This window comes from Xanthomarina maritima (genome assembly GCF_008084905.1).
Classification (GTDB): domain Bacteria; phylum Bacteroidota; class Bacteroidia; order Flavobacteriales; family Flavobacteriaceae; genus Xanthomarina; species Xanthomarina maritima.
In genome coordinates, this window is sequence record NZ_VSFC01000033.1 from 1 (window position 1) to 57,671 (window position 57,671).

Here is a 57,671-nt window from a genome sequence, read left to right on the forward strand (position 1 = left end):
TCCAATCCGTTGTATTGAATTTCCGTGTTGCCTGCATAAATGTTTGGATTGGTATCATCGCAATCACCTTCGTTCTCCGTTTGACCATCGCCATCATCATCTATATCTAAAGGATTAATAGTATCTGGTGTGGTTGGATTACAGTCGTCGTCAATACCATTGTTTGGTATTTCGGTTACGTCTGGGTTGACATTTGGATTTGAATCGTCACAATCTTCAATTTGTAAAAAGCCATCACGATCTAAATCATCATCAAGTGAACCAGGATTGCAATCGTCATCCAATCCGTTGTATTGAATTTCGGTTGCATCTGGGTTGACATTTGGATCTGTGTCATCACAATCTGGAGTAGGGTTACTAATATTATAGATAAAATAATTTTCAGCAGGTTGGAAACAAGTTTGAATTCCAGAACCTTCCAAAGGAAAGCCATCATTGTCTTCGTCCAAAAACCAAAGAGGTCGCTGAACAATAGCTGGGTCTGCATCGTCTATTAAACCGTTACAATTGTTATCATAACCATCGCAGTATTCATTTCCAAATGGAATGTCATTGGCATTATTATCATTACAGTCTATATCTGCAGCAAATCCATCATTATCTTCATCGATATCTGAACATTCAGAAATACCCCAATTACCTGCAAATCTTTTACAATAATAACCTGGTTCACTATACTCCCAATAAAATTTATACAAATGACCATTAATTAATGTAATAACTGAATCTGCTGTATAATATTCAATTGATTCATAAGTTCCAGTAATAGAATGGCTTGTACTTGATCCAACTGTAATATCTTCAATTATAAAGTTTAGTGAGAATGGTAAGTCTGATACAAATTGAAATAAATAGATAACGGAGCCACTATTACAATTTACAGGGTCGCTTATTTCATATGATAAACCAAAACTATATCCTGGTTGATTCGGAATTACACAATTTTGTGCTATAGCAATTTTTATAAAAAAAGTACTAAATAGTAATGTGAAGAATAATTTTTTCATGATACATTGTATTTTGTGATTAATAGTATTTTATATTTTATTGACGTGTCCATTCTTGGTAATTGCCAGCGCCACCAGCATCTACTGATATCAAGATGACATTTTCAGACTCAAAATCTAGTGTGGCACTATAATAATTATAGTCACTTCCTAACTCGGAATGCGTGAAATCACTAATATCACTAGGTAAGATATTCATCCACTTAACATCATCAACCTCGAAACCAGAATCTATTGGGTCTACAATTACTCCATCATTATCAGTCACTTCTATTACCATACCAATGTTTCCTGTATGATTACCTCCAGTTCGAAGCCATGTACCCTGTATATCTGCAATGGTATAGGTTACTTCATTATTATTATTGTTGTTATTACTATTGTTATTTTGATAGGGATCTAACAATGGACTGTCTTCAGAACATGAAAATAATGTAATGAGCACGATACATATAGCATGAATAAATTTTGGTTTTGTTTTCATAATGATGTTTTTGATGATTAGATTTTCTGACTTTATTAATCTCTTTTAATACAATCTTTAGTGTACTTAAAAACAAAAGGTTAACATCATTCCTGAATTTTTAGTAATTTTCTTACTTTTAAATAACTTTTTTCAATTATTGGTTAACCTTTTACTTTTTTATTAACTAAATGAATAGACATACTGAAGAGCTTTTTACCAAAATTAGACAGGGTGACAGTAAAGTATTAGAAGCTATTTATGTAGATAATAGGTTAGCTTTTCTCAATTTTGGATTAAAATATAATTTGAATGAAGAGGCTCTATTGGATATTTATCAAGACGCCATTATTGCATTTGTTGAAAATGTGACCAATGGCAAAATAATAGCTTTAAACAGTTCAGTTAAAACTTATTTGTTTTCAATAGGAAAGTATATGATTTTCAAAAAACTGAAAAAGGAAAGTAAATTAGAGACATTAGACCTTGATGATAAAAGATTAGAGTTGTCAATAAAATTAATTGATAATATTAATGACGAAACTGATAATGAACGCAATAAGCTCATTGAACATTGTTTAGATAAACTCGGTCATCAATGCCAAGCAGTGCTTAAGCTTTTCTATTATAACGGTTTAACTTTGGAAGAAATACAGCAGCATCTGGACTATAGTAATTACAATACCATAAAAAGTCAAAAATCACGTTGTCTCAAAAATTTAAAAGAATTGATTAATGATCATTTAAAAAATGAATAAGGAAGAATTAATAGCGAAATATATTCGGAATGAATTATCTGAATCCGAAATAAAAGAGATTGAAGAATTACTAGATTCCGATACTCATTTTAAAGAGCAGTTTGAATTTGAAACGCAAATTCAAAAAGCAATTTATAGGCGTGAACATGATAAAAATAAACAATTTTTAAAAAATATAGAAAGTAAGGTTTCTTCTAAAAACTCAAAAGCTAATTGGTTTTTAATTGCTGCTTCAATTATACTGTTGGCTTCTTTAGGCTTTTATTGGAAACAGTACACTACAAGCCCTGAAAGGCTTTTTTCAAATTACTACTCAAAAGCCAGTAACACATCACACCCAATTGTCAGACACAATTCGGATACTGATAAATTGACCAAAGCCTTTATAGCTTATGAAAGTGAAGCTTATAACAAAGCGCAATCTCTTTTTGCTGAAGTTTATAAACTTTTAAATAATTCAGAGTTGTTATTTTATGAAGCTATTTGTTATATGGAAATGGATGAGACACAACTAGCTATAGAGACCTTTAACAAGCATCAAACTTTTCAAGATAAATTAGCTGGAAAAAGTCAATGGTATTTATCTCTCGCTTATTTAAAATCTAATAAAAAAAATAAGGCCGAAAATCTTTTGAAAGAGATTAGTTCTTCTACCTCTAATTATAATTACGACAAAGCAAAGGATTTACTTTCTAAACTTTGATTTCTTATAATAGACCAAAGCCATTGCTGGAAATACAAGTATTAAGAACCATAAGAGTTTATAATCTCTTTGTGGCTTAAACGGTTTAGTATTCCCAGAAATCACAAATCCTGACCAATAGTAAGGATGTTTTAGTTCTTCATCAATATTGGAATTCAGATAATCTTTCTTTGCTAATTTTAAAGCTAAATCTTTTGGCTTGCCATCATTCAAGTATTTATAAAACAAAGTCATAAGCGTAGCTGTGGCTTTATCATCAACTTTCCAAAGACTCATAACCGTACTTGGAACTCCTGCATAGGTAAAAGCTTTAGATATACTCTGTACACCCTCTCCATTAATAAAACGTCCATTTCCTGTATCACAGGCACTCAAAACTGCTAAATCTGCCTTAAGAGCAGTATTATATAATGACCCAATTAATAAACCGCTCTCGGCAAAATTCAATACCGATAATTCCGGAGTATCTATGTCTATGGTAGTATGTATCCCAAAATGCAAGACATTGTGTGATCGCAGATGTTCTAATAAATCATTTTGGTTTTTAATGTAGTAATCTGTTGCATGGACATTTTCTTTAATACCATTGATTTCTCTATCCAGTTCTGGAAGAAACCCTTTCTGGTTGAAATTATTTTTGTTTTGTGCTACAAAAATTCCGACATCTAGGTTTTTGATACTACTTTGAGCCTTTGTTTGTTCTAAATAAATTTTAAGACTATTTGAATAAGATAACACATTCTTTGAATTGAAATAATCTGGCAGCAACACTTCAAAAGGTAATAAATTGAGTAATCCAGAATGGATAATTACAACATGTTCCAAGTCTGTCTTTATAATCGGATTAGCCAATTTTTTTAATAAATCTGGTATTAATAGCTCGGAATTGAAAGTGGAAATGGCGTCTACAAAATTTTTAATCTCTTTTGTAAAGTTGTCACCATTGTGTATTTTTTGTAAGTCTATTAGCTTGTTGGTAATAGTAAAAACATATAAATCTTCTTGAACAAGTATATATTTCACGACTGCTTCATTATATTGAAGCAGTTTTTTTAAGTCTTGTATATTAAAATCATTACTAGAAGACTTGGCATATTGAATGAAATTATCATGGATAAACTTTTGATGTTTTCGTAATTGATTATTTAAATCGGTTAAATGAAGCTTTAAAGTATCGGTATTTTCAATCTGTGATTGTTTCTCTTCATAGATACGCTCTTGATAATAATTGACAAGAGACTTCAACTTTTCTTCTTCTAACAACAAGCTATCTGGAACATTAATTTTTGCTTGATTACCATATAAGAATTTAGACCATTCCAGCTTGGAACTATTGTTCTCTATAGCTTCAACAGTTGTTTCCAATAATTGTGTAGATGGTTTTAATAAGGCGCATTTGAGTAAGCCTTCTTGAATCAATGTAAAGCTTTGATACAATTTGTCATTAAAGGCGTCTCCTTTGTAAATACGGTCAAAGAAATTTGAAGACAACTTAAAAAGATTAATGGCTACCGTTAAAAACGCATCATTATTGGACACATTATACCAGTCCAAATATTGGTTAGCTACTTCAAGAATATTGTTGAGAATTTCGAAAGTATAAAACTCATTTAAATCACTAATTTCCAAACTAGCCAGATTGGATGAAGAATTTTGATTTTTTAACAAAGATGCAAAAGCAGTTTTAAACTGAATTTCTAATTGATCTTGAGTTAATGATTCTTTTAACAAGAATGATTTTTTAAACAATAAATTTAACTTGTCGTGCTTTGTTAACTCTTCGTTCTTTAGAATTGTTTCCATTAGCTCCAAAGCCTTTTCCTTCTTATTGTGGGCGACATACAAATCAAATAATTCAATTTGGTATTGTAGTGGATTTATGAAATAGACCTCTTTATATGTTTCTAGTAATAGCAAAGCATCAACAATTAGTTTCTCTGCTGTTTTAAATTCTATACTCGGAAGTTTTGCTTCAGTTAAATTCAAATTAGCTTTGCTTTCTATATTCCATCGATACTTGTCGAGCGAATCTTTTAAAATTTCTTGGGTTTCGTCAATAAATTGCTTGGCTTTATCATAATCCTTGTGCTTTAAATACAGTTTTATGTAGCTCTCATTCATTAAAACCCGTTCTCTTTTGACTAAAGTAATTTTTTCAGTCTTTTTACGAGAATTAGCAACAGAATCAAAAAGTTCTTCTTTTTTGTATAAATAACTTTCTGCCAATTCTTGGTTACCATAGTTTAAATGCCAATTTGTCAATTCCCCGTAAATGGTGAATTTTTGAAAAAAAGCGTCCTCTTCATTATAAATATTTGCCCAATAATTCTCTGACTCCTCCAATAATTTAAATTCCTCGTTTTTTAATCCTAACTTTCTGTAATTATTAATTATCCTATGATTATTAAGGTAAACGTCCTTCAAATTTTTAGGATGAAATTCTTTATAAAGCTTGAATGAGCGTTCATAATACTCATTGGATTTTTCAGGGTTATCCAATTTATTATTTATAAACCCTAAATCGTCTAATACATATAGAATCTCAATTTTATATTCAGGAAAAGTATCTCGTAGAACTTCGTAATTCTTTTTTGCCTCAATTAATGCCTCTTGCCACTGTCCAGTATAACCATATTGATGATAAATTCTATTTAAAATTAAATGCCTAAAGAACAGTTTTCTGTCATCCTGCGATATAATATTTTCTACCAAACGATAAGCCTCTTTAGATTTTTCAAGACCTTCCAATATATTCTTTCTTCCGCCTCTTGTTTCTAAAATGCACGATTTCGTGTAAAGCCATTTAGCTTTTAAATATGTTTTATAGTTTGCAGAATGATCCGGTTCATCCAATGCTAATTTCCTAAACTTTATAGATTCATCATACTCACCAATATTGTCCAGAGAATCAGCAATTGAAGTATTGATAGTAATGATGCTTTCTTGAGAAAGCCCAAAAAAAGGCAAAAAACAAAAAAACAATACCCTTAAGTAATTCATTAGTAGTTGGTTCGTTACTTAAAGTTATAAAAAAGATTTGATAACTTAATTACAAAACAGACGTAATTGCTTTTACCATTTTATTGGCACGTTTTATTACCTCTTCTTCAGTCCAAGATAATTTAATTAAGCATGAAATATTACGGCCAATGTAATGGTCTGATTGCTCAAAAGTCTGAGACTTGACATATTCCAATCCTTCTTTGACTTCTGTAGAAAGTGGATATAGGGTTTTAAGTGTTTTGAGGTGCTCCCACTTTCTAATGTAATGCCAATTGTTGTCATAGTAGTTCCAACAGGCATCAATACTATTTTCTTTAAAAGCCTGAATGACCTTTCTAGAGGTTTCTAAATCGGGTAAAAAGAAACTTAAAAAAGAATAGCTTTCTTCGCCACCTTCAGGAACGGTTCTGAAAGTCACTTCTGGAATTTGAGATAAGGCCTCTCTAATTATTGTATAGTTTTTCTTTTGTATAGCAACAAATTCGTCCAAACGTCTTAATTGTGCCAAACCAACAGCAGCATGCAACTCAGATATCCTAAAATTATAGCCTAAAAACGGATGGGTTTCAGCTCCTCTATCATTGCCTTTATGGTCATGACCATGGTCTGAATAATGATCGGCATGCTTGTAATATGTTTCATTGTTCGTTAATACTGCTCCACCTTCGCCAGCAGTTATAATTTTAACAAAATCTAAAGACAAACAGCCTAAATCGCCAATACTGCCTAAAGGTTTTCCTTTATAAGTAGCTCCAGTTGCTTGTGAAGAATCTTCAATTAATATTAAATTATGCTTTCTACAAATAGCTTGCAAAGCCTCTAAATTTGCCATGCTTCCACACATATGAACTGGCATAACAGCCTTAGTTTTTGATGTTATAGCATTTTCAACTGCTTTTGGACAAAGTGTTAGAGTGTCGTCTATATCCACTAAAACCGGAATGGCTCCAAGCATCATAATGGCTTCAAAACTGGCTACAAAGGTAAATGTTGGCATAATAACCTCATCTCCTGCTCCAATTCCTGCACTAACCATAGCCACAGAAACAGCTGCTGTTCCACTAGAAACCAATTGTGCGTGTTTTACTTGAAGTTGATTTTCTAATTCGGTTTCCAATGCTTTGGCTTTCCAATGGCCTTTTCTCATACCATCAAATCCATAACGCATCAAGACACCATTATCTAAAACATCGTTTAATTCTTTTCGCTCTTTATCACCAAATAATTCAAATCCTGGCATATTCTTATTTTTTTAATTCTATAACACTTTCAGTAACCGTTTTTCTTACTTTTTTAAAATCTGCAAATATATCATCTTCAGCTCTGTACCCTATTGGTAAAAGTAACACAGATTTTAATCCATGTTTATTTAAATTAAGAATTTCGTTATAAGCTTCTGGATCAAAACCTTCCATAGGACAAGAATCTATACCCTCTAAAGCACAAACGGTTAATATATTTCCCATAGCTAAGTAGGCTTGTTTGGTAGCCCAATCTTCAATTTCTTTTAATGGTTTGCTTTCAAAATCGGAAATTAAAAAATCTTGAAATGGTTTTAAAATCGTTTTGGATGTATTTCGAATCGTATGTACTCTATTAAAATATTCCAAAACAAATTCTTCATCAATACTTGTTTCAATACAAAATACCAAAATATGCGATGCTTGAGCAATTTGAACTTGATTCATTGTATGCTTGACCAAGTCTAATTGTAGTTCTTTATTTTTTAAAACAACCAATTTTATAGGTTGTAACCCATAAGAAGTAGCTGTTAAGTTAAAGGCTTGGTATAAAACATTTAACTTATCTTCAGATATTATCATAGATGAATTAAATGATTTAGTAGCATATCGCCATAGTAATTTTTGTATAATACCCATATTCATTTTAGTAATCAGAACGACAAAAGTAATACTTGCAATTTGTTTCAACTAACAGATAATCAAAATATTCATGGATGCTTAAAAATTCTTTAGAAATTTTCAGTTTATTTATTTGAAAGAATCAAAAAAGGATACTATATTTGCACCCGCAATTAGGAATACCTAATGAGACAATCAAGGAGAAATGGCAGAGTGGTCGAATGCGGCAGTCTTGAAAACTGTTGAGGGTCACACCTCCGGGGGTTCGAATCCCTCTTTCTCCGCTAGGAATTCACCAAATTCCACCAAAACCCGATAAACACTATGTTTATCGGGTTTTTACTTTTTATACTTTATCATAAAATAACATCTGACAACAATTAAAAGGTCCCCTATTCGGTTCCCTATTGAAAAAATTCAAAGAGTGAACCGAATTTCACCAAACCCCTATAAATACTATGATTAACAGTTGTTTATTTTTATTAAATTACCTATATTTATAAGTAATTAATAGAGTGAACCGATGTATAATACATTTTCCATTTTATTCTTTCTTCAAAGGAACAGAGCTACTCCAGACGGAAAAGCCCCTATTTATGCACGTATCACTGTAAATGGTAAGAGAGCCCAGTTCAGCATTCAGCGTAAAATCCCTATTGAAAAATGGGATAATAACTCTGGAAAAGTAAAAGGAAACTCACCAGAAGCAAAATCAATCAATAAGTTTATCGATGAAATCCGTTATAAGCTAAACAAAATCCAGGAACGCTTTTTAGATACAAATAAGACTTTTACAGCAATGGCCATCAAAAGCCGTTACATAGGTAACGACAAGGTTAACAAGATGCTTATTGCTATATTCCAGGCACATAATGATGAAGTAGAGAGTTTAATAGGCAAAGACTTCGCTCCTGGCACTGCAGAACGCTATCGTACATCAAAAAAACACGTACAAGAGTATATTCAAAAAGAATACAATGTGGATGACATTCCAGTAAACGATGTAGATCATAAATTTATAACCGGTTTAGAGTACTATTTAAAGACCGAGCGCAAGTGTAGTCACAACACAGCAATCAAATACATAACGAACTTCAAGAAGATTATTCGCATTGCTTATGCGAACGATTGGATATCAAAAGATCCGTTCTTTCATTGGAAAGCTAAATTAAAAACTGTCGATAGAGAATTCCTCTCTAAAGAGGAGCTTCAAACTATTGTAGATAAAGAATTCAAAATCCCTCGCCTGGAATTAGTGAAAAACATTTTCGTTTTTAGCTGTTTTACTGGTCTTGCATATATTGATGTTAAGCAACTCACTAAAAATGATATTGTTATTGGAATCGATGGAGAGCATTGGATTAAAACCAAAAGAGCGAAAACTCATACCAGAAGTAATATCCCATTACTTCCCATTCCAGCCTCTATCATTGAAATATATAAAAATCACCCTGAAGTAAAAAACAGCGATAAACTCCTTCCAATTTTAAGCAATCAAAAAATGAACTCCTATTTAAAAACGATTGCAGACAGTTGTGAAATCAACAAAAACCTCACTTACCACTTGGCAAGACATACTTTTGCTACTACCGTCACTTTAACCAATGGTGTTCCAATTGAATCCGTAAGTAAAATGCTTGGTCACAAATCGCTTAAAACCACACAACACTACGCTAAAATTTTGGACAGAAAAGTAAGTGCCGATATGAATACCTTAAAATCAATTTTAAAAGACCAGGAAGAAAAATCCCAAAAACAAACAAATAGCTAAACAGCTCTTATGTAGAAGTTTGCATAAAATTTCTTACATTTATAACCCCAACCCCAAATGTCACTATTTATGAATAAGATTAACCACCTTGTTGATGAATATAAAAATCAAATTAATAGATATCAACCAGAGAGCCTAAAGGAGATTTCCAATTTAAAATTTCTCATTAATCTCAGTAGTGAATATCTTCATCAACTACGGCTTTCAATAAGGCAAAGAGGATTCCTTTCTAAAGAAGATGAAATTCATTTTTTTAAAAATATAAAACCTCTTGTTAACGGACATTTAAAATACTTTTCCCATGTGCACTACTATTTAATGAATCGTCCTAAGATTAGTGCTTCAAGACAACGAAAATATATTCACATCATTTTAGATAAGTTCGAAGCTCAAAAAACACGTGAAATTGACTTCGTAAAATACTACAGACATAATGCTACTAGGTTAGATCACATTTACTTTGTTCGGGGTATGCATACCATAGCAATAACAAAAACTATATATCATTTTATTGATCCAGAATTCTCCACGACTCATGATGATAATATGGCAAAAATTGTGGCTTACGACCTATTAATGACTTATTACAAAAAAGAGCTTCTGTATTTAAAAACTCTGAAACTACCTTTAATTAATGAAAGTAGTTCTCTAAAAACTCAAAGTCTTAAATGGACAGCTTCCAAAACAGATCTCGTCGAGTTAATATATGCCATGTATGCTATAGGTGCCATTGAAAATGGAAATATAGATTTAAAAAGTCTGGCAAAAATCTGTGAAACGCTTTTCGATATTGAATTAGGAAATTTCTACAAAACTTATGGAGAAATAAGAGCTCGTGAAAAAGATAGAACAAAGTTCTTAGATAATTTGAGACTTTCCTTACTCCGAAAAATGGATAAGGACGACGATTAACATCACTTTCATTTTATAATATTAATAATACATTTATTTTCGCTCAAAACCGCACACCTCATACCTCACTCCTCACCAACCCACTTCCCTACAAGATTTCATTAATAATTTTTCATGTTAAACGATTAATTCTAACCAAATCTCACCACAGCTCTTCCAGAAAATTAATGTTAAATTCTTTCGGTAGCTCTTCGGTACTACCGAAGAAATCTCAACAATCTACCCCAAATTTGTTTTGTAATAATTGGGTTAATAGCAGAAAAGCCATCGTCTAAGGCGAAAGCTCATGGTGATGGCTTTATTAAAAGTCCACTAATACATCTAAAATTATTTATAAATTAAAACTATAAAATGATGCCAGCAACAATCCTTACTACCGACGATCTGTATCAGTTCAAAACTGAATTATTTGACGAAATAAAATCCATCCTGTCAAACTCTCAAAACTCCAAGAGATATCTAAGATCCTCCGATGTCATGGAACTCTTACAGTTAAGTCCTGGTACCCTTCAAAACCTACGTGTAAACGGCACCCTTCCCTACACCAAACTTGGAGGGATCATTTACTACGATGAAGATGATATCAACAGGGTTTTAGAGCAAAATCGTTTTGAAATATAGTACACTTTTGCCACGGGGTCTCCAAAATCCCCGCTTCTGTCGACAGAAGCGGGGATTCCCTAAAAGTAAAAACAAATGTTCCAATCATCAGACTGGAAGAACCATATCAACTTTCTTAATTTTTAGAAAAGAAAAATATGCCACCAATAAACTACATCCGTCACCTAAACTCAATCTTTCTACTATTCACAAAAGACAGTAGATTAAATCCAACTCATGTTAGTTTATATATGGCATTCTTTCAACTATGGAACCACAATCGCTTTCCAAAACAATTTTATGTAAATCGAGAAGAGGTTATGAAGTTATCTAAAATTGGTTCAAAATCCACCTATCACAGATGTTTAAAAGAATTAGACCACTATAAGTACCTCATTTATTTTCCGTCCCACAACCCATTTAAAGGCTCACAAATTAAGATGCTCATTTTTGGGACAACCTCTGGACAAGCTCTGGACTTAGCCGTCCCAAATCAAGGACAAGCACTGGTACCTTTATATAAACATAATAAACAAATAGAAAACATTAATAAACTTGACCAGCCAAAAAATCAAAAAGTAGTTGATGAATTTTTTAAATCACAAAACTGGCCTGATATCGAATCTAAAAAATTCTATAATCATTACCAGGGCATCGGTTGGAAAGTTGGTGGTAAAACTAAAATTGTCAATTGGCAGGCAACCGCTCAAAATTGGATGCTAAAAGCGGAAGAAATCAAAAAAAAAGAAACCCCCATTGCAGTTAGCCAAATTCGAGACAACCTCAAAACAACCAAGGATAAAAATTACAATCAGCCTTTGTAATTGTTATTGCGAGGAAATTAAGACGAACCAATCTATTAAATCAAATGTCTCCCTGAGCCTGTCGAAGGGCGAAAACAAACAATTTTAAAAGGAGTAAAAATCATGAAAAAACCCATACACATGATAACCGAAGGTGGCATCGACTACCCACTAGGTAAAATAGAAAACTACTGTCTTCACTACGATTTTGATAAAGTCCTAATCTACCTGGAAGCAAAAGGCAAACTCCTATTTGGCAAACACTTCAAACTTTACAAAGAAGACTACCACATCATTTTCAAACTTTGCATTTACACAATTCAAGATTTAGACTATTGTGCAAAACTAAATATCGACCCAAACAAAGGTATTTTATTAACAGGTCCTGTGGGTTGTGGCAAAACAAGTTTAATGAAACTCGTTAGGCATCTGACACCACATCGCCGAGCATATAAAATCATTCCCTGCAGAAATGCCGTCTTTAGTTTCAATCACTTAGGCTATAAAACAATTGAAGAATATGGCAATGAGGAATTTTATTGTTTCGACGACCTAGGTGTGGAACCTACTGGCAGACACTTTGGCCAGGACTGCAATGTTATGGGAGAAATCCTATTATCTCGTTACGACCTATCCCTGCGCAGGCAGGAATCTCAGAATCCAAACACAAAAAACCCAACACCCAAAAACTATTACACGACCCACGTCACCACAAACCTCAACGCCATAGAAATAGAAGAACGTTACGGGAATCGCGTACGTTCTAGAATGAGAGCCATGTTCAATCTCTTGGCTTTCGATCAATCTGCTAAAGACAAACGATAATAATTTTCTTTGCAAGCGCTATAATCTTTTTTAAACATCAAGGCCAATAACTTTTGTTAGTTTTGTTATTATTGCTTTAAGGTATGCGTATTTGAAAATTTATTTAGAATCAGCACTTCTTAAGATGTTAAATATAGTAAAGCTAAACAAGTAAGAAATACTATAATTCCAAATCCGTAGATATATAATATAATTACTAATATTATTGCAATCACAATAAAAATAATAGTTTCTATTATGTTAAGTTTTCTTTCATGATATGCTCCTTTGTCACTTAATAAATGGTAAACAGCAACAAGAATTAAGAGGATGCCAATAAAGCTTCCAACGTATTTTAAGACTAAAATATAATCCATTTATGGTATAATTTATAATGTGCAAGATTGCTAATAAACCTCGATAAACAAAACCTGTTTATTTATGAATTATAACTTTGCATCTTTTAGTTGTATTATTCAGTTTTAATATCTCTTAATTTCCATCAATGTTTAATGCAAGTTAAGAGTAATTATTTACCCACTACCATCCACCAAAACCAAACGCCATAGAAATAGATGAACGTTATGGTAATCGTGTACACCCTAGAATGAGAGCCATGTCTAACCTCTTAACGTTTGATCAATCAGCTAAGCATAAACGCCTATAAACCATTTCAAACTTATTTTGTTCATTAATTTAAAATGTTCAGTGACACTGAACAGGTAATTCTAGTGAACATAAAAATAACGAGATCTTAACATATATAATGTTGACAAATAGGATAATTTTTGTAGTTTTGTAAACCATTAAACCTTACCACTATGAAAGAATTATTTGCAAAAAGATTGAAGAGCGCTAGAGTTCGCGCGTCTCTATCGCAGGATGAACTCGTTGATAAGATGAATAATGTGGTATCTAAAAATGCAATATCTAAATACGAAAAAGGTAATATGTTACCAGATTCACAAGTTTTAATCGAGTTAGCAAAAGCATTGGGTGTTAAGACTGATTATTTCTTCAGAGAGTTTAATATCTCAATAGAAAAAATAGAATTTCGTAAGAAAAAATTAGGCATAAAAAAAGTCAATGCAATTAAAGAAAAAGTTATTGATATTGTAGAACGTTATCTAGAGCTGGAGCAATTCTTAAACATTACTTCTACTTTTAAAAACCCTATTGAGAATATAAAAATTAATGATAAACAAGATATTGAAAAAGCAGTTAATCATCTATTAGCACAGTGGCAATTAGGATATAATGCATTGCCTAATATAATTGATTTACTAGAAGACAAACACATTAAAGTTATCGAAATAGATGCCCCTCAAGAATTCGACGGTTTTTCAGGCTGGGCAGATGGAACCTTTCCAGTAATTGTATTAAATCAAAATTATGGGTTAGAAAGAAAACGATTTACTGCATTGCACGAGTTAGGACATTTAATTATGCAAATCAATCCTGATTACGAACATAAAGAGGTGGAAAAATTGTGTCATCAATTTGCTGGTGCAATGTTAATGCCTGAAAAAACTTTTTCTAAGGAACTTGGAGGAAAAAGATCTTCTATTTCTCTTAATGAATTAATTGCCATTAAAGAAGAATATGGTATTTCTATTCAAGCTATAATGGCAAGAGCAAAAGATTTTGGGTTTATTACTGAATTTCAATTCAGAAAATTTAGAATCTATATTTCTAAAAATCGTTCTGAGAAAGGATTGGGTAATTATATAGGAAGAGAATCATCTCACAGGTTTAAGCAATTATTATTCAGAGCCACTTCAGAGGAAATCATTTCAATGAGTAAAGCTGCAAACCTATCCAATCAAAAATTAGCTACTTTTAGAAAAGAATTTATTGCAATATGAAGATAGTTGTTAACGATGCTAATATTTTAATTGATTTAGTGGAGTTGAAACTACTACCCCAATTTTTTGCACTCAAATTTGAGTTCTTTACAACATCTTTAATTCTCGAAGAATTACTGGAAGACCAACAAATCGAATTAGAAACTTATATTAAACAAAGAATTCTCATTGTAGAAGAAATGTCTGCAATAGATTTGGTGGCAATAAAAACCATAGAAAAATCAAAACCCAAGTTATCCCAACAAGATTGCTCAGCATATCATCAAGCGACTACAAAACAAAGTATACTTATCACAAGTGACAACGTTCTTAGAAAATATGCAATAGCTACAAATATTCATGTTCATGGCCATCTTTGGGTATTCGATCAAATGGTAGTTCAAAAAACATTAACACCCCTAACTGCATCTCAAAAATTAACCAGTTTATGCGAAACTATTAATACGCAATTGAAATTACCAAAAACAGAATGCGATAAAAGACACGATCTTTGGAATAAATAAAGCAGTCATTATAAAAGTAATTCTAAAACCCCACCTTCTCCTCTAGCAACCCAATCAAATCACTATCATAATATTTATAAACATCAGGAATACCCAATACTTTAATCTTTGAGTAATACCTTGAACTAGTATGCTTCTGTATCTGCTCTAGATGCCCTTGTTCCATGACATAAACTATCTCAGCCCATTCTAATAATTCCTCAGTAAGTTCTGTTGTTCCTTCTTTTCTACAAATCTTTAAATTAGTACCTGCACTCAAAAATTCATGATCACTATACTTTAAAGCAAAATAATCTTCAGCAGTCTTAGACCGTAGTTTGTTTGCTGAACATACAAATAGAATTTTCATAATAATACATTTTTCTATTTTACGGTTTACCGTAACATTAATAAATTTTGATTTATTACTTTTCCGTTTAATGTTAAATTGACACCAAAAACTAGGCAAATAACTATAAATTTAATTTTAACAATCATAGAATTTACATAAATTAGTCAATTCTTGACCGGTATAAAATAACTTAGAATTCACTAAAAACAAAATGTCCAACAGTACACACGCACATTTAAGATATAATATCCTAGACAATTGCTTTCGTAATAAATCATATAGTTTTGATGAATTGTTAGAATATGTAAATAATAGAATTTCTGAATCTTACCCAGGCGAAGGTATCTCAAAAAGAACCTTGCGAGAGGACCTCAAAGTATTTAGAAACAAAGTGAATGGTTTTGCAGCACCATTACCCGATAATATTAGAATTTTAAAATACTCAGATCCTAACTTTTCAATAGCTAAACGACCACTTTTAGAGCAAGAACTAAACTTAATCTACACGGCACAACAACTATTAGAACGATTTGAGAACCATCCAAAGTATAACAAACTAGCAGAAGCATTAATAAAATTTCAAGATGAAGAAGAACAAGAAACTGATGCGTCTAAAATCTTGTATTACGATCAAAACGAAGAGTACAAAGGGATCAAATATTTAAAGCCGTTATACCTTGCTATTAAGAAAAAACAGGTCCTACAAATTACTTATAAGAGTTTTTACGATAATGTTCCAAAAGTATATCAATTTCACCCCTATTTATTAAAACAATATAATCGAAGATGGTTTGTTTTTGGTCTTAATAATACCGAAGGAATATCACAATGGAGTATTCCTCTTGATGAACGATTAATTGATTTCAATATTATGGAGGATGCAGAGTTCATAGAATCCGAAACAAATTGGGACGATTTTTTCAGAACAATGGTAGGTGTGGTTCGTCCAATTGATGCTAAAATAGAACGTGTTGTAATTCAGTTTTATAATGGAAGAAAAAAATTCTTTACCACGAAACCTTTTAATCCAGACTATGAAGAATTTTTTGAAGAAGAAAAGCAAGACCAAGTATGGTTTAACACAATAATTAATAAAGAGTTAGTACAACAGTTGTTGTCTTATGGAAAAGATGTTCAAGTGTTAGAGCCTGAAGTGCTAAAAGTGCATTTAAGAGAACATTCTTTGGTAATGTATCAGAATTACAATAAATAACTATGCAGTTATATAGCATAGTTAGTTTTTATGTTTGTCATTATAATATCAAAACTATTAACTAGAACATCTACCATTATTACTGTTTTAAGTGAGGATGTAATTGTTGAGAGAGAAGATTTCGTGAATTAAAAAATATAATCTGTTAAATACTTAATATGTCTTACTTCCAAAAACTACTTGTTACAAACCATTTATCATCTCATGATGGTCGTCCTTTATGGAGGTATTTTTTAACCGAACCAGATTTTCAAGAGTTGCGTAAAACCTTAAGTTATGCTAAACCATATTATATAGATGCTAGAGATGCTGCTTTGTATTATGCAGAATGGTGGAAACGTAATTATAATGGAGGAAGTCCAAATAAAGAAAGTGTTTTCGACTCTATTGGGGGCAATATAAGATACAACTATAATTACAATGAGTTTTATCAAATAGCAAAGAAAGGCGGTCAAATGCTAGGTCTTAAATGGATTGTTAAACAAAATACTTTGCGATTTAAGACATTGCTTCTTCAAGGAGGCTTGCCTTTAACTCATATTAGTGGAAATCAAGGAGGGTATTTAAATTTTCTGTTAGCCGTGTTAGAGGAGCAACCAGAAACTATTGAAGACTTTATTTTTCAGCCACATATCATAAACCACTTACCTGTATCTAGTAGAAATGATACCATTTATGAGAATTGTTTTGAAATAGTTCGCTCTATTCTTAACAAAGAAAGTGTTTATGATGATTTGTTAAACTCTGATGATACCTTAAAGAGTATTTCTAGTCAATTAAAGATACGTGCAAATCAATTAGAACGAAAAACAAGACTAACCAAGCCAAAAAACTATTGGTTAATGAGTAAAATAGATGAAAAAGTACATATTCATCTTACTCTCGGTTTAGCATCAGTTTATACCAAAGAGGGGCTAGCTAATATTCTGGGCATCGAAATTGACGAAAGTGAATATCAATTTTATCTTAATGACAAGCTAATCTGTGTATTTAAAAGATTGCATTCTGGTAGCTATAAAACGGATTGGTTTAACCAAGAAAATCATAATTGGGATGGAGAAGATAGTCTGCCAAATACCTATGTTATTGCGGATGGTAAACAAACGACTATTCATGATTTTATTCAAATCAATCCATCACTTGACAAACCGACCCTTTGGTCTAAATATTCTGAAAGTGAATGGCGACTAATAAAAGGAAATGGTAGTACAGATAAATCTGCAGCCATTTTAATGCCCTCCAATTGGGAATCAGAAAATGAGTCTCAACAGGTTGAAGTACTTGATGACAAATTGCTTTGGTTAGAGTTTGAAGGAGAAATACAAATCAAAAAAAATAAAGAACAAAGAACATATTTAAGCGATGTTGAATCTTTTGATTGGACTATTGAGAGTAGAAAACCTCAATGGATGCAAAAATCTAGTATGCCTGTGGTTAGAAGTAGATTTAATATTTTTCTTTATGATGTGAGTAATAAAATCATTCCATCGTCGAAATATCAAGTTTGGATAAAAGCGAATAGAGTTGGTTTGGATTGGAGAGAACTATCTGAAGTTAAAATTTTGCCATTGGGTTGTATTGATGTTAAAATTGAAGTGAATGGCTTAACGGCGTATGATTTGATTTATAATATTGGAAATTTATCAATAGAAAACACTGAAACAGATATTGATAAAGCATTAATTACTGCCAATGGATTAGGAGGAATGGTTATGAACCTACTTGAAACCCCTTTAGTAAATATTAACCACCAAAATAACCAGTTTGCTTTAATAGTGAATACAGAGCACTCTAAAATACCTCCTATGGTTAAAGGTTCATTAGGAATAGGAACTCAAAGGAAGCTTCATTTTCAAATGGAATCACCTTTCCAAGGTATGGCATTAGTGGATAAAGATGGTAATATTATTAACGAAAGACACACCCTATCTTTAAGAAATTTATTTGGTTTACGAATATTAACAACACCTGGAAGAGAATCTATCTTATCCTTAAAAAATAAAGTCAATTCAGAAGTTAAAATTTCGAAATCTATCATACCAGCTTATCAACCTCTAATAGCGTATCGGGATGAAATGGTCAGATTGTTTTATTTGGCAGATGCTATGGATCATAGAAACAGGATATGTTTAGAATTAAGAGAAGGTAACCTAATAAAAAATTATGAGTTATCTGGATTTTCACACACCTTAGAAATTAATCCTAGAGAAGGAGTCGTAGAACTATTAAATTCAAACGATACATTAGAATTATTTGCAATCCCGATGAATGATAGGCTCAAGGAAGTATCGGCAATTCCATTAATTAAAGAAGCAGCTTATTATAAAGTGCCTACTCATGAGTACGTTAAACAGTGGATCATCATATCATCTAAAGAAGATGGCAACCAATTAATGCCTAGATTTATAAATATGGATCCAATTGATGAAGGGTTAAAACCAGATGAAAGGATTAAAACATACGGAAAACAACTCCTGGAGAGTTCATTTGATGCCGATATCTGGAAGCAACTTTTAGACTTATTCACCATTTGCTCTAAAAATGGATATGATATTCCCTTTTCTACCTTCGATCAATTTAGAGCCCTTACTTCAAGTTCAAAGGTTGCCGCTAAAGCATTTTTATTTATTAGCGTTAACCAAGGGGATCAAGAAACATTATTGCAAAAAGATATTCCTGAAATGGAAAAAGATTTAGGTATTTGTTTCCACTGGATTGCAAAAGATGACTGGGATAGCGCTTTAAATGAAATATTTGATTTTTATAAAGTAGAGCCTATAAATTACCAACATTTTATAGCATTGATTTCTGGATATATGAAGGAAAATGGTTTTGATAAAATATTTCGCTCTATGATGGGTAGCTCAGTTAAGTTCCCGGCAATATCCCATATGCGAATTAATGATCTTAGAGCGAAATTAGGAGAAAGAGTCCTTAAAGAACTGCCAGGGCTGAGACCTCCAACAACTAGCAATTATAATATTCCAGTAGACCAACATAAACAAGTACGATTATTAGTTAAATCACCAATTGCAGTAGCAGAATCTATAAAGAATTCATCTGCTGAACATCCAATATGGGGAGACTTTCCTTATGGAAATTTAATCAGACGAAATATACAATACAGTCAATTTATAAGTCCTAATTTTTATAATGAGACTATTTTACACGTTTTAAATACCAACTAAATTCATGAATTTCAAAGAATTTTATTCCAAAACGGAGAACAGACTAACTGACTCTATTTTGTCACTTTGGGCAACAGGCGATAAAGAAATGCAAGATTATTTTAAATTCTTGTTGGCCGAAGAACCTATTATGGCCGAAGCTGTTTTTCAAAATACGTTCCCATGGGAACCAGGTCAAGTCACTTTTGGTGAAACAACAAGCGTTTTTAAACAACATTTTATTAACGCTTTAGATAAGATTAAAGATCCAGAATATCAATTTCCTAAAGACAGAAAACCTTATAAGCACCAGCTAAAAAGTTGGGATATGCTCCTTAATAAAAACAAATCAATCGCTGTAACAACTGGAACAGGCTCCGGGAAGACGGAGTGCTTTATGTTACCTGTTTTACATGATATTTATGAGAATTGTAGAAATCAAGAAGGTGTAAATGCTATTTTCTTATATCCTCTTAATGCTCTTATTGCAAGTCAGAGAAAACGAATGCATGCGTGGTGTTCTGCTCTTGGAGGAATTAATTATGCTTTATTAACAGGAGATACCCCTAATACGGCTGATAACTCTGCACGAAATAAGGCGCTTCCGCAATTAATTTCAAGAAAGCAAATTAGAGAAACACCTCCTCAAATTTTGTTTGCTAACCCTACAATGCTGGAATACATGTTAGTAAGAAACGCTGATGTACCCATACTAGAAAATTCTCAAGGAAAATTACGTTGGATTCTTCTTGACGAAGCACACACCCTAACAGGATCAAAAGCGGCAGAAATGGCACTCCTAATTCGAAGAGTTGCTGATGCCTTTGGGGTAGATATTAATAATTTAAGATTTGCTATAACCTCTGCAACTGTTGGAAGTGGCGATGGAGGCAAATTAAAAAAGTTTATGTCTGAACTGTGTGGGATTTCTGAAGATCAAATTGAATTAATATCGGGTAACCGAGTTAATAACCAAATTGACGATACCGATATTCCAAAATTATCAAATACGTTATCTAAAAATAATATCAAATTAATCCGTGAGAAATTTTTAAAAAACAATGCTATTAGTCAAAGTCAAATAGGTGAATATCTTAACCTTCCAAATAAGTTAGATCAATTAGAGGCTATGGACATCCTGGCTGATACAAAAGTAAATGAAGAAAACCTTCTGCCTGTTCGTGGTCATTTCTTTATTCGAGGAGTCGGTGGTGTTTATGTGTGTACAAATACAGAATGTAATGAACATAAAAATCAAAAACCAGAAATAGCTTTAGGAACAATGTACACTATTGCCGGTAAAGAATGTAAATGTGGATACCCCTTATTAGAATTGGTGGCATGTAATTCCTGCGGAAATATGATGTTAGAAGGTGAAAAAATTAATACCACCTTTGAAAATAAACCTCATAGTCTTATCAGACAAAAAGCTGGGGTTGGACATGAAGCATTTCTAATGGATAATGAAGATGAAGATTCGGAAGACCAAGAAGACCCGACAGCAATAGATAGCTCTGTATTTTTGGTACGAAATACGGCAAATCAAAAATATCATAATCAAGATTTATCCCCTATTGAAATAGATTCTAATGGATTCAATAAGGCTGGAAAAAAATGGTTAATGACAGAGAATGAAAGATGTCCACATTGTAATTCTCACAATACAAAACCAATGCATTTCCGTATATCTTCAGCATTCACCAATAGAATTTTATCTGATATTATTTTAGATCAAACTCAAGTTGCTAAAGATAAAACTACATTTACCTTACACGAAGGAAGAAAATATATTTCTTTTACCGATAGTCGTCAAGGCACAGCTAAAATATCAGCATTAATAAATATAGATAGTGAAAGTGATTGGATACGATATCAGGTATATCATTTTTTGCTAGGAAGGATGAATGAAAATAGAATAAATGCTAATAACGAGGAACTTCTTGAAGCCAGAGCAACTCTAATTACACAATTAGAGACTTCTATGCCATTTATGAGAGGTGTATATGAAGAGCAAATTAAAAATATAAATAATCAACTTAATAAAGGTGGCCAAGATGCTAATGCTACTAGTCGGTCTTCATGGACAGATTTGATAGAACGGATTGTTATTAAACAAGATTTTAAAACCTTATTCTCTAAAGCAGCTAAAGGTGAAAACTTTGTCATAGATAATCGCACCTATGCTACCTCTCTATTATTCGATCAATTTGCACGCAGAATCCCAAGAACACGTTCTTTAGAAAATTTGGGCTTGGTAAACTTAGTATATCCAGCCTTGGATAATGTAACATTACCAGAACAAGCAGAAAGATTGGGTATTGTTTTACAAGAATGGAAAGACTTATTAAAGATAGCTACAGATTATATTATTCGCTCTTCGTTTCATTATATTTATGAACCCACATTACATACGTTTTCAACATCATTTCATCGTTCAGATTTAATCTTCCCACCTAATTCAGATGAACCAAATGCCAAAACATGGCCACAATATAATCGTAAAAGTTTTACCCAATCTCGCTTGGTTTTATTATTGTGTGCTGGATTGGGATGGAATTCACAAGAAGAAATCACAAGAGATAGAGAAGATGAATTAAATGAGTTGCTTAATAAAATATGGGCAGTACTTAGATCGAAACTTTTAACGGAAGATAATAGAGGATATAAAATAAACCTTGTAGATAAATCTAAATTTGAAATTGCAGGTGTTGAATACTTGTGCCCAGTAAAGAAAAGATTGTTAGATAAAGTGTTTAGAGGTTATTCTCCTTGGATAAAAGGTGTTTTATCACCAGAAAACATAAGTCATTATCATATAGATACAACCTCTAATAATCAATTTCCTGTGTTTCCTTATCCACATCATTTAAACGAAGATAACGTATCGATTGAAAAAGAATTAGTAGATAATTGGCTCGAAACTAACAGTGTCGAAGCACGTGGCAAAGGATTGTGGAATGATTTACATGAGCGGATTTTTAATTACAATCCATTATATTTAGCAGGAGAACATTCAGCACAACAGGGAACAGATCGTCTCAAACAGTTGGAGGACCAATTTGAAAAAGGAGAAATTAACGTCCTAAGTTGTTCTACAACCATGGAAATGGGTGTTGATATCGGAGGTATATCAGCTGTGGTCATGAGTAATGTACCACCTATGCCAGCAAATTACTTACAGAGAACTGGTAGAGCAGGTCGTCGCTCAGAAAATAAATCCTTAGCATTAACATTTTGTGCACCTAACCCTATTGGCTTACGCACCATGAATAACCCCAAATGGGCATTAGATCATGAGATAGCGGCCCCAAATTTAAAGTTTGACAGTAAAACCATTGTCGAAAGACATATTAATTCTTTATTGTTTGGTATTTTTATTCGTCATGCAGACAATGAAAATCGCGGACTTAATGTAAAGGATAATTTAGAGAATTTCTTTTTTACAGGAACACCAACTACTGGCGAAACATTTCTTAATTGGTTAGAAAATATAATAGTAATAAGTGATTATAAAGAATCATTTAATAGAATTGTCAAAGACACACCCCTACAAGGCGTAAGTGCTGAACAGTTAAATCATTTAGTCTCTGATAACTTCAGAAAATTAGCTTCAGATGTAAAAAGTCAGTTAGAGGCTTATGATCTTAAGTTAGAACAGTTAGAAGCTGAGTTTGGAAATAACAGCCCTGCTTATAAAGCAGTATCCTATCGTAAAAGACAATTTGAACGTAAATTTATTTTATCCTATTTATCTGAGAAAGGCTTTTTGCCAAATGCTGGTTTGCCTACAGGGATAGTAGAATTTGAAAAAGCCACCATAAAAGATATTGGTAGAAATTATACAGTTGATAACCCAAGTTATTCTAGTGAGCGTGCATTAACAGAATTTGCACCAGGGAACAACATACTTATTGATGGCCTTAATTATAGATCAGCAGGTATAATCCTGAAGAACTCACGTGGTGATTCTGCTTCAAGAACCTTAATTCAAGCCTGTAGCCATTGTGGATATCAAAGACGAACAGAATCATATAATGAAGCCGAATCTTGTCCAGAGTGTGAAGCGCAACATAGTTTTATGGGTGTAGATTTAGGAGGACAAAGAAGTCGATTTACTGAGCTTGTGGAGCCGGTAGGTTTTGCTGTCGACTTGTTTCAAACACCTTCAAGAAAAATTTCAGAAAGATCTAAAGCACAATATTTAGAACCCCTATTATTAAACATTAAGCCTTGGGAAAATGACCAAAGCACTTATTTAGATTTTAGAATGAGTAACGATCAGGAAAACTCCGAAATCCTCTTCTATAATACTGGTGCAGGTGAAGGTTATAGCTTATGCTTAGACTGTGGACGTGTAGAATCTTCACATAACGAACTTCTGGGACATAAACGTTTGAGGGGTGGTAGGAATGAAAATGATGAAAATAGCTGTACCGCTACAAATATCAGAGAAAATATCATTCTTGGTAGTCGTTTAAAAACTGACTTTACTGAAATTCGCTTAAAAAACAGCAATGGTACTTTTGTTAATGAAGAGAAATTAATGTACTCCTTGGGGGTCATATTTACCAAAACCCTCGCAAATTATTTGGCCATAAATGAAAACGAATTAGGTTTTGGGGTAAAGCGTTATAATAACTATCGAACCATCTTTATTTACGATTCCGCAAAAGGTGGTGCAGGTTATGCATCACAATTCGCAATGTACACCGAAGAAATCTTAAAAGAAGCTTACACAGTTTTGAAAAATTGTGATTGCCAGTCGGCTTGCACCAAATGTTTAGTAGATAGATCAACCCAATGGCATTTAGATAAACTAGATAGAAAAATAGCCTATACATGGATAGAATCAGCACTACAAAGTACGGTTCCAGTCGACTTAAAAGAATTAAATCCAGAAGCAAGTAGTATTTTTGGAAATCTAGCCAGTGAAATTTCTCGTATGGATTATCATTATGGAATAAAAGCAATAAACATCCACATCAATGATCGTTTGTCAGACTGGGAGTTGGAAGACTTAAAATGGTTAGAAAATATTAAAAGAAATTGCTCAAATGTAAACTTAGTGTCAGAAGGAGATATCCAATATACTAATACTCAAGACAAATTATCAATTTACATGTTGTTCCATAAATATGGGTTAAAACAAAACAACACTGCTACAAAAGCACTCTATCCGGTACACTTGTCCATTCAATTAAATAATAATAAAGTGGTAAGTTATGTTTCTAAAGCCGATTATTCAAATTTAGATAAGTTTTGGGCCTTAAACCTAAATGATACTTTTTATAAAGTAGAACAAAACATATGGGAGACTTATTCAGACGTAAAACTTCCAGATTTAACTAATTTAAAACTGTTTCAATCAAGATATAATAAAATCCCGTTTCGGAGTCTTAGCAATTCACTGGCTAAAATAATGATAGGAGATCTTAGTAATGCCTCAGAGTTTCTTTCTAAAATAAAAAATCAAGAGTTTTCTGTGTCTTATTATGATAAGTATAACCAATCTGAATTTTCGCTAAGATTATTACTTCAGTTTATCGAAGAGTTTCAAAAAGAATCTCATATCTCTATAAAAAACTTCAAGGTTTATTTAGAACAAGGGGCCTTTGAAAGGAATAGACATCCTAGATACATTATCGATAATTATGCCGATGTAGAAGATTATAAATATGATTTAAATGAGCTTTCAAATGAAGCTTCATTTAATGTTTTAGTAGAAGAAAAAAAGGGTTTACCTCATTACAGGTACTTTATTTTTAAATCAAATAATATGTCTTTTGAATGCAGAATAGATGGAGGTATCGCTCATGGTTTTAAACCAATGAAGTATTTAGCTGCTGATGAAATGACTTATGAAAACACACCTTTTGAAATATGGAAAGATGTTGAGCACGACATTATATACAATATAAGTTTGGATAATGACTAACTGTGCGATTACCATGCATTATTTTATTGTTAATTTGCAAAAAAGAATTTAAAAAAGTTTATGAGAGATCAGAATTACATGAAAATAGATATAGTTGAAAAAATAAGTAATAAAGTCTGGAGGTGCGTTGATTTGTTGTATCAATCAGGAAGGGTTGATACAACTGAGCTTGTTTTATTTCTTCTTTCTGCCTACAAGGACGATGTTTTTCCAAATTTTCAAAACAAAAAAAACTATAATTGGTTTGAAGAATTTTTACAACGCCTACATGACGATTCATTTTACAATAAATTTATTAATGTTTATTCTGATAGTATAAAGAATATTCATCCTAAAGCATTTTCTGAAGTTGTTCACAGTCTATATGAAATCGATAAATATCAATTAAAAAATAATTTTTCAGAAGTATTTGAATATTTACTTCAAAAATTAATAGATTTTCAAGGAAAACGCTCGGGAGATTCCGTACAACCAAAAGAAATAAGCAGGTTAGTTATTGAATTAGCTAATCTAGATAGTCATGCAAAGGTTTATAATCCTTTTGCTGGTTTAGCTTCTTTTGGTATTCAACTTAAAGAGAATCAAGAATATCATGGGCAAGAAATAAACACGTCTACTTGGGCAATTGGCCAACTAAGACTGAAGGCCCACAATAAGGGATATGGTTACAGTTATGAGCTTGGCAACTCTATAGAAAATTGGAATGAATTTCAAAAGTTCGATCTTATTGTTGCTTCTCCACCATTTAAGATGCGCATCCCACGATTTTCTTCACAACACATAGCAGGAGGAGATAGTTATTATGATGTTGAAAGTTTTCTAATTGATAGAGGCATCCATTCTTTAAGTAATAATGGAAAACTTATTACTGTTTTTTCATTATCTTTTCTTTTTAGTCTAGGGCGTTTAGTAAAATTAAAAAAATGGTTAATTGATAATGATCTTATAGATACTATAATCACTTTACCATCAGGTCTACTTTCAAATACTAATATCCCTGTTTGTATAATTATATTTAAAACTATTTCCTCGAGACCTGGATATGTAAAATTTATAGATGCATCTAGTTTTTACAGTAAAAATGGCTCAAGAAATAAGATATTAAATGATCCTAAAATTATTGATCTTGTTAATCAAGATTCAGAAAATGAATTTCTGAGATACATTAGAGTCGAGAATATTTACAAAAATGATTTCGACTTAACGGTCGGGAGATATTTCTTACGAGAAATTCAAGGAACAAAATTATCCAATTTCACTTCATTAATAAAAGGTCTTAAGGCACCTGTCAATGAGCACATGAAACTTGTTCAAATTCGAAACCTTAAGGAAGATGTCTTTAATGGTACATTGACTAGTGATGAATTAAATTTTAGTAATATTAAACGTTCAAATTTTAAAATAATAGAAGAGTCTTGTTTATTAATTGCAACACAATGGAACACATTAAAACCTACTTTTTTTAAATATACTGGAGAGTCAATAGTTATACCTCCAATTGTAATAGCATTAAGACTAAATGAAGATATAATTAATCCGATATTTCTAATAAACGAATTTTCTGCGGGTTATATACAAGAACAGGTGGAAAGTTATAGAGTTGGTTCAGCTCAAGCAAAACTAAGAATAAAAGACTTAGGAAAAGTCGTATTTCAATTGCCTTCTATGCAAGAGCAAAAGGCGAAAGTTAGCGGAATCATTGAGCTCTCAGAAAGATTGAGGAAAATAGAGTCTGAAAAAGAAAACATACTCAGTGGTATTCATAAAGAGGAAACTGAAAGCTCAACATCTTTAAGTCATATATTAGGTAAGCCTTTACTTAGTATTGGTTCTTCAATAGAAATAATTCAAAATGCATTATCTAGTTTAGATCCAGATTGGAAAAGTTATTTAATTAGTCAAAAAAGACAATTTACATTAGTTGATGCTTTTGATTCTATTTCAAAAAATGTGAAATACATTCAGGAACTTGCAGACAAAAACACTTCGTTGGTGAGTGTGTCAAATTTTGAACTTAATGAATTACATTTCTTGAAATTCTTATCAGAATTTATTAAAGATGAAAAGAAAAGTTTAAATAATAATATTACCCTTGAGCTTGACATTCACGAAGATGTTAAGGAGCAAATGGACAACCAAGTACTAATAAAAGGGAATCCTCAAAAGCTTAGAATTGTATTGATTAATTTATTAGACAATGCTAAAAATCATGCCTTTACTAATAAACAGCGACCAAATAAAATTAATATTGAGATTTTACCTTTTACAGGAAATGTTCAAGAAGCTTCATATTACAATTATGATATTGATGGTAGGAAATCTTACGTTGAAGTTCGAGTCTCAAATACGGGATCTTCTTTTCCGAAAGACTTTACCTTAAAAGATTATGCACGTAAAAACTTTTCTGCAGGAAAAACAAGAAACAAAGGATTAGGAGGCTATGAAGTCAATGAAATATTAAAAGCTCATAACGAAGGTAAAAATGCTTTGAACATTGTTTCTAACAAAGAAAACTCGGAATACAGTACGACAGTTTCATTTATAATACCAATACTATAATGAGTAAGCCATATAACATACTTTGGATTGACGATGAGCACAATGATGAAGCTCTTCTTCCATTTATCTTACAAGCAGAACAGCAAAATATTATATTGGAAGGATATGGTTCTTTCAAAGAAGGTTTTAATGCTTTAGAGGCTAACATTAATTTTTACGACGTTATTTTATTGGACGCCTTATTTTTTGAAGATGAAAAATCAGAAACACCTAATCCTGCTGGTTTGGGTTCTGCTATTCAGAAAATAAATGAATTAAGAAATAAAAAATCGTTCCCTTACTTTGTATTGTCAGGTCAAACGCATTTTACAGAAGTTACAAACCCTATACTTGAGGCATTTAAACTAAGATGCTACAATAAAAAGAAATCTGATGATGTAATAGAATTGTTGCAAACAATAAAGGCTGAAGCCGACATGCAAACGGACCTTCAAATAAAACACGAAAACCAGTCATTATTTGAAGTGTTAAATGACTATCCAGATTCAGCAAGAGATACATTTATATCAATATTTAAAGGCCTTAAAGGTTTTGATAATCAATTTGACGATCAATTGTATTTTACACAATTAAGAATAATCCTTGAGACTTTGTTTAGAAGAGCAAATGCATTTGGCTTATTACACGATAAATGTGTACAAGTAAATGGTAATCAAGTTAATTTAACTGAATCTTACTTGTTTCTCTCTGGTCTAGATACCAATCACTATAACGTGAATTGTTCAATTACACATTTTCCTAAATTGATAGCGAACAATGTTAAAAATATAGTTCATACAACAGGAGCTGCTTCTCATACTTCCGTAGTTGATATAACTCAAAATATTCATATTCAAGCATATCGTAAAAATGTAAAAACACCTTACTTATTATATTCATTGGCACTGCAATTAATGGATGTATTGATTTGGTTTGAGGGTTATGTAAAGGTGAATAATAACGTGGCAACCAACAAATCATATTGGCAGGATATTGGGTACGATGCAGATGGAAATAAATATGAAATAGCAGAAATATCAAAAATAGGTGCTAATGGCTGGGCTTCAGCTTTAGTTAATAATGGAACTAAAAGTATAGGCGTATTCAAAGGAGATGTAGTTAGCAATAATCTTAAGATTGGCGATAAAATTAAATTTACAGTTAAAGAATCTTCTGTTGCTCAAAACATTACGAAAATATAACTATGCAACCACCCCGCACACCTCTACCCTATCTTTGCACTATTATTAATCTTAATTGTTAGTTATGAATACAAACGTAAAATGCCCAAACTGTAAAGAAGTCTTTAAAGTAGATGATAGTGTTTATACAGACATCGTAAAACAAGTACGTGACCAGCAATTTCAAGACGAATTAAATAATCGCTTGGAAACTGCTCAAAAAGAAAAACAATCTGCTTTGTTATTAAAAGAATCTGAACTAAAAAATACGTTTCAAGAGCAGTTGTCACAAAAACAACGCGAAATTGATGAATTAAAATTCAAAAGCAAATCAGAGCTAGTTGATGAGGTTTCTAAAAAAGAAAAACAAATTCAAGAACTGCAATCTAAACTTGACAGAACAGAAACTGAAAAAAAATTAGAACTTCAAAATGCGGTAAATGAGCTTGAAAAACAAAAGAACCAGCTGGTCAATGATCTGAAGCTCAAAGAGTCTGAAAAAGAGAATTTAGAAAAATCTTTAAAAGAAGATTTTAGAAGAGAATTAGATCACGTTGCTAAAGACTTAAAATTAAAGGACGAAGAAATAGAGCGTTTAAAGGACTACAAGCAAAAGCTATCTACAAAAATGATTGGAGAAACGCTGGAACAACATTGCGAAACTGAATTTAACAAGCTAAGGTCCTCTGCCTTTCAAAAAGCATATTTCGAAAAAGACAATGATGCTTCCAAAGGAACTAAAGGCGATTATATCTTTAAAGAAAAAGATGAAAACGGCAACGAAATCATTTCAATTATGTTTGAAATGAAGAATGAAAATGATGGAACGACAACCAAAAAGAAAAATGAAGATTTTTTTGCAAAACTAGACAAAGACAGAAGAGATAAAGGCTGTGAATATGCCGTATTAGTTTCTTTATTAGAGTCTGATGACGAGTTTTATAACACCGGGATTGTAGACGTATCCTACAAATATGATAAAATGTATGTGGTACGTCCACAATTTTTTATTCCTATAATTACTTTGCTTCGAAATGCTGGAATGAAGTCTTTGGAATATAAATCAGAGTTAAGTATTATTAGAAATCAAAATGTAGATATTACACATTTCGAGGACAAGATAAATGATTTTAAAACCGGCTTTGCAAGAAATTACGATTTAGCAAGTCGCCAGTTTGGAGAAGCTATAAAGGAAATTGATAAAACCATGGATCATCTTCAAAAAACTAAAGAAGCATTATTATCGTCTGTAAATAACCTACGTTTGGCAAATAATAAAGCAGACGACTTAACAATAAAGAAATTAACCCATGGCAACCCTACCATGAAAGAGAAGTTTAACAACTTAAAAACGACTAGCAAAAAATAAAATATGATCACAGGAGAAACTAAAAGTAAAATAGATAGAATTTGGAACGACTTCTGGACAGGAGGAATCTCAAACCCACTTACAGTAGTTGAGCAATTCACCTATCTCATTTTCATTAAACAGTTAGACGACAAACAGATTCTAATGGAGAAGCAAGCAAATCTGCTAGGTCTTCCTCTGGAAAAACCTATTTATACAAAAGAACAAAGTGCCTTACGCTGGAGCAACTTTAAAAATAAAGACCCGGAAACAATGTTCAATTTGTTTACCAGACCTCAACGGGATTTAGATGATGTTACGGCTTTCGATTTCATGAAAACCATTGGTGCCGAAGGTGGAGAATTTGCCAAATTTATGAAAGGTGCCATTTTTATGATACAAGCACCAAAACTATTAGATAAGGTGGTTCAGCAAATAGACCAGCTACCTTTAGATAATAGAGATACCAAAGGCGATTTGTACGAGTACATGCTTTCTAAAATAGCAGAAGCGGGAACTAATGGACAATTCCGTACCCCACGCCATATCATTAACATGATGGTAGCTATGGCACAACCAAAACAAGACGACATTATCTGCGATCCAGCCTGTGGAACAGCAGGTTTCCTGGTAAGCGCAGGTGAGTATATTTTTGACAACCACAACGACTGGTTTCAAAACAAAACCTTCAGGGAACACTTCAATACAAACATGTTTCATGGTACAGAGTTCGACCCTTCTATGTTGCGTATTGCAGCAATGAACCTCCAATTACACGGCATGGAAACACCGGTACTTTCAGGAAAAGATGCCTTAAGTGAAGCCAATGGTGATGTAGAAGATGCTTATACATTAATTTTGGCAAATCCTCCATTTAAAGGTAGTTTAGATTATGATGAAGTAGAAAGCAGCCTGTTACAAACCACAAAAACAAAAAAGACAGAATTATTATTCCTGTCCTTAATGCTACGCACTTTAAAAGTAGGTGGTCGTGCAGCAGTTATTGTGCCAGATGGTGTCTTATTTGGTAGTTCTAATGCGCACAAAAGTATCCGCAAGGAATTAGTAGAAAACCAAAAATTGGAAGCAGTAATCTCTATGCCTTCTGGTGTTTTTAAACCTTATGCAGGTGTTAGTACAGCCGTGTTATTCTTTACCAAGACCAATTCTGGAGGTACAGATAAGGTTTGGTTTTACGACATGAAAGCTGACGGCTATAGTTTGGATGATAAGCGTAATGAAATTAAAGAAAATGATATACCAGATATTTTAGCACGCTATACGTCATTGCGAGCGGACGCGAAGCAATCTCCCGAACATACACGCAAACGTACAGACCATAGCTTTTTAGTGCCTTTTGATGAAATTAAGGGTAACGATTGGGACCTATCCATAAACCGCTATAAGGAAATAGTCTATGAAGAAATAGAGTATGATGAACCTGTTGATATTATCAAAGATATTCAAGAGTTAGATGAAGAAAGAAAGAATGCTTTAATTGTATTAAATAAGCTTTTAGGATGATTGAAAAAGTATTAAAAGACTTAGTTGAAAAACCTATTTCAGGAGAATGGGGTACTGATGGAGGGGATATAAAAGTATTAAGAACTACAAACTTTACCAATGAAGGAATTATTGATTATAGTAATGTGGTTTTAAGAAATATTGATGAGAGGAAAGTAAATTCAAAAAAATTAAAACCAGGTGATATTATTATTGAAAAATCTGGAGGAAGTCCGAAACAACCTGTTGGAAGGGTAGTTTATTTTGATAATGAAGGTACTTATTTGTGTAATAATTTCACCTCAGTTTTAAGACCTAAAGGAGACAGAGTGTTTTCTAAATATTTACTTTATATTTTGTTTTCGAATCATCAATTTGGTTTTACAGGAAATTTTCAAAACAAGACGACAGGGATTATTAATCTTCAACTTACAAGATATATTAACAAAACAAAAATCCCACTTCCACCACTAGCCACCCAAAAAAAGATTGCAGCTATTTTAGATGAAGCAGACAAACTACGCCAACTAGATAAAAAACTAATTGAAAAATATGAAGCCCTTACCCAAAGCCTCTTTTTGGATATGTTTGGAGATCCTGTTACTAATAAAAAAGATTGGGAAACAAAGTCCATTGTTGAGTTGGTGAAAGATGAAAAATATTCACTAAAAAGAGGTCCGTTTGGTGGTGCTTTGAAAAAAGAAATCTTTGTTGAAGATGGTTATTTGGTTTACGAACAGTTTCATGCATTGAACAATGACTTTTCTATGGCTCGATACTTTATAGATGAAAAGAAATACAATGAATTAATTGGTTTTGCTGTAAAGCCTAAGGATATCATAATAAGTTGTTCTGGAGTATATTTGGGAAAGCTAGCAATAGTGCCAGGTGGTGCTAAAGAAGGCATTATTAATCAAGCATTGTTAAAAGTCACTCTAGATGAAAGTAAAATGCGAAATGACTTTTTTGTTTTTCATTTTACACAAGATAGTTTTAGGCGAACATTTTTTGATGCAAATAGAGGAGCAGGAATACCGAATTTCCCACCAATGAAGGATTTTAAAAAGTTTCCTTTTATTTTACCACCGATAAATTTACAAAATCAATTTTCTGAGCGTGTGCAAGCCATAGAAGCACAAAAAGCACAAGCACAACAAAGTCTACAAAAAAGTGAAGAATTGTTTAATAGCCTATTACAAAAGGCGTTTAAAGGGGAGTTAGTATGAATAGTAAAAAAGAATTAGAGGATTTGGTAAAGTTACTACCAAAAGAATTAAACTATTCTGTGGCTTCTAGTGGAGGCTATATTTATTCAGGAATTAAAATACCAATATTATTTGAATTTTTTATATCAGAAGATAGTATAGGCCTTAAATATCCAATTGGTAACCTAACAAAATTGAAAATTGAAGCAATTAGCACTTTACTAAATAATAATTCAATAGGTGAATTTAAGCATAGAACATATGGTATTAATTCTACCAAATGGTCTGTATGGGATCTAAATTTGGAAGGATATAGTAAAGTTGAAATAGCTGAAGTAGTTCAACAATTATTAAAGATTAAATTATAAATAAAAGACGTTTAAATAGAAATTAGTAAAATTTTAATATGGTAGAAATATTTTCAGAAATAGAAACCTTTTTTCAGCAAGAGCAATTTAGTCAAGAGCAACTGGATGCTCTTAAAGCAACTATTGAAGAAAAATATACGGATGAGCATTCTCGTAAACTAGCCATATCTGCCATTAACTTAAAATTATTACAGTATAAGTTATCAGGACCTTTAGTGGCAAGAGTAAATGAGAAAATAAAAAGGAAAAAGGAAAAGTTACGCAGTGAAAAAGGTAAAAGAAAAGCTATAAAACAGAGAAGTAAGACTAAGCTGAATCCTACTGAATCTTTTCATAAAAATTTTATAAATAAACCCTTACATAAAGTTGCAATCTATTTTAATACACCAACTAAACTTTTTATTACAGAATTAAATAAAAGAGAAGGAACTATAATAAAACAAAACACAAAATTTAGTGAAGAAATTTGGCAGGACAATAAACATTGGATTGAAAAAAGATTAAATTCTAAAAAACGAAATCCAAAAGGGACAAATTCTAAAACAATTAAAAGATCTCGTCCCAGTAATAAGCCATCGCCTGGTGTCTATGGTAAATTGGCTGCGTCTAAAAATATAGGTTCATTAATCTATACAAGAATGTAAAATCTACGCTTTTGGTGGGTAAGGTTTGGATTTTTGTTGTAGACTCTTACTATTTTAGATATAAACAGGATAAAAAGTACACAGAGCCATTACTAAAAAAACAGTTAACTGATTTAGAAGTATATAGAATAATGTATTTTCTTTACATGAAATTATAACGTGTAAAGAAAATTGAATTATCTTTACATGAAACGAATACGAATAAAGCTTTTATAAAATTGTTTACATGAGTTGGAAACCACAACTTCTACCCTATCCTCAAGATTTTGAAACTAAAGCAGTTTTAAAAAAACTAGCTTCTGTAAATCGTGCTTTGGCAGAACTTAAAGGTCTGGCCCAAACCATGCCACAACAAGATATTTTAATAAATACGCTGGCTATTCAAGAAGCAAAAGACAGCTCTGAGGTAGAAAATATAGTAACCACGCACGACGAAATTTATAAAAGCACCATCACCGAGGACAAATTCTTATCCCCAGCAACTAAAGAAGTTAAAAATTATGTGGAAGCACTAAAAAAAGGAGCGGCCATTGTTAAAAGTAAAAAAATACTATCTGTTAACGATATTATTAAAATACAAGAGGTATTAGAAAATAATAAGGCAGGTTTACGCAAATTACCAGGTACAACTTTAAAAAATGATAAAACAGGAGAAGTAGTTTTTCAACCACCTCAAGATGCAGAAGTTATAAAGGGACTCATGCAAAATTTAGAGCTTTATATAAATGATGCCTCTTTAAATGATTACGACCCTGTTTTAAAAATGGCAATTATTCATTTCCAATTTGAGAGCATTCACCCTTTTTATGATGGTAATGGGCGTACTGGACGTATAATTAATATTCTATACTTGCTCTTACAAGACTTACTAGATATTCCAATATTATATCTAAGCCGTTATATTATTGCCAATAAGCATGCCTATTATAAAAAACTACAAGACGTAAGAGATCATAACAATTGGGAAGCATGGATATTGTTTATGTTGGAAGGCGTAGAGGAAACTGCATACCAAACCATAGATAAAGTAAAGCTTATTAAAATCACAATGCAGGATATGAAAACGGTTTTGCGTACCAATTATAAATTCTATAGCCACGATTTAATAAATCACTTATTTAAACAGCCTTATACAAAAATCGAGTTTTTAAAAGATGAATTACATGTTAGTAGAGTAACTGCAGCTAATTATTTAAACACTTTAGCAGACGATGGTGTGCTAATAAAAATGAAGCAAGGCAAGTTTAATTATTACATTAATTATAGGCTTGTTAAATTGTTTACCAAATAGCATATGAGCAATTTTGAATTTATTAAAGCAGACTTCCCAGAGCTTTACAACGAAGCTGTAGAAGCAGAAAAATTTGTATTTACGGCACCAAAATATGCTGCTTTACAATGTCGAGTAACTTTAGAGCTGTGTTTAAACTGGCTGTACGACAACGATCCAAATTATGAACGTCCCTACGATACCAAATTAGCCTCGCTAATGTATCATGACGATTTTAAAAATGATATAAAAGCAAGTTTATTAAATGAGTTAACACTTGTTAGAACCATAGGGAATAATGCGGCACATGGTAAGCGTGTAACTTCTAGAGAAGCCCTTATATCACTCCGTAGTATCTTTAGGTTGTTATCCTTTGTTGGAATTAATTACAATCAGGAAGTGCCTAATATTCCGTTATTTAATGAAGATTTAATTCCAACAGGAAAGCTAAACGATAAATCTGTTCTAGACTTACAAAAGAAGTCAGATGCCATTGATACCTTGTTAAAAGAAAAAGCTACTCAATTAGAGCGGTCTTTAGAACTTCAGAAAGAAAATGCACTTTTAAAACTTCAGGTTAAAGAACAGGAACAGCTTTTATTACAACGAAAAGATGAGCGACATCTAGAAGTGGATTTTGATGAAGTGGTACCTGTATTAACCTCAGAAAAAGAAACACGTAAATTATTTATAGATGTGTTACTTAAAGAAGCAGGATGGGACAATCTTAAACAGGGCAGAGATTTAGAATTTAAAGTGAACGGCATGCCTACATCGGTAAATCCTTCTGGAATAGGATATGTAGATTATGTATTGTGGGATGATAATGGAAAACCTTTAGCAGTAGTAGAAGCTAAAAAAACCTTGCACGATGCTAAAAAAGGAAAACACCAAGCCAATTTATATGCTAATTGCTTAGAACAATTGACTGGCCAACGTCCAATAATATTTTATAGTAATGGTTTTGAAACCCATGTATGGGATGATGTTTTCTATCCAGAACGTCGTGTAAGTGGCTTTCTTACTAAAGACGAATTACAGTATCTTATAGAACGTAGAAGTACCAGAAAGGATTTAAGACAATATCAAGTTAACAGAGATATTGCCGGAAGACCTTACCAGTTAGAAGCAATTAAACGTGTTGCAGAAGCACTAGTAACAACCCATAATGGGGAGTTAAAAGGAAAGAACAGAGAAGCTTTATTGGTAATGGCTACAGGCAGTGGAAAAACTAGAGTTTCGGCTGCCATAGTGGATATGTTAACCAAAAGCAATTGGGCAAAGCGTGTGTTGTTTTTAGCAGATAGAAATGCCTTGGTGACTCAGGCAAAAAATGCATTCAAAGAGCATGTACCTCATTTAAGCGCCATTGATTTAACTAAAGAAAAAGAGGATAACGGAACACGTATCGTGTTTTCTACATATCCAACAATAATGAATCGTATCGATGGTTTGAAAAATGAAGATGGTCGGTTTTATGGAGCAGGTCATTTTGATGTAATAATTATTGATGAGGCACATAGATCAGTCTATCAAAAGTATCGTGCCATTTTTGAGTATTTCGATGCCATATTAATAGGTTTAACTGCAACACCAAAAAAAGATATAGACCATAATACCTACTCATTATTTAAAATTGAAGATGATAATCCCACCTATGCTTACGAGCTTAACCAGGCGGTACAAGACAAGTTTCTAGTACCACCAAAAGCCATAGAGGTCCCTGTTAAGTTTGTACATGAGGGAATCAAATACAAGGAGTTATCTGAGGAAGATAAATTGAAGTTTGAAGAAACCTTTATGGATGGAGCTTCGGGTGATGATACCGATGATATAGAAATAAACAAGTCTGCTATAAATCAGTTTTTATTCAATAATCAAACGGTAGACTTAGTGTTAGACCACCTCATGAACAATGGTATAAAAGTAGAGGGTGGCGATAAATTAGGTAAAACCATCATCTTTGCTAAAAACCACAAGCATGCAGTATTTATAGAAAAACGATTCAATAAAAATTACCCTGAATATTCTGGAAAGTTTTTGCGTGTCATAGATAATTATGAAACAAAAGCCCAAGATTTACTAGAAAAATTCTGTGAAGATAAAGTAGAGTTAGAACCTCAAATCGCCGTATCTGTAGATATGATGGATACTGGTGTAGATGCTCCTAGAGTCGTAAACCTTGTATTTTTCAAACAAGTAAAGTCCTATGCTAAATTTTGGCAAATGATTGGGCGTGGTACAAGATTAAGACCAGATTTATTTGGACCAGGATTAGATAAAGAGCATTTTGTAATATTTGATATTTGCGACAACTTTAGTTTCTTTGGAGAGTTTCCTGATGGTGTTAAAGGCACAAGTTCTAAAACATTATCAGAAAAAATATTCGATGCCAAGTTAAATATCTTAGTCGCCATTCGGGATAATACAGAAAGTACAGCAGAAGAAGATGTCTTAGCACTGGATTATACCAATCAATTGTTTGAAGTTATAAGTACCTTAGATCAAGAACGTTTTGAGGTAAGGAAACACTGGTCTCTTGTAACAGAATTTTGTAAAAGAGAACGTTGGGATAGCTTAACAGTTGGAGACGTGCACGATTTAAGCGAAAATCTTTCAGGTTTGGCACCCTATAATATAGGAGGCGATGAACGAGCAAAACGCTTTGATTTATTAGTACTCAATTTCCAACTAATGATATTATCTGGAAATGCAAAAGGGGAAGAAACCTACGTAAAACAGATTTATAACATAGCGCAAAATCTACATAAAAAGCGCAACGTCCCAAAGGTTAATGCCAAGTTAGAACTTATTAAACAGGTTCAAGAAGTGGAGTTTTGGAAGCATACCAATGTAAACATCGTTGAACATATAAGAGTGGAATTAAGAGATTTATTAAAGTTTATAGAACGGGAAGAGATGAAAACGATTTACACTGATTTTGCAGACGAAATTCATTTGGATAAGGTTAAGGAAGTAGACATCATGCCTACCTACGCTAAGCTTAAAAGTTACAAAGACAGGGTGGAGTCCTTTATACGTAAAAACAAATCGCATCTGGTTATAGATAAACTTCATAAAAACATTCCAATTACACCTAAGGAATTAGAGCTTTTAGAATCATTTTTATTCAATGATGAACTCGGAACAAAAGAAGAATATGAAAATGAATATGGAGACCAGCCTTTAGGAAAATTCATTAGAAGCGTAGTAGGCTTAGATATTGAAACGGTTAATATGCTGTTTGCCAACTTTATTGAAGATGAAAATTTAAAACCAGTTCAAATAACTTTTATACAAACTCTAATTAACTACCTAAACCATAACGGTACATTAGATAAAAAGCTATTGACACAACCCCCTTTTAATGAAGCAAGCGATGATGGTATCATTGGTTTATTTGACGATCATAATGTTAGAAAAATCGTTTCTATTATTGATAATGTGAATGAAAATATTGGCTAATTATTAAATTGAGCTCTCCCCCTTAAAACTTAACGACAATTCAAACTGTGCAATTACACTGCGCAGTTCTATTGTATCATTGCAGTATAAATCTTAAATACTGTAATTATGACTTCATATCAAAATTTCTGGAATGCTGAAATAGAAACACTTCTTCAGCAATTAGACGCTCCTCAATCTCTTGAAGATAACATCGTAGATACGTTACGAAGCTCTAAAAGAACTGGGATTTTTCCAAACCAAATTATTAACGCCTTACGTATAGGACTTTCTGTAAAAGAAGGGAATCAAAACATGGCTTTTGTTGCTTCAATGCAGAGTGGGAAATCTGGGACTATTTACTTTTTATGTAATTACGTATTACCAGCAATAGGTCTAATTAAGGAATTTGAGTCTATTTTATTTGTTACGAGTATGAGAGATACAGACTTATACGACCAAAATTGCCGTGTGTTAGAACGTGAATATTACGATTGTATTTCTGGTGATATGAAACCTTCTGTATTAAAGGTTATGAAAATGAGTGATTTCTTCAATCATCCGAACCCTCACAAAGTCGTAAACGAATATGATGTGCAGTTGATTGTACGCGATGAGGATCAATACGGTTCTGGGGTAGAGTCTTCTTTCGAGTTAGCCTTTTTTGCAGAGCTAAGATGTCGTATTCCAGATATTAAACTTTTAGCAGTTAGTGCAACCCCTTATGATATTTTAGATGCCCAATTTACAGGAGCCACAGATGTCGATGTGATTGTTGGGGTTCGTCCACCAGAATATTATGGAATTTCTGAAATGTTAGAAGATAATGTTATTGAAGATATTCCTGAAGGATTTAGACCTATTCAAGCTCAAGATCTTGATGGAGAGGAAATCTTTAACATACATCCTAAAACGGAAGAATATGTAAACTTTTTAAACACGTTTGAAAGTGGCTTGGGAATCATACGAGAATCAAATACTTCAAGAGCAATTGAATTAAGGAGATTGTTAAAAAAGGAATATAAAAATAAGTGTACTACTATTCTTATTGGCTCCGATATAGCATGCGACTTTAGCATTAATGAAGGAATAAAAGAGCTTTCAGATTTAATTCTAAAAAGAGGACAACGAGTTGTTCTTATAATTGTACAAGCGCTTACAGCTGGTAAAGATTTAGGCATTCTTAAAGAGAAAGTGCGTTTCGGTATCGAACCTAGAGATAAACAACTAGCTAATGGTGCCCAAGGAATCACTGGTCGTTTCTGTGGGTACCATGGTAACCGGAACTTCAAATTAATGGCTAGTAGAGGTCTTTTAGAACATTATGCACAATTTGAACAAGATTGGGAGATTTTTGCCGATGATGAATGGCGCAACAACTTGTTAAACAATAATGTGAAGGGACTAAGTACACATACAAAGTTTGTAAAAACACAAGTGGAAGGTTCATTCATCCCTGTTGAACAAATAGAAACATGGACCTATGAGCAACTATTAAGTGAAAAAGGCCGTGAGGCTCTGTCATTTATTGATAACGATGCTTACCATCGCCTACTGGATTATTTCGAATCAACCTTTTACAATGTTTCTACAAAAGGGGTTCGCTTCAATCAGAAAGGAGTAACGGTACGTATAGCTTCTGGTTATAATCAAGCTAGTAATCGTGTATATAAAAACTGGGAATGCAATTTAGCTTCAAATTTTGGAAACATCTTCTTTAAAAAGAATCCATACCAATATGGAATTTTAATCAGCAACTACCCTATCGATGATATTCGTAATACCTTAGGCTTTACTGGAATTAAAATCATTCAATCTGGAAAGAAAGAATGGCGTAATCAAGAAACTAGCGTACAGAATAATTCCATGTATGGTAATAACGAAGCAGCATAGCTGTAATTAATACTCTGTTTAATATTTATTTTTAGAGATGAAGACCAAAGAAGGAATACCAATTAATATGGAAGAAACAAAAATGTATATACATTATTCAGATAAGGAAATTCTTAATGTAGATTTTTCATATCTAATATTTAATGTTGATAGCATCAACAAAAAATTTGGCGATTTAGCCAATTTTGTAGCCAAGTATAATCTTTGGGGAGAAACAAATGGGAAGTTATATATTTTAAATGAAATGGTGCAACCACATGACAGACTACATCATTTAATTAATACAACCTTAAAACCTCTAGGTTTCAAGCAATATGACGACTTTGTCCTGGGATATGAACAACTCACAAAAGGTGCAAATGGATATGTTTCACCATTATTAGACAAAGATATCCCTGGAATGGAAGATGTGGAATGGCTTGGAAGTATGATTACCCGTGAAGGTAATTTTGTTTGGCACAGAGAAATCGATGATTGGGAAACCTATCTGGAATGGCGTCAAGAAAATCAACCACAATATTCTATGGGTTATTATCAAATGCTTCTAATAAAATACTTTGAGAAGTACGATCCACATAAACTCAAATTTGAACCAAAGATTATCGAGCATAGAGGCGATAAAGTAATTTTCGGAATGAAAAAACATAAGGGCTGTTTAGTTGCAAAAATAGACGCATTATTAGAATTAGATGATAGGTCCAAATGGGAATAAAACATATATAAAAAATTAAATCAAATCCAATGATCACAAACTCATCCCAGTACAAACAAAAATATTTACAGAAATTTAAAAATTTAACTGACAATGAATTAGCTGAAGAATTTAACCGCAAAGTTGGTATTAAGTATTTCAATTTTGCTATTCAAGGATTTATGGATGCAATGAGGGAAGAACTCATAAGAAGAAAAATTGATTTTAGCGAAATCGACCATGAAAATTCCATGTCTTATAAGAATAAAGTCAAAATTTTAAATTGTAAGATAATCAAAGAAATTTAGATTAGTAAAGAACCAAACAACATACATTAATAAAAAAAACGATATGAATTTAAAAAAAACAGCTATACAACCTTTTTCCGCTAAAGTAACGTTAGGTCTTGAATTAGGTTATACTCAAAAGACAATAAATAAATCGGCAATAATTACATTTATACAAGATTATCAAAACCAATTACTTATAGAAAAAGATGTCATTTTAAGCGTTTCGTTAAGTAATTGTGAGATTGTTTTAAGTGGCCAAGTTGAACCACACCTGAATCTAAATTTCATAAACTATCCGAAATTCCCTTTAGAAGTGAAAATACTAAAATTTGAGATTGAAAATTTAACCAAATCCTTGATGAAAAACTTTGACCAAAATAGAGTTGTTATTGAATATATGGATGAAACAATCATGTTTGAAAATTCAGAATTAATCGATCCTAGAATTATAATAAAATAAGTTGCTAAACATAGAAAGTCAGTGTTATGAAAAAGATAAGTATCATTTTAATTTTACTTTTAATTAGTGGTTATATAGTATCTAAAACTACAAATATTAAAAGATTGATTTATAACTATAAGACGGGCCAAAAAATTGATAGTCTCAATGGCGTTTACGTCTATTACAATGGCAACGTAGGAAACGTAGTAAAGAGAAACACAAAAAATGGATATAATATTGGGTTAGAATATCAATGTGTGGAATTTGTAAAAAAATACTATTATGACTATTTCAATCACGAAATGCCAGACAGTTATGGCCATGCCAAAAGTTTCTTTGATAAGAATATCCCAGATGGAAAAATCAATAAAAAGAGAGATTTAGTACAATATGAAAATCCGAGCAACTCAAAACCTCAAAAGAATGATTTAATTGTGATGGATGCAACAAAATATAATAGTTATGGACACGTAGTGATTATTTCAAAAGTTTTTGATAATGAAATTGAAATTATTCAGCAAAACCCTGGACCAAATGCTCCTTCCAGAAAAAATATAAAGATGAAATTAACCAGCAATAACAAATGGTTAATAGATGATGATAAAATTTTAGGATGGTTAAGAAAAGAATAACAAAACTTGAAACTATGAGTAAATCCATAATTATAGATTTCACCTGTCCTATCTGTAATAATTCTGAAAAGATGATACTATTTACATCTGTCACAGCTCCAAAAAGTCAAAATCTAAAAGAAAAACTATTAAATAATGAACTTAATATGTTTAACTGCACAACCTGCAAATCTAGCTGTAAAATTGAAGTTCCTATATTATATCACGATATAAATAAACAGTTTGCTATTTGGTATTCCATGAATAAAAGCTTCGTTCCTGCCCCACCCCTAAACAGGCATTATCTATTCAATGCTAAAGTTGTAAATGATTTGCAAATATTAAAAATGGAAATTTTACTATTAGAAAATCAGATACTAACAATTGAAAACAAACCTAAAGATGAACTTTGATGTTTTGGGTATATTTAAAAAAAATTAAAAAGTAAAAAAATAATCATATGGAACTAAATAAAGTAAAAGTAGATGGTATAGAGTATGTATACTTAGGATTGCTTATGGATGCAAGTTGCGGTCCAGATCTTAATCCACCTAATGAAAACACAAAATTAGCTTGGTACGAAAAACTAACTTCAGACAGCTGTGTTATAGCAGCTGCATCTTTGGGAATTTTATATCATGATTTAATAGACCTTGGAGATAGTTTTATTAAAGAGGATTACAGTGAATTTCTAGAAATTATATATTCAGAAGAATTATCCAATTTCACTAATAAATGGTTTGAATGCAATGGAAGTTTATTTAAAGAACCTATTTTTCTAGATGGAACATATGGCTCCTATTCGGCTTATGGTAATCAAGAACTAGATATAGATATCAGTGATAGTATTTTCATCGACTCCACTAAAGAAACTGAATTTTTAAAAGAACTAGAGAGTATAATAGATTTGTTTAAAGTTAAGTCATAAAAACAAATGTAAGTTGAACATTAAATATTTAAAATAAAAAAAAGATGTGCACTGCTAAAAAATATAAATATTTAACCCATCTTCCAACTCCTGTATATTTAGAACCGCATACATATGATCTCGTTGATGACAAAGAGTTTTGTATTCCAGATGGTCGCATCCCATTACTCATAGCTACTCAATACGGTATTTTTCCAAGCAATAATTATAATGAAAAAAAAGATTACAGTCAATTACAAGGCTTGGAAAACCAAACTGTAGGATTTATTGGTAGAGCATACCTATCAAGCCGTGAGTGTGAAAATATAATTGAATTCTTTTTAAATCCGGATACATTAAGTAAAATAAGAAATAAGGCTATTACTATCAACCTAAGTCTATGGAGTAAAGAATCTTAATTTAGTTAAGTAAATTAATAAAGTAATCATCAAACAGAACTGCAAACAATCTCACACTTCCAACGCATACTCCTTCATTTATTAAAATATAGGCTAACATTTGATAATTCATAAAATAAAAATTCATCATTTTTCAACATGCAGTTCTAGCATTATAATTCAGGATGGGCAGGTAATAAGGTGTTCGTCAGTCGTTCCATTTTGTTCCATAAAACATATCTGCAAGCCATTCGGTATACGTTCGGTATACCGTTTTTTAAAAACACTTCTTATATCCTACTCAATTTAGCATTTATAAGGCTTGCATATACCATAAATAGCACCACTGCGGCGACACGTCCTCGTTGGCACTATTTATTTGTTTTATTACACACATTCTCTCCCTCCTCACCCGTAGCTACTCTTTACCCCAAACCCCTATAAGGTATGCGCTTAGGCGCATGCCTTTTTTATTGGGGTAAACCGCTACTTCATAAATCGCGAGCCTGCTGGTCGCTTCGGGCAGAACCTACAAAACTTTTTAATGCATTGAACAATTGTACTTTAATTAAAATACATATATCACTTAAAATCCAGTTGGCATAAGTTTGTAGGTTCACGGGTGTCACATTTTTTGAACACATCCAGCTTGCAAATAAGATAACCCTACCTGCGCAGGCAAGAACCTCATTCTTATACAGTCAAATCCTTCATTAAAAGAACAAACTAATAAACTTAAGGGGTTATCATATTTCGCAAGAAACGCAAGAGCACCTCATTCAGTCGGCCATTCCACTCAAGCTTAATAGTTTTTACATTACGGGTTGGCTTTAGTTAAAGTCCATAAAAATTCTAACAAACTAAGACCATCGATAACACTTTTAAAAACCCGGAACACCAACCCTTAAATGAAAACTATTCCCAAAACCTTCCATGGCCTCCATCAATCGGTGCACTTGCCAAAATTGGAACATGCAGTTAACATCCACATCATAACGTCTAACTAGAAAAAAAAATCAAAAAATCCGCCACCCTTGCGGTAAACCGTTGCTGTGGTACGCACTTATGCAAAATAATGCAACGTGCTATTACCACACCACCCTAACTCCACTCGCAAACGGCTCGCACCTTTAGATTACCTGCCAAAGAAAAAAATCAAGCTTCCATAGGGAAAATTCAGTGAAGAAAAAAAACATTATTTAAAAAAATCAAAAAAATAAATACCGTTTTTTTATTAAAAACTTTCCTTATATATTTACTTAAACCACCTAAAATTAAGCCACTTACAATGAGAATAATCCCACCTGACACCTATTTTGGTTGCTTATTAATTGATTATCGAGGTAGTAATCTGAATCTATTAAATTCAAAGGAAGGACACGATGTTAAACGCATAAAAATTGAAAAGTCACTTACCCTTGATAAAGAACAAATTGAATATGCCTGTTTTAAATTAAAAGTTTATAACAAGGAATTCCTTATTGTTCTAGACGGTTGTCTCATTTATGAAATTAAAAAAACAAAGGACAGCCACAAGTATTGCCTAATTACTGATTCTTATATAAATGGCTTCAGAACCTTTAAATGCTCCAACCAATTTATAATTACCACCAAATTGATTTATTACAACAATATAAGTGAAACAGATGCTAGACAGGAATCTTTTTATCTCACGCTAATTCTAAAAAATAACAAAGAAATTAATAACTTATTTATCTAAAAAAACATGATTTTAAGACAACACAACATTAACAACGAAGAAGAGTATTTAAATTCTATTCAGGTTAGAAACAATGAATTGTTACATCATCTTGTTCATAATAACTTTGTATTACCAGAACAAACGCCTGTTGAAATTCATCCATATATTTCAGAATTTAATCTTGGCCAATATGATAAATATATAATTGGAACTTTTCCTCCTATTAGTTATTTGCGTGATAATCAATTACTACTAGATAATGGTATGCATCACCTTATGCAACCTAATGGCAAAATGTTTGACGCTCCAAAAATTCCATTTTATCATGGTAATAGAAATTCCATGTGGGATATACTATTAGAAAATGATGAAGCTGAAGATATTTTCAATCATCCAGATCGCATTGAATCCAAACAAGGATTAAAAAATTTTCTAAATAACAACAGCATAAATTATTCCGACATTATTTATTCAACCCGAAGAGAAAAATATACATCCGAAGATAGTGCTTTAGGTAATATTGTCATTAATGAAGATTTATTCAAGCATATATTAAGTAATATCAAGGTCGATAGATTACTTTTTAACACATCTAACGTTTTTGGTATCAGTGGTTTATCAATACATAGAAATATGAATGTTAACCCTATGGGCAGTATAAATGTGAAATCAGGTGGGGCATTTGACTTCTTTTTTAGAGGTTTACAAGATAGAGGGGTTAAAGTTGAGTTTTGTTTATTAAATGATATCAATCAAGTGATTTTTGATTGGTATGAAGTTAATGCAACCAATGCGGTTACACTAAACTTAATGTTTAAAACAAAAATAATTATAAAAACGCGCATATCAATTCCTGCAAATAATCCTTTATTACAGAACACCATAGCTATTCAAAAAGAATATTTTATAATAACACCTTTTAGTCCAGCAGCTGTAAACAGAGGTAAATTGAAGAAAAACCATATAATAAACAATTGGCTCCATAATAATGTTGGTCAAACACCTACTCGGCTATTAAAAAATATTTACAAAGCATTTGTCAATTTTGATGTTAATGACCAAAAATTTCTATTAAGTCTAAATCATTAAAATATGAATAATAATAAAAAAGTGAGCAAAGTTAGTAGCCTACCCTCTGCCAACGCTTTTACCCTATAAAGTTCAAGCCCTACGGGTTTTGAACAAAACTTTTTTAAGAAAATAATGTCGTTTGTATGCCATCCATTTCACTAAAAAACTTTTATCCAAAAAACTTGACAGGGTATCCCCGGCTACAGCTATACGGCTTTCTTTTTTTTCTTTTCTTCTGAAAAATTAATGCTAGGGGTTTGTCTTATAAACAGAAATCTCTAGCTTGATGATTAAGTATCGACACCCTTTAAATGAAGCGAGATACTTATGAAGTTTTAACAATAAGAACATAAAAAAAGACTCTTAATTTAAGAGCCTTTTATCCTGTTTGAATCCCAATAGGAATCAATTACTTTTTGAAATATCTAAAGAGGAAATTAAGGAATTTTGATACCACATAACTTACCGAAGCCCCTATACTAGCCATAACTATAGTAAATAAAATATTATCCAAACTAATATTAAAAACGATAGAAAATAAAGTACCTCCTAAAAATCCAACCCTAGTATTTAATTCCGTAATGTCCATTTTATTCCTGTTTATCTGAAGTACCATCGGCAACAACAGCTTGACTAACTGTGGTAACCACAGTTCCAGCCACAGTTAAATAAGTGGCAATTGTAATCACCAAAGCTGGCATTGCAATCGGAGCAGCAATTATAGCTCCTCCAGCTGTAGCTAAGGCAATGCCTATATTTCGTAAAGTTTTGAAAAACTTTGGAGTTGGTTTTGAATAACGATCAATTAAATTCATAATCTTAAGATTTAATAATTAATAAAATAGGTTCTTTGCGCTCAAATGCCTGATGACAAAGAGAAAGTAATTTTTGCATAGCTGGTTGTGAGGACCATCCCTTCCCTATTCCTGTTAACTGACTTACAGGTGCCAGGCAACCTTCTAATTCCTTTTGAGCATCATTTGCAGGATGGATTAATATCAAATTACGCTGAGAAACGCCTATAACTTGCAAGTGATTCCTATGCTTACTAGAAGAACGAGCTTTCAATTCGTAAACCCCTTCCGGAATACAGGACACTTCACGTTTATTGTCTTTCCAAGGCAATTCAATTATAAAGCAGATAAAATGCCCATTGACAAAAAGGGCACTATTCGTGCCCTCTTTAAAATACTGTCTTTGAAGCAGTAAATCCATCTTACAACGTATCTACTAATGCAACAGAAAGTGCATTGTAAGCCCCGTTTTTCAATGGGTACATCTCACCATTTACTTCCTGGTAGAACTCAATACCAACCACCTCAAAAATCGGTAACACCGAGTTTGCAGTAAGTGCTACGTTCAACGCTATAGGAGCCGTGTCCGGAGCTGTGTAAGGTAAAATCCCTGAACTCGCAGTTTCAAAAACAAAAATTTCATTTAAGAAATCCACTTCAGCAGCACCCATTACAAGGTTGAAATGCGTAGTTCCTGTAGGCGCTGCAATTCGCACCGTTGGACTAAAGGCCGCTAATGTAACATCAGCATTCCCTGTCACACGATCAAAAGCTGTAACAAAAGGAGCGAACAAAGTTGAAGCTAGTTTTCCGTTGAGGTTAAACTCAAAGTTTAATAAATCACTCAAATTTCCATCTTGAACCGTACGTTCCCCTCGAAGGTTTACAGCATCCGTTTTAATAATGGCTACTAGATCTTTAGTCAATCTACTTACCACTCGTTTGTCTTTGGCGTTTTGCAACAGCACACGAATCGCATTCCGAATCAGCTTGCCGGCTTTGCCAGCACGCCCAAATTCAGAACCATTCTCACGTGTACGTTGAAACGCAGGATCATTCGCGATACGGTTGCCATCAATACCACCCTTGGTACGTGCCAAATGACCGTCGCTACTTTTGTAAAAGGAAATATCATCTAATGTCCCTTTTAATTTAATAATACCAGTTTGTCTTGCCATGATTGTAAAATTTTTTATTTAAATCAAAACTCCGTATCTTTAAATAACTATCCCAAAAGCACCTCCCTCCTATGCCGAAAAAGGCATTTTTTGTCTATTTTAGCCTAGGATGATAGTAGTTTTAAGTATAGATAAAGTATGGATAAAGTATGAGCAACCTCAAACGACTATGTATTTACCCAAAGGACATTATGTGCATCACTGGAAGAAGTGAGCGCTACAGTCGTCAGTTATTCAAGAAAATTAAAGCCCATTTCGGTAAGGAAGCCCACCAGGTTGTTACATTTAAAGAATTTTCAGAATATACTGGTATTGAGGAAGATATCATAAATCAATACATTTAAAACCAAAGCATACGGTTCCTCATTCGGTTCACTATAAATAAAAGAGATGTTTAATTATTTGATACACAGCGTAGAAAGAGGAACTATCCAGTTCCTCTTTCTACGCAACACTTTTAAGAAACCTCTTGATTTTCAAGGGGTTTTTTGTTTTTAGAAAAATTCTTTCCCCACGTCTTCCCCACATTAGGCTTGAAAAGGGTGTTTTTAGGTAAGTAATGAATCTTATAGATTAGGCATTCGATATCCCAAAGAGCAGTTTATAAAGTTACAAATCTAAACAAAAACAAATAAATACTTCGGTAACGAGTGTAATGTGATGGGTGAAATTCTTTTAAGCCGCTATGATTTATTTATTAGCAAAAAGGTTAAAACACATCTCACAACTAACCTGTCTGCATCAGAACTAGGACATCATTATGACAATCGAGTGAGAAGTAGATTAAGAGAAACCTTAGATTTAATAGCCTTTAATAATAATTCAAAAGACAAACGAAGTTAGTATGATGTTGGTGTTCATTATTCTTTGATGTTCAGTGACAATGAACATGTTAAATTAGTGAACATGTTATTGTATACAATTACACCTTAAAGGGTGTAAATATATCAATATTAAAATATTTACACCCTTTAAGGTATAATTCTAAAATAAATTACTATATTGTACCCATAAAGGTATAATACAATGGAATGGGATAGAGAAAACACCATAGCCCAATTTGTAAGGGATAGACGCAAAAAAGCAAATCTAACACAAGTAGAGTTATCAGACTTTACAGGTGTAGGCTTGCGTTTTGTACGCGAACTCGAACAGGGAAAACCAAATGTAATGACCGATAAAGTAAATCAGGTTCTATTATTTTTTGGACACACACTAACACCAACACCTATAAGCGATGAGACAAGGAGAAATCTGGGTAAATAAAACGTTAGCTGGTATATTAACCGAGGACGATAATGGCTATCATTTCAAGTATGAAAAAGCATACCTAGAAAATGAAAGCGCATTAGCAGTGAGTTTAACGTTACCATTACAAGAAGAATCGTTTAGTGCCGAATACCTATTCCCTTTCTTCGATGGTTTAATTCCGGAAGGTTGGTTATTAGACATCGCACATAAAAATTGGAAAATAAACCCAAGAGACCGCATGGGCTTATTATTAACCACATGTAGAGATTGTATTGGTAATATTAGCATTATAGAGAAAGTATGAACTATTGTTTAGCATGTCATAAAAAACTAGAAGATGGTGATCTAAATTACCATCAAAACTGCCTAACAGCATTTTGGCAAGAAGACACGCCTGTACTAAAATTAGAGTATGAAATGTCTCAAATCGAAGCGTTGGCAAAAGAAAACGTAGCACAACGCATCATCGTTACTGGTGTACAACCAAAATTATCATTAGGTTTCACACAAGAAAATGCTCAAAATAGGTTAACCATTGTAGGTGCATTAAATGGCAGGTATATTTTAAAACCACCATTTAAAATCTACCCACAAATGCCAGAAATTGAGGCACTATCTATGTTATTAGCACAAGCTTGTGGCATAGCTACAGTACCCTTTTTATTAATCCCATTAAAAGATGGTGCTTTAGCTTATTTAACCAAGCGTATAGATCGAACTGCCAATAACGAAAAATACCCAATGGAAGATGCTTGCCAATTCACAGAACGACTTACAGAACATAAATATCGTGGTTCTTACGAGCAAATTGCAAAGGGTATTATAACCTATACACAAAACCCATTACTGGATGCCGTAAAATTTTATGAGCAAGTTATTGTTTCTTTCCTTATTGGAAATAACGACATGCATTTAAAAAATTTTTCACTCATAGCAAACGACAGTAAACACTATGCATTGGCACCAGCCTATGATATGGTAGCGGTTAAATTATTAATTCCAGAAGATCAAGAAGAATTAGCGCTAAACCTCAACGGAAAAAAGCGAAAAATCAAGCGCCTAGATTTTAACGAAGCCATGGCCAAAGCACAAATCCCTGCAAAAGCGATTGAAAACCTATGGAATCGTATAGAAAAAGGCATGCAGCAATGGCAAGAATTAATCGCCTGTAGCTTTTTAAGTGAAGAAAATAAAAGCGCTTTAATAGCACTCATAGAAAACAGAGCGAAACAATTAGAATTGAACAATAAATAAAATTATACTATGTCATACACATTACTCTCTACAAACTATAAAATCTATTATCAACAAATTCTTTATATATTTTCCTTATATTCTAAAACCAATATATATAATTGTTTAAGCTTTAACTTGGTCTAATATAATATGAATAATAAACAATCATTAATCCCTTTTTCAAGGAAATAAATCTTTCTTTATAATAGCAATCGCCTTTATATTTATAATTTAGTTTTTTTCAAAACTGTTATTCGAAATAGGCAACCAAAAAAATAAAAGAGAAGTTTGAAGCATATACAGAAAGTTTAAAATAAATAGAATACACCAATGTTTTTCATCTTTGGAAGTTTGAAAGCTAATCAAAAAGGTTTCGACATAACATATACAAGTGGCGTAATAGTTAATTATATGCATCTTAAACTAAGAGTTGCAACTTTGTAGTTGAAATGAGTTCAGAAAATACAAGACAAAGACAAATTAAATTATATGATACCACTAAATGATTTTGATTGAGTGGCCGAAATCGAAAATAATTATCACGATTGATTAAACTAATTAAAACCAAATAACCCGATTGAAGCAATTAAAATTAAATAATCAAATGACATTTAGCACTTGGCTAATCATTGAAGACTAAAGTTCCCAATGATTTAATGAGTTGCACTTATTATTTGAACTTACAAAACTAACTTATTAAGATTCTAAAATATAATTGACTGTAACAAATAGCTTCAAAAAAGATAAACTAATTTAAATTTATGGATTGTTAATTGAAATAAATATTTTTATTTATACAATAATTTAATTTATTGTCAATCATACTTTTTTCTAGGTTAAAACTAAATTCATATATTTAATAATTTCATATGAAAGCTTTATTTAAAATAATTATTCTTCTTTTAAGTCCATTCTTGTTAGCGCAAAATACAAATCAATTAGATAGTCTATTAATAGAAGGAATAAAAGCTAGAAATAACAAAAACTTTGTAAAATCTCTTGAATTTTTAACTAAAGTAAGAACAATTGCTGAAGAAAATAAATGGTACAAACAACAGTTTTTAGCCATAAATAATATAGGTGCTAATTATTATGCCATGTTAGATTATGGAGAAGCCTTAGATAACTACCTTGAGGCTTATAACATAGCTCTTAAATATCTAGATGATAATGAAGAGATGATTGTTTTAAACAATATTGCTATTTTATTCAGTAAAGAAGGAGAATTAAATAAGGCAAAAGAATATTTTTTGAAAGCCTATAAACTAGCACATAAGAAAGAAGACACTATCAAAATAGGACTTTACGCAATAAACCTAGGTATTGTAGCTAACAATCAAGATAAACTAGAGTTAGCTAATACTTATTTGCAAGAAGCTAAAAAACAGCTTAAAAATGAACCCTCCATTTATATCTTAGCCGAGATAGCTTTAGCAGAAAATTTATATAAAAAAAACGAATTGCTAAAAGCAAAATATTTAGCAACAACCATTCTTCCTAATTTGGAAACAACAGCACTTTCAGAGGAGCGAATTAATATCCTTTTATTACTTTCCAATATAGCCAATAACATGGACGAAAAGTCTGAAGCTATAGAACTTGGAAAAACCGCATTAAATTTGGCTATTAATTTAGAAACTAAAATTACTGCATTTAAACAGTTATCAAAGATCTATTTAAATAACCAATTATATATAGAAGCATTAAACGCAAAAGACTCAATATTAAATTTAACAGACTCTCTTTATAAATTAAAAAATGGAAAATTGTTTGAAACTAACAAAGTAAAGTTTGAGATATCAAATTATAGAAGAGAACTTAAGCAAAATAAAGAATTACAAGAACAAGAACGCATAAAGCTATATAGTCTTCTTGGTATCTCAATACTAATAATATTTCTTATTGCTTGGGCACTATATAATAGTGCAATAAAAAATAGGCAAAGAAAAATTTTACATCAACGCAGTAAAGAGTTTATAGAACTAGAGTTAGAAAAAAAAGAAAGCGATAATCTCCTTTTAGAAAAGCAATTAATTGCAAATGAAACTGATGCTCTGTTAAAAGAGGAGCGCCTTAAAAATGAAATAGAGACCAGAAATAGGAAATTGGCTGCAAAAGCATTACAAATTTCAGGACGTAACGAATTAATTAATGATATAATTAACAATTTAACAGACCAATCTGATATTTCTAAAAACACATTTTTAACTAATAAAATAAACGAATTAAAAAAACTTTTAAATAATGATTCAGAGTGGAACACTTTTTTAACTCATTTTGAAGAAGTAAATAATGGGTTACTTTCTAAACTTCACAGTCATCATCCAGGTTTAACTGCAAATGATATTCGTTATCTAAGTTATGTTTATATGGGCCTTACTACAAAAGAAATTGCTTCACTTATTAATATCACTATTGAAGCTGCAAGAAAACGAAAAGAGCGAATAATCAAAAAAATGGGTTTAAAAGCTAATATTTCGCTATATAACTATATTACAGAACAATAAATAGACATGTCACGTTTTTTCCAGACTCTGTCACTTTTATTCTAGAATCTTTTGTTTAAATTTATTGATTTTACAAGATATTTACTGCTTAAACAAAATTTAAAATAAAATGAAAAAATCTTTTTTTCTAGTTTTACTATGGATATGCTCAAGTCATCAATCTTCTTTCTCTCAACAATTAGAGGTTATAGGTTCTAACGATTTTGGACGCGTATTTGATCTTACATATGATAAAGATGTAGAAAACAAAGTATATGCTGTTACCTTAGGTAATCATATTGTTGTTTCTTATGATAACGGATTAACTTGGGATGTTTTATATTCCTTAGAAATTCATCAAAGTGCAAGTGTTACTGATTTAAAAATATCACCTGATGGTACAACCCTAACGTTTAATTGTTATGTACCTAATACTATGTATAGTTCTATAAAAGTATATGATATTAATACAGCTACTATTATAAAAACCATAGATGTACCAAACCAAAGCGATCATGCTTATATTGATGCATATGACTTTTATGAAAGTGATATGGATATTTTATTGTTGAGTACAAGATATCAAGACAATAATACGAGCAAAGGAAAGACTTTTTATACTACGGATGGTGGAGAAAATTGGGATATGGTTTATTTCAATGAGGATCATGATTATGTTTTTATAGCAGATGTAGCTATATATCCTAGTAATCCTGATAAATTATTCCTAACTCGAGGCAATGGCCCAACAAATATAGATGGAGGACTATTTGTTTCTGAAGATGCTGGACAAAATTGGATAGAAAAACTACCTGGAGTTAATTTAGACCCAATTAAATTCAACCCAGATAATAATTTAATTATGTGGATTGGATCAGGGATTGGTACTTCTGTCGCTACTGAAAATTTATATAAATCTATAGATGGCGGAGATAATTTTACTACTGTACCTATTAATTGGACTGATTCGGCTTTAGATAATATTAGAGTGATTCAAATTAATGAAAATAATCCATTGCAAATGATTGTTTTAGAAGAAAATGAAATTGTAATTTCAGAAGATGGTGGTGTAACTTGGGAAAATTATGTGTATCCTTCTGGAGATCCTGAGAGCTATTTTTATGGCTTAAATGCAAGTTATAATCCATTTAATTCTGAAGAACTATTTATTAGCAGTAATTTTGTTCCTCAATTTTCTTCAGATGGTGGAGAAACCTTAACTTGGGTTAAAACTCCCTATTTCGCTAGCTCTGGTAATTTAGATGCATTTTCTAATGAATCCTACGAAAACGTTTATTATGGCGTTCAGTATGGGTATGTTTGGAGAGATTTAGCAACAGGAATAGATAGCCCACGTAGCATCATGCCTCTAGATAATTTTACAGTTTATACGCCAATGACTGTTTATGCTGATAAGATTACAGCAAATAGAATTTATACATTCACAGAAGATGGTTCAGGATCCACTCTTAAAGTAAGTAATGAAAATGGTTTAATTAATAGGAATTTAGTAACAGTCGCTCAAAATAAAGTTACTGCAATAGCAACTTATCCTAATATGCCTCAAACCATTATTACTGCATTCGCTGCTTTTAGTGCTAGTAGTAGTATATTGAAAAAAATTAATTTTAATAATTTAAATAATGTCATAATAACCGATATTACATTACCTACTATTAATTACATTAGAGGAATTATTATTGATGAATCAGGTAAAATTACTATAAGTGATGGTATTGAAGTATATTCATCCAATAATGATGGTGTTACATGGACAAATAGTAGTACAGGACTTGAAGTATTAACTCCTTCTGATTTGATTTTAGATTTACAAGTAGATCCTTTAAATCCAAACCATATGGCATTGGCAAGTTCAAAAGGTATTTTTATGTCTGTAGATGGTGGTGAGAATTGGGATAGAAAAACAACTTTATTAACTCACAAAGTTGCTTTCTCTACAGAAACAGAAGGAGTTTTAGTAGCTACAACTCATGATTCTTATTTCTCTAGAACAGCAATACACTATTCAACTAATAGTGGGGAATCTTGGACAACTATTAGTAATGATCAATTACTTAGCATAACTTCTAGTCATTCTGCATATATTTTTAATTCAAACTCTGTTAAAATATATATAGGAAGCTCAGACTTAGGGCTTGTAGAATACGATATTGACTTTAGCCTTTTAAACACACCGCAAATTGAAAATGTTGATGAAATGGGTTTAATTATTTATCCTAACCCTACTAAAAATCTATTAAATGTTAAAATTAATAACTCCAATGTAGGTCAACTTACAATATACTCATTAACTGGAACTAAAATTTTAGATATTAAAAACTCTTCAAAAATTGATATTTCAAGTTTACCTTCTGGCACTTATTTAGTTCGAATTCAAGACCTAAACAATACTATATATTTTAAGCGTATTATAAAACAATAATGTTTTTATCAAATATTAATAAAGCTCTAAATTTATTTAGGGCTTTTTTTGTTATATAAAAATTATTATGATTTTTAAATGGTCTTTTCAATAAATCAATTATTTTTAAAAACTTGTTTAAATTTGGCATGTCAACAAAACTAGATGAATAAACTCCACATATTTCTTAAATATTTTTTTAATATAATTTTATTTTTAAATATTTTTTTATGTAATCAAGTTTTTTCTCAAGACATAGAACCTAGACGTTGGACAGCAATGCCTCTAGGAACCAATATTATTGGTATTGGGTATGCACACACTTTTGGCAATATCGATTTTGATCCTGTATTACAAGCTGAAAACGCTACAGTTTTAGTAAATTCTTTAGCTTTACAATATGTTCGACCTTTTAGAATTGGAACTAAATTAGCAAGAATAGATGCATTAATCCCATATAGCTCAGCTCGTTGGGAAGGCTTATTAAATAGCGTACCTACAACAGTAAAACGAAATGGGTTTGCAGATTCTAGATTAAGATTCTCCATCAATTTTATTGGACCAAAAGCCATGACTCCTAAAGAAATGCAAGAATATCTTAAAGAAAACCCAACTTATACTACTGTAGGTGCTTCTTTAGCAATTACTTTCCCATTTGGACAATATTATAGTGACAAACTTTTGAACTTAGGTTATAACTGTTTTGTTTTTCGTCCTCAAGTAGGAATGGTTCATAAATGGGGAAAATGGTCTTATGAACTTACTGGATCTATATTTTTATATACAAATAATAATGATTTTTATAATAATACAACAAAAAAACAAGAGCCTCTTTTTGCTATGCAAACTCACCTTGTTAGAACATTTAAACATCGTATTTGGACCTCTTTAGGTCTAGGATATGGTTTAGGTGGACATACAATTGTAAACAGACAACCTAATAATGATGAACGTGGGAATTTTGTAGGTGGTGTTTCTGCAGGCATCCCTATATTTAAAAAACAATCCCTAAAATTTGCTTATGGTACAACACTTACTATTAAAGATGTTGGTGCAAACACAAATGGTTTTGTTCTGGGATGGGCTACAACGTTTTAA

At 32.0% G+C, this 57,671-nt stretch carries 46 protein-coding genes, 1 tRNA gene and 1 pseudogene; 38 read left to right on the forward strand and 10 right to left on the reverse strand.

Annotation, left to right across the window (positions count from 1 at the left end):
- Together FVF61_RS07130 and FVF61_RS07135 are read right to left on the reverse strand one after the other, a co-directional pair.
- The coding region (locus tag FVF61_RS07130) for a putative metal-binding motif-containing protein (protein WP_199757286.1) at positions 1 to 1,007 on the reverse strand (1,007 nt) is incomplete at its 3' end.
- A 37-nt stretch (positions 1,008 to 1,044) separates the two neighbouring features.
- Positions 1,045 to 1,491 (reverse strand): hypothetical protein, encoded by a 447-nt coding sequence (locus FVF61_RS07135; protein WP_148454812.1) that lies wholly within the window; start codon positions 1,489 to 1,491, stop codon positions 1,045 to 1,047.
- 170 nt (positions 1,492 to 1,661) lie between these two features.
- Here FVF61_RS07135 and FVF61_RS07140 point away from each other — a divergent pair, with 170 nt between their 5' ends.
- Both FVF61_RS07140 and FVF61_RS07145 read left to right on the forward strand, forming a co-directional pair.
- On the forward strand, positions 1,662 to 2,228 hold the full coding sequence (locus tag FVF61_RS07140; RefSeq protein WP_148454814.1) for an RNA polymerase sigma factor: 567 nt from the start codon (positions 1,662 to 1,664) through the stop codon (positions 2,226 to 2,228).
- Positions 2,221 to 2,931: a tetratricopeptide repeat protein gene (locus FVF61_RS07145; protein WP_148454815.1), complete on the forward strand. Its 711-nt coding sequence runs from the start codon at positions 2,221 to 2,223 to the stop codon at positions 2,929 to 2,931. Before FVF61_RS07140 ends, FVF61_RS07145 begins: the two co-directional genes overlap by 8 nt.
- Here the strand turns inward: FVF61_RS07145 and FVF61_RS07150 are convergent.
- From FVF61_RS07150 to FVF61_RS07160, 3 genes are read right to left on the reverse strand one after another with little or no spacing between them, the layout of a single operon-like run.
- Entirely contained in the window at positions 2,914 to 5,931 is a 3,018-nt protein-coding gene (locus tag FVF61_RS07150) for a CHAT domain-containing protein (protein WP_148454817.1), read from the reverse strand. The genes FVF61_RS07145 and FVF61_RS07150 overlap by 18 nt on opposite strands.
- A 49-nt stretch (positions 5,932 to 5,980) precedes the next feature.
- Positions 5,981 to 7,174: a DegT/DnrJ/EryC1/StrS family aminotransferase gene (locus FVF61_RS07155; protein WP_148454819.1), complete on the reverse strand. Its 1,194-nt coding sequence runs from the start codon at positions 7,172 to 7,174 to the stop codon at positions 5,981 to 5,983.
- A 4-nt stretch (positions 7,175 to 7,178) separates the two neighbouring features.
- Positions 7,179 to 7,814, reverse strand: a complete 636-nt coding sequence (locus tag FVF61_RS07160) for an NAD(P)H-dependent oxidoreductase (RefSeq protein WP_148454821.1) — start codon at positions 7,812 to 7,814, stop codon at positions 7,179 to 7,181.
- A 181-nt stretch (positions 7,815 to 7,995) separates the two neighbouring features.
- Between FVF61_RS07160 and FVF61_RS07165 the strand changes: the two genes are divergently transcribed.
- From FVF61_RS07165 to FVF61_RS07190, 6 genes are all read left to right on the forward strand, one after another.
- Positions 7,996 to 8,080: transfer RNA gene (locus FVF61_RS07165), tRNA-Ser, on the forward strand.
- Between the two features lie 239 nt (positions 8,081 to 8,319).
- Positions 8,320 to 9,567 carry a site-specific integrase gene (locus tag FVF61_RS07170; protein ID WP_148454823.1) on the forward strand — a complete coding sequence of 416 codons (1,248 nt, stop codon included), beginning with the start codon at positions 8,320 to 8,322 and terminating at the stop codon, positions 9,565 to 9,567.
- A 69-nt stretch (positions 9,568 to 9,636) separates the two neighbouring features.
- The gene (locus FVF61_RS07175; protein WP_158635194.1) at positions 9,637 to 10,479 is read left to right on the forward strand and encodes an RteC domain-containing protein; all 843 of its coding nucleotides are present in this window, start codon (positions 9,637 to 9,639) and stop codon (positions 10,477 to 10,479) included.
- Positions 10,480 to 10,833: 354 nt separating this feature from the next.
- Positions 10,834 to 11,100, forward strand: a complete 267-nt coding sequence (locus FVF61_RS07180; protein ID WP_148454904.1) for a helix-turn-helix domain-containing protein — start codon at positions 10,834 to 10,836, stop codon at positions 11,098 to 11,100.
- A gap of 299 nt (positions 11,101 to 11,399) precedes the next feature.
- Positions 11,400 to 11,903 carry a hypothetical protein gene (locus FVF61_RS07185; RefSeq protein ID WP_317131661.1) on the forward strand — a complete coding sequence of 168 codons (504 nt, stop codon included), beginning with the start codon at positions 11,400 to 11,402 and terminating at the stop codon, positions 11,901 to 11,903.
- 120 nt (positions 11,904 to 12,023) lie between these two features.
- Positions 12,024 to 12,707: a P-loop NTPase family protein gene (locus FVF61_RS07190; protein ID WP_394348920.1), complete on the forward strand. Its 684-nt coding sequence runs from the start codon at positions 12,024 to 12,026 to the stop codon at positions 12,705 to 12,707.
- 119 nt (positions 12,708 to 12,826) lie between these two features.
- Here FVF61_RS07190 and FVF61_RS07195 read toward each other — a convergent pair whose 3' ends face one another.
- Positions 12,827 to 13,063 (reverse strand): hypothetical protein, encoded by a 237-nt coding sequence (locus tag FVF61_RS07195; protein ID WP_148454829.1) that lies wholly within the window; start codon positions 13,061 to 13,063, stop codon positions 12,827 to 12,829.
- A gap of 444 nt (positions 13,064 to 13,507) precedes the next feature.
- Between FVF61_RS07195 and FVF61_RS07200 the strand changes: the two genes are divergently transcribed.
- Positions 13,508 to 14,551 carry a helix-turn-helix domain-containing protein gene (locus tag FVF61_RS07200; protein ID WP_148454831.1) on the forward strand — a complete coding sequence of 348 codons (1,044 nt, stop codon included), beginning with the start codon at positions 13,508 to 13,510 and terminating at the stop codon, positions 14,549 to 14,551.
- Positions 14,548 to 15,054 (forward strand): PIN domain-containing protein, encoded by a 507-nt coding sequence (locus FVF61_RS07205; RefSeq protein WP_148454832.1) that lies wholly within the window; start codon positions 14,548 to 14,550, stop codon positions 15,052 to 15,054. The genes FVF61_RS07200 and FVF61_RS07205 overlap by 4 nt, the downstream gene beginning before the upstream one ends.
- A 22-nt stretch (positions 15,055 to 15,076) precedes the next feature.
- On the opposite strand, the gene FVF61_RS07210 is transcribed toward FVF61_RS07205, so the two are convergent.
- Complete coding sequence (locus FVF61_RS07210) at positions 15,077 to 15,403, reverse strand: low molecular weight phosphatase family protein (RefSeq protein ID WP_148454834.1); 327 nt, start codon at positions 15,401 to 15,403, stop codon at positions 15,077 to 15,079.
- A gap of 193 nt (positions 15,404 to 15,596) precedes the next feature.
- Between FVF61_RS07210 and FVF61_RS07215 the strand changes: the two genes are divergently transcribed.
- The 21 genes from FVF61_RS07215 to FVF61_RS07315 all read left to right on the forward strand — a co-directional run bounded on the left by FVF61_RS07215 (position 15,597) and on the right by FVF61_RS07315 (position 47,224).
- A complete protein-coding gene (locus FVF61_RS07215; RefSeq protein WP_148454836.1) occupies positions 15,597 to 16,598 on the forward strand; it encodes a helix-turn-helix transcriptional regulator in 1,002 nt (333 codons plus the stop codon).
- A gap of 158 nt (positions 16,599 to 16,756) precedes the next feature.
- Positions 16,757 to 19,786, forward strand: coding sequence for a hypothetical protein (locus tag FVF61_RS07220; RefSeq protein ID WP_148454838.1), 3,030 nt, complete (start codon positions 16,757 to 16,759; stop codon positions 19,784 to 19,786).
- A 4-nt stretch (positions 19,787 to 19,790) separates the two neighbouring features.
- Entirely contained in the window at positions 19,791 to 25,700 is a 5,910-nt protein-coding gene (locus FVF61_RS07225; RefSeq protein WP_148454840.1) for a DEAD/DEAH box helicase, read from the forward strand.
- A 60-nt stretch (positions 25,701 to 25,760) separates the two neighbouring features.
- On the forward strand, positions 25,761 to 28,259 hold the full coding sequence (locus FVF61_RS07230) for an N-6 DNA methylase (RefSeq protein ID WP_148454842.1): 2,499 nt from the start codon (positions 25,761 to 25,763) through the stop codon (positions 28,257 to 28,259).
- Complete coding sequence (locus FVF61_RS07235; protein ID WP_148454843.1) at positions 28,259 to 29,440, forward strand: hypothetical protein; 1,182 nt, start codon at positions 28,259 to 28,261, stop codon at positions 29,438 to 29,440. Before FVF61_RS07230 ends, FVF61_RS07235 begins: the two co-directional genes overlap by 1 nt.
- A gap of 64 nt (positions 29,441 to 29,504) precedes the next feature.
- Positions 29,505 to 30,788: a DUF2130 domain-containing protein gene (locus FVF61_RS07240; RefSeq protein ID WP_148454845.1), complete on the forward strand. Its 1,284-nt coding sequence runs from the start codon at positions 29,505 to 29,507 to the stop codon at positions 30,786 to 30,788.
- Positions 30,789 to 30,791: 3 nt separating this feature from the next.
- On the forward strand, positions 30,792 to 32,291 hold the full coding sequence (locus FVF61_RS07245) for a class I SAM-dependent DNA methyltransferase (protein ID WP_148454848.1): 1,500 nt from the start codon (positions 30,792 to 30,794) through the stop codon (positions 32,289 to 32,291).
- Positions 32,288 to 33,496 carry a restriction endonuclease subunit S gene (locus FVF61_RS07250; protein ID WP_148454850.1) on the forward strand — a complete coding sequence of 403 codons (1,209 nt, stop codon included), beginning with the start codon at positions 32,288 to 32,290 and terminating at the stop codon, positions 33,494 to 33,496. Before FVF61_RS07245 ends, FVF61_RS07250 begins: the two co-directional genes overlap by 4 nt.
- A complete protein-coding gene (locus FVF61_RS07255) occupies positions 33,493 to 33,843 on the forward strand; it encodes a hypothetical protein (protein ID WP_148454852.1) in 351 nt (116 codons plus the stop codon). The genes FVF61_RS07250 and FVF61_RS07255 overlap by 4 nt, the downstream gene beginning before the upstream one ends.
- A gap of 38 nt (positions 33,844 to 33,881) precedes the next feature.
- Complete coding sequence (locus FVF61_RS07260) at positions 33,882 to 34,487, forward strand: hypothetical protein (RefSeq protein WP_148454854.1); 606 nt, start codon at positions 33,882 to 33,884, stop codon at positions 34,485 to 34,487.
- A gap of 226 nt (positions 34,488 to 34,713) precedes the next feature.
- Positions 34,714 to 35,778 carry a Fic family protein gene (locus tag FVF61_RS07265; RefSeq protein ID WP_148454856.1) on the forward strand — a complete coding sequence of 355 codons (1,065 nt, stop codon included), beginning with the start codon at positions 34,714 to 34,716 and terminating at the stop codon, positions 35,776 to 35,778.
- Positions 35,779 to 35,781: 3 nt separating this feature from the next.
- On the forward strand, positions 35,782 to 39,222 hold the full coding sequence (locus tag FVF61_RS07270; RefSeq protein WP_148454858.1) for a DEAD/DEAH box helicase family protein: 3,441 nt from the start codon (positions 35,782 to 35,784) through the stop codon (positions 39,220 to 39,222).
- Between the two features lie 108 nt (positions 39,223 to 39,330).
- Positions 39,331 to 41,094 (forward strand): hypothetical protein, encoded by a 1,764-nt coding sequence (locus FVF61_RS07275; RefSeq protein WP_148454860.1) that lies wholly within the window; start codon positions 39,331 to 39,333, stop codon positions 41,092 to 41,094.
- Between the two features lie 37 nt (positions 41,095 to 41,131).
- Positions 41,132 to 41,806, forward strand: coding sequence for a hypothetical protein (locus FVF61_RS07280; RefSeq protein WP_148454862.1), 675 nt, complete (start codon positions 41,132 to 41,134; stop codon positions 41,804 to 41,806).
- A gap of 29 nt (positions 41,807 to 41,835) precedes the next feature.
- Positions 41,836 to 42,093, forward strand: coding sequence for a hypothetical protein (locus FVF61_RS07285; protein WP_148454864.1), 258 nt, complete (start codon positions 41,836 to 41,838; stop codon positions 42,091 to 42,093).
- Between the two features lie 43 nt (positions 42,094 to 42,136).
- On the forward strand, positions 42,137 to 42,535 hold the full coding sequence (locus FVF61_RS07290; protein WP_148454866.1) for a hypothetical protein: 399 nt from the start codon (positions 42,137 to 42,139) through the stop codon (positions 42,533 to 42,535).
- Positions 42,536 to 42,561: 26 nt separating this feature from the next.
- Positions 42,562 to 43,149 carry a CHAP domain-containing protein gene (locus tag FVF61_RS07295; RefSeq protein WP_148454868.1) on the forward strand — a complete coding sequence of 196 codons (588 nt, stop codon included), beginning with the start codon at positions 42,562 to 42,564 and terminating at the stop codon, positions 43,147 to 43,149.
- Between the two features lie 14 nt (positions 43,150 to 43,163).
- Complete coding sequence (locus FVF61_RS07300) at positions 43,164 to 43,541, forward strand: CpXC domain-containing protein (RefSeq protein ID WP_158635196.1); 378 nt, start codon at positions 43,164 to 43,166, stop codon at positions 43,539 to 43,541.
- A gap of 47 nt (positions 43,542 to 43,588) precedes the next feature.
- Entirely contained in the window at positions 43,589 to 44,056 is a 468-nt protein-coding gene (locus FVF61_RS07305) for a hypothetical protein (protein ID WP_148454872.1), read from the forward strand.
- Between the two features lie 44 nt (positions 44,057 to 44,100).
- Positions 44,101 to 44,454, forward strand: coding sequence for a hypothetical protein (locus FVF61_RS07310; RefSeq protein ID WP_148454874.1), 354 nt, complete (start codon positions 44,101 to 44,103; stop codon positions 44,452 to 44,454).
- 1,705 nt (positions 44,455 to 46,159) lie between these two features.
- Positions 46,160 to 47,224, forward strand: a complete 1,065-nt coding sequence (locus FVF61_RS07315) for a hypothetical protein (RefSeq protein WP_148454876.1) — start codon at positions 46,160 to 46,162, stop codon at positions 47,222 to 47,224.
- A gap of 572 nt (positions 47,225 to 47,796) precedes the next feature.
- On the opposite strand, the gene FVF61_RS07325 is transcribed toward FVF61_RS07315, so the two are convergent.
- Genes FVF61_RS07325 through FVF61_RS07335 form a run of 3 tightly spaced genes read right to left on the reverse strand, consistent with a single transcriptional unit; the run spans position 47,797 to position 49,178 of the window.
- The gene (locus FVF61_RS07325; protein WP_148454880.1) at positions 47,797 to 48,021 is read right to left on the reverse strand and encodes a hypothetical protein; all 225 of its coding nucleotides are present in this window, start codon (positions 48,019 to 48,021) and stop codon (positions 47,797 to 47,799) included.
- A 4-nt stretch (positions 48,022 to 48,025) separates the two neighbouring features.
- The gene (locus FVF61_RS07330; RefSeq protein ID WP_148454882.1) at positions 48,026 to 48,421 is read right to left on the reverse strand and encodes a DUF5675 family protein; all 396 of its coding nucleotides are present in this window, start codon (positions 48,419 to 48,421) and stop codon (positions 48,026 to 48,028) included.
- Between the two features lies 1 nt (position 48,422).
- Positions 48,423 to 49,178, reverse strand: coding sequence for a hypothetical protein (locus tag FVF61_RS07335; RefSeq protein WP_148454884.1), 756 nt, complete (start codon positions 49,176 to 49,178; stop codon positions 48,423 to 48,425).
- 633 nt (positions 49,179 to 49,811) lie between these two features.
- Between FVF61_RS07335 and FVF61_RS14340 the strand changes: the two are divergent.
- The 7 genes and pseudogenes from FVF61_RS14340 to FVF61_RS07370 all read left to right on the forward strand — a co-directional run.
- Positions 49,812 to 50,021 (forward strand): annotated as a pseudogene (locus FVF61_RS14340) (ATPase); the annotation flags it as partial.
- A 183-nt stretch (positions 50,022 to 50,204) separates the two neighbouring features.
- Entirely contained in the window at positions 50,205 to 50,444 is a 240-nt protein-coding gene (locus FVF61_RS07345; protein WP_102996206.1) for a helix-turn-helix transcriptional regulator, read from the forward strand.
- On the forward strand, positions 50,416 to 50,733 hold the full coding sequence (locus FVF61_RS07350; RefSeq protein WP_109681548.1) for a HipA N-terminal domain-containing protein: 318 nt from the start codon (positions 50,416 to 50,418) through the stop codon (positions 50,731 to 50,733). The genes FVF61_RS07345 and FVF61_RS07350 overlap by 29 nt, the downstream gene beginning before the upstream one ends.
- The gene (locus tag FVF61_RS07355; RefSeq protein WP_148454887.1) at positions 50,730 to 51,683 is read left to right on the forward strand and encodes a HipA domain-containing protein; all 954 of its coding nucleotides are present in this window, start codon (positions 50,730 to 50,732) and stop codon (positions 51,681 to 51,683) included. The genes FVF61_RS07350 and FVF61_RS07355 overlap by 4 nt, the downstream gene beginning before the upstream one ends.
- Positions 51,684 to 52,534: 851 nt before the next feature.
- Positions 52,535 to 54,172 carry a tetratricopeptide repeat protein gene (locus FVF61_RS07360; RefSeq protein WP_148454889.1) on the forward strand — a complete coding sequence of 546 codons (1,638 nt, stop codon included), beginning with the start codon at positions 52,535 to 52,537 and terminating at the stop codon, positions 54,170 to 54,172.
- Positions 54,173 to 54,281: 109 nt separating this feature from the next.
- Positions 54,282 to 56,594: a T9SS type A sorting domain-containing protein gene (locus tag FVF61_RS07365; protein WP_148454891.1), complete on the forward strand. Its 2,313-nt coding sequence runs from the start codon at positions 54,282 to 54,284 to the stop codon at positions 56,592 to 56,594.
- 144 nt (positions 56,595 to 56,738) lie between these two features.
- Positions 56,739 to 57,671 carry a transporter gene (locus tag FVF61_RS07370; protein WP_233586737.1) on the forward strand — a complete coding sequence of 311 codons (933 nt, stop codon included), beginning with the start codon at positions 56,739 to 56,741 and terminating at the stop codon, positions 57,669 to 57,671.

Excerpts from the sequence above, each read along its gene's own strand:
- FVF61_RS07280 (WP_148454862.1), top strand. The coding sequence starts at position 41,132 with ATGAAGACCAAAGAAGGAATACCAATTAATATGGAAGAAACAAAAATG.
- FVF61_RS07360 (WP_148454889.1), top strand. The coding sequence starts at position 52,535 with ATGAAAGCTTTATTTAAAATAATTATTCTTCTTTTAAGTCCATTCTTG.
- FVF61_RS07345 (WP_102996206.1), top strand. The coding sequence starts at position 50,205 with ATGGAATGGGATAGAGAAAACACCATAGCCCAATTTGTAAGGGATAGA.
- FVF61_RS07170 (WP_148454823.1), top strand. The coding sequence starts at position 8,320 with ATGTATAATACATTTTCCATTTTATTCTTTCTTCAAAGGAACAGAGCT.
- FVF61_RS07210 (WP_148454834.1), bottom strand. The coding sequence starts at position 15,403 with ATGAAAATTCTATTTGTATGTTCAGCAAACAAACTACGGTCTAAGACT.
- FVF61_RS07275 (WP_148454860.1), top strand. The coding sequence starts at position 39,331 with ATGACTTCATATCAAAATTTCTGGAATGCTGAAATAGAAACACTTCTT.
- FVF61_RS07285 (WP_148454864.1), top strand. The coding sequence starts at position 41,836 with ATGATCACAAACTCATCCCAGTACAAACAAAAATATTTACAGAAATTT.
- FVF61_RS07180 (WP_148454904.1), top strand. The coding sequence starts at position 10,834 with ATGCCAGCAACAATCCTTACTACCGACGATCTGTATCAGTTCAAAACT.
- FVF61_RS07230 (WP_148454842.1), top strand. The coding sequence starts at position 25,761 with ATGAGAGATCAGAATTACATGAAAATAGATATAGTTGAAAAAATAAGT.
- FVF61_RS07335 (WP_148454884.1), bottom strand. The coding sequence starts at position 49,178 with ATGGCAAGACAAACTGGTATTATTAAATTAAAAGGGACATTAGATGAT.
- FVF61_RS07240 (WP_148454845.1), top strand. The coding sequence starts at position 29,505 with ATGAATACAAACGTAAAATGCCCAAACTGTAAAGAAGTCTTTAAAGTA.
- FVF61_RS07370 (WP_233586737.1), top strand. The coding sequence starts at position 56,739 with ATGAATAAACTCCACATATTTCTTAAATATTTTTTTAATATAATTTTA.
- FVF61_RS07140 (WP_148454814.1), top strand. The coding sequence starts at position 1,662 with ATGAATAGACATACTGAAGAGCTTTTTACCAAAATTAGACAGGGTGAC.
- FVF61_RS07315 (WP_148454876.1), top strand. The coding sequence starts at position 46,160 with ATGATTTTAAGACAACACAACATTAACAACGAAGAAGAGTATTTAAAT.
- FVF61_RS07200 (WP_148454831.1), top strand. The coding sequence starts at position 13,508 with ATGAAAGAATTATTTGCAAAAAGATTGAAGAGCGCTAGAGTTCGCGCG.
- FVF61_RS07225 (WP_148454840.1), top strand. The coding sequence starts at position 19,791 with ATGAATTTCAAAGAATTTTATTCCAAAACGGAGAACAGACTAACTGAC.
- FVF61_RS07290 (WP_148454866.1), top strand. The coding sequence starts at position 42,137 with ATGAATTTAAAAAAAACAGCTATACAACCTTTTTCCGCTAAAGTAACG.
- FVF61_RS07235 (WP_148454843.1), top strand. The coding sequence starts at position 28,259 with ATGAGTAAGCCATATAACATACTTTGGATTGACGATGAGCACAATGAT.
- FVF61_RS07325 (WP_148454880.1), bottom strand. The coding sequence starts at position 48,021 with ATGAATTTAATTGATCGTTATTCAAAACCAACTCCAAAGTTTTTCAAA.
- FVF61_RS07190 (WP_394348920.1), top strand. The coding sequence starts at position 12,024 with ATGATAACCGAAGGTGGCATCGACTACCCACTAGGTAAAATAGAAAAC.
- FVF61_RS07155 (WP_148454819.1), bottom strand. The coding sequence starts at position 7,174 with ATGCCAGGATTTGAATTATTTGGTGATAAAGAGCGAAAAGAATTAAAC.
- FVF61_RS07160 (WP_148454821.1), bottom strand. The coding sequence starts at position 7,814 with ATGGGTATTATACAAAAATTACTATGGCGATATGCTACTAAATCATTT.
- FVF61_RS07195 (WP_148454829.1), bottom strand. The coding sequence starts at position 13,063 with ATGGATTATATTTTAGTCTTAAAATACGTTGGAAGCTTTATTGGCATC.
- FVF61_RS07295 (WP_148454868.1), top strand. The coding sequence starts at position 42,562 with ATGAAAAAGATAAGTATCATTTTAATTTTACTTTTAATTAGTGGTTAT.
- FVF61_RS07145 (WP_148454815.1), top strand. The coding sequence starts at position 2,221 with ATGAATAAGGAAGAATTAATAGCGAAATATATTCGGAATGAATTATCT.
- FVF61_RS07330 (WP_148454882.1), bottom strand. The coding sequence starts at position 48,421 with ATGGATTTACTGCTTCAAAGACAGTATTTTAAAGAGGGCACGAATAGT.
- FVF61_RS07175 (WP_158635194.1), top strand. The coding sequence starts at position 9,637 with ATGAATAAGATTAACCACCTTGTTGATGAATATAAAAATCAAATTAAT.
- FVF61_RS07245 (WP_148454848.1), top strand. The coding sequence starts at position 30,792 with ATGATCACAGGAGAAACTAAAAGTAAAATAGATAGAATTTGGAACGAC.
- FVF61_RS07220 (WP_148454838.1), top strand. The coding sequence starts at position 16,757 with ATGTCTTACTTCCAAAAACTACTTGTTACAAACCATTTATCATCTCAT.
- FVF61_RS07185 (WP_317131661.1), top strand. The coding sequence starts at position 11,400 with ATGAAGTTATCTAAAATTGGTTCAAAATCCACCTATCACAGATGTTTA.
- FVF61_RS07310 (WP_148454874.1), top strand. The coding sequence starts at position 44,101 with ATGTGCACTGCTAAAAAATATAAATATTTAACCCATCTTCCAACTCCT.
- FVF61_RS07300 (WP_158635196.1), top strand. The coding sequence starts at position 43,164 with ATGAGTAAATCCATAATTATAGATTTCACCTGTCCTATCTGTAATAAT.
- FVF61_RS07265 (WP_148454856.1), top strand. The coding sequence starts at position 34,714 with ATGAGTTGGAAACCACAACTTCTACCCTATCCTCAAGATTTTGAAACT.
- FVF61_RS07250 (WP_148454850.1), top strand. The coding sequence starts at position 32,288 with ATGATTGAAAAAGTATTAAAAGACTTAGTTGAAAAACCTATTTCAGGA.
- FVF61_RS07135 (WP_148454812.1), bottom strand. The coding sequence starts at position 1,491 with ATGAAAACAAAACCAAAATTTATTCATGCTATATGTATCGTGCTCATT.
- FVF61_RS07260 (WP_148454854.1), top strand. The coding sequence starts at position 33,882 with ATGGTAGAAATATTTTCAGAAATAGAAACCTTTTTTCAGCAAGAGCAA.
- FVF61_RS07365 (WP_148454891.1), top strand. The coding sequence starts at position 54,282 with ATGAAAAAATCTTTTTTTCTAGTTTTACTATGGATATGCTCAAGTCAT.
- FVF61_RS07305 (WP_148454872.1), top strand. The coding sequence starts at position 43,589 with ATGGAACTAAATAAAGTAAAAGTAGATGGTATAGAGTATGTATACTTA.
- FVF61_RS07350 (WP_109681548.1), top strand. The coding sequence starts at position 50,416 with ATGAGACAAGGAGAAATCTGGGTAAATAAAACGTTAGCTGGTATATTA.
- FVF61_RS07205 (WP_148454832.1), top strand. The coding sequence starts at position 14,548 with ATGAAGATAGTTGTTAACGATGCTAATATTTTAATTGATTTAGTGGAG.
- FVF61_RS07150 (WP_148454817.1), bottom strand. The coding sequence starts at position 5,931 with ATGAATTACTTAAGGGTATTGTTTTTTTGTTTTTTGCCTTTTTTTGGG.
- FVF61_RS07270 (WP_148454858.1), top strand. The coding sequence starts at position 35,782 with ATGAGCAATTTTGAATTTATTAAAGCAGACTTCCCAGAGCTTTACAAC.
- FVF61_RS07355 (WP_148454887.1), top strand. The coding sequence starts at position 50,730 with ATGAACTATTGTTTAGCATGTCATAAAAAACTAGAAGATGGTGATCTA.
- FVF61_RS07255 (WP_148454852.1), top strand. The coding sequence starts at position 33,493 with ATGAATAGTAAAAAAGAATTAGAGGATTTGGTAAAGTTACTACCAAAA.
- FVF61_RS07215 (WP_148454836.1), top strand. The coding sequence starts at position 15,597 with ATGTCCAACAGTACACACGCACATTTAAGATATAATATCCTAGACAAT.